General features: G+C 58.2%; 55 protein-coding genes (1 of these 55 only partly in view). 31 read left to right on the top strand and 24 right to left on the bottom strand.

Annotated features, from left to right (window positions below; translation table 11 throughout):
- From AACX99_RS22125 to AACX99_RS03850, 4 genes are all read left to right on the top strand, one after another.
- The coding region (locus AACX99_RS22125; RefSeq protein ID WP_445261831.1) for a lysozyme inhibitor LprI family protein at window positions 1–134 on the top strand (134 nt) is incomplete at its 5' end.
- An 83-nt stretch (window positions 135–217) separates the two neighbouring features.
- Window positions 218–595 (top strand): DUF4288 domain-containing protein, encoded by a 378-nt coding sequence (locus AACX99_RS03860; RefSeq protein WP_339409636.1) that lies wholly within the window; start codon window positions 218–220, stop codon window positions 593–595.
- 85 nt (window positions 596–680) lie between these two features.
- A complete protein-coding gene (locus AACX99_RS03855) occupies window positions 681–947 on the top strand; it encodes a hypothetical protein (RefSeq protein ID WP_339409635.1) in 267 nt (88 codons plus the stop codon).
- Window positions 948–1,096: 149 nt separating this feature from the next.
- Window positions 1,097–1,777, top strand: coding sequence for a hypothetical protein (locus AACX99_RS03850; protein WP_339409634.1), 681 nt, complete (start codon window positions 1,097–1,099; stop codon window positions 1,775–1,777).
- Window positions 1,778–1,905: 128 nt separating this feature from the next.
- Here AACX99_RS03850 and AACX99_RS03845 read toward each other — a convergent pair whose 3' ends face one another.
- Window positions 1,906–2,481 (bottom strand): hypothetical protein, encoded by a 576-nt coding sequence (locus tag AACX99_RS03845; protein WP_339409633.1) that lies wholly within the window; start codon window positions 2,479–2,481, stop codon window positions 1,906–1,908.
- A 148-nt stretch (window positions 2,482–2,629) separates the two neighbouring features.
- On the opposite strand from AACX99_RS03845, the gene AACX99_RS03840 reads away from it, so the two are divergent.
- From AACX99_RS03840 to AACX99_RS03825, 4 genes are all read left to right on the top strand, one after another.
- Entirely contained in the window at window positions 2,630–3,100 is a 471-nt protein-coding gene (locus tag AACX99_RS03840) for a hypothetical protein (protein ID WP_339409632.1), read from the top strand.
- Window positions 3,101–3,650: 550 nt separating this feature from the next.
- Complete coding sequence (locus tag AACX99_RS03835; protein ID WP_339409631.1) at window positions 3,651–4,073, top strand: hypothetical protein; 423 nt, start codon at window positions 3,651–3,653, stop codon at window positions 4,071–4,073.
- A 92-nt stretch (window positions 4,074–4,165) separates the two neighbouring features.
- Complete coding sequence (locus AACX99_RS03830; protein ID WP_068828054.1) at window positions 4,166–4,441, top strand: hypothetical protein; 276 nt, start codon at window positions 4,166–4,168, stop codon at window positions 4,439–4,441.
- Between the two features lie 103 nt (window positions 4,442–4,544).
- Window positions 4,545–4,961, top strand: a complete 417-nt coding sequence (locus AACX99_RS03825) for a HEAT repeat domain-containing protein (RefSeq protein ID WP_339409629.1) — start codon at window positions 4,545–4,547, stop codon at window positions 4,959–4,961.
- 278 nt (window positions 4,962–5,239) lie between these two features.
- Here the strand turns inward: AACX99_RS03825 and AACX99_RS03820 are convergent, their stop codons facing one another.
- On the bottom strand, window positions 5,240–6,274 hold the full coding sequence (locus AACX99_RS03820) for an IS110 family transposase (protein ID WP_339409627.1): 1,035 nt from the start codon (window positions 6,272–6,274) through the stop codon (window positions 5,240–5,242).
- 141 nt (window positions 6,275–6,415) lie between these two features.
- On the opposite strand from AACX99_RS03820, the gene AACX99_RS03815 reads away from it, so the two are divergent.
- The 9 genes from AACX99_RS03815 (at window position 6,416) to AACX99_RS03775 (ending at window position 12,985) form a co-directional block, all read left to right on the top strand.
- Complete coding sequence (locus tag AACX99_RS03815) at window positions 6,416–6,994, top strand: hypothetical protein (protein WP_339409625.1); 579 nt, start codon at window positions 6,416–6,418, stop codon at window positions 6,992–6,994.
- A gap of 68 nt (window positions 6,995–7,062) precedes the next feature.
- Window positions 7,063–7,461: a hypothetical protein gene (locus AACX99_RS03810; RefSeq protein ID WP_339409624.1), complete on the top strand. Its 399-nt coding sequence runs from the start codon at window positions 7,063–7,065 to the stop codon at window positions 7,459–7,461.
- An 80-nt stretch (window positions 7,462–7,541) separates the two neighbouring features.
- The gene (locus tag AACX99_RS03805; RefSeq protein WP_339409622.1) at window positions 7,542–7,973 is read left to right on the top strand and encodes a hypothetical protein; all 432 of its coding nucleotides are present in this window, start codon (window positions 7,542–7,544) and stop codon (window positions 7,971–7,973) included.
- Between the two features lie 158 nt (window positions 7,974–8,131).
- The gene (locus tag AACX99_RS03800) at window positions 8,132–8,413 is read left to right on the top strand and encodes a type II toxin-antitoxin system Phd/YefM family antitoxin (RefSeq protein WP_339409620.1); all 282 of its coding nucleotides are present in this window, start codon (window positions 8,132–8,134) and stop codon (window positions 8,411–8,413) included.
- A complete protein-coding gene (locus tag AACX99_RS03795) occupies window positions 8,410–8,712 on the top strand; it encodes a type II toxin-antitoxin system RelE/ParE family toxin (RefSeq protein WP_339409619.1) in 303 nt (100 codons plus the stop codon). The genes AACX99_RS03800 and AACX99_RS03795 overlap by 4 nt, the downstream gene beginning before the upstream one ends.
- 88 nt (window positions 8,713–8,800) lie before the next feature.
- Window positions 8,801–9,019, top strand: coding sequence for a DUF6500 family protein (locus AACX99_RS03790; RefSeq protein WP_339409617.1), 219 nt, complete (start codon window positions 8,801–8,803; stop codon window positions 9,017–9,019).
- Window positions 9,020–9,548: 529 nt separating this feature from the next.
- Window positions 9,549–10,103: a YdeI/OmpD-associated family protein gene (locus AACX99_RS03785; RefSeq protein WP_339409615.1), complete on the top strand. Its 555-nt coding sequence runs from the start codon at window positions 9,549–9,551 to the stop codon at window positions 10,101–10,103.
- Between the two features lie 124 nt (window positions 10,104–10,227).
- Window positions 10,228–12,432: an OsmC domain/YcaO domain-containing protein gene (locus tag AACX99_RS03780; RefSeq protein WP_339409614.1), complete on the top strand. Its 2,205-nt coding sequence runs from the start codon at window positions 10,228–10,230 to the stop codon at window positions 12,430–12,432.
- Between the two features lie 166 nt (window positions 12,433–12,598).
- Complete coding sequence (locus AACX99_RS03775; RefSeq protein ID WP_339409612.1) at window positions 12,599–12,985, top strand: hypothetical protein; 387 nt, start codon at window positions 12,599–12,601, stop codon at window positions 12,983–12,985.
- A 115-nt stretch (window positions 12,986–13,100) separates the two neighbouring features.
- On the opposite strand, the gene AACX99_RS03770 is transcribed toward AACX99_RS03775, so the two are convergent.
- The 9 genes from AACX99_RS03770 to AACX99_RS03730 all read right to left on the bottom strand — a co-directional run bounded on the left by AACX99_RS03770 (window position 13,101) and on the right by AACX99_RS03730 (window position 23,288).
- The gene (locus AACX99_RS03770) at window positions 13,101–14,039 is read right to left on the bottom strand and encodes a sensor domain-containing diguanylate cyclase (RefSeq protein ID WP_339409610.1); all 939 of its coding nucleotides are present in this window, start codon (window positions 14,037–14,039) and stop codon (window positions 13,101–13,103) included.
- A 143-nt stretch (window positions 14,040–14,182) separates the two neighbouring features.
- On the bottom strand, window positions 14,183–15,076 hold the full coding sequence (locus AACX99_RS03765; protein ID WP_339409608.1) for an ABC transporter permease subunit: 894 nt from the start codon (window positions 15,074–15,076) through the stop codon (window positions 14,183–14,185).
- Window positions 15,073–15,954, bottom strand: coding sequence for an ABC transporter permease subunit (locus AACX99_RS03760; protein ID WP_339409668.1), 882 nt, complete (start codon window positions 15,952–15,954; stop codon window positions 15,073–15,075). Before AACX99_RS03760 ends, AACX99_RS03765 begins: the two co-directional genes overlap by 4 nt.
- A gap of 26 nt (window positions 15,955–15,980) precedes the next feature.
- Window positions 15,981–17,123 (bottom strand): polyamine ABC transporter ATP-binding protein, encoded by a 1,143-nt coding sequence (potA, locus tag AACX99_RS03755; protein WP_339409607.1) that lies wholly within the window; start codon window positions 17,121–17,123, stop codon window positions 15,981–15,983.
- A gap of 113 nt (window positions 17,124–17,236) precedes the next feature.
- Window positions 17,237–18,328, bottom strand: a complete 1,092-nt coding sequence (locus AACX99_RS03750) for a polyamine ABC transporter substrate-binding protein (RefSeq protein WP_339409606.1) — start codon at window positions 18,326–18,328, stop codon at window positions 17,237–17,239.
- Window positions 18,329–18,411: 83 nt separating this feature from the next.
- Window positions 18,412–19,509, bottom strand: a complete 1,098-nt coding sequence (locus AACX99_RS03745; RefSeq protein WP_339409605.1) for an extracellular solute-binding protein — start codon at window positions 19,507–19,509, stop codon at window positions 18,412–18,414.
- Between the two features lie 158 nt (window positions 19,510–19,667).
- The gene (locus AACX99_RS03740; protein WP_339409603.1) at window positions 19,668–21,041 is read right to left on the bottom strand and encodes an aspartate aminotransferase family protein; all 1,374 of its coding nucleotides are present in this window, start codon (window positions 21,039–21,041) and stop codon (window positions 19,668–19,670) included.
- A gap of 92 nt (window positions 21,042–21,133) precedes the next feature.
- Entirely contained in the window at window positions 21,134–22,492 is a 1,359-nt protein-coding gene (locus tag AACX99_RS03735) for a glutamine synthetase family protein (protein WP_339409601.1), read from the bottom strand.
- 43 nt (window positions 22,493–22,535) lie between these two features.
- Complete coding sequence (locus AACX99_RS03730) at window positions 22,536–23,288, bottom strand: gamma-glutamyl-gamma-aminobutyrate hydrolase family protein (protein WP_339409599.1); 753 nt, start codon at window positions 23,286–23,288, stop codon at window positions 22,536–22,538.
- A 276-nt stretch (window positions 23,289–23,564) separates the two neighbouring features.
- Between AACX99_RS03730 and AACX99_RS03725 the strand changes: the two genes are divergently transcribed.
- Both AACX99_RS03725 and AACX99_RS03720 read left to right on the top strand, forming a co-directional pair.
- Window positions 23,565–24,941, top strand: a complete 1,377-nt coding sequence (locus AACX99_RS03725; protein WP_339409598.1) for a glutamine synthetase family protein — start codon at window positions 23,565–23,567, stop codon at window positions 24,939–24,941.
- A gap of 143 nt (window positions 24,942–25,084) precedes the next feature.
- Window positions 25,085–26,143 (top strand): extracellular solute-binding protein, encoded by a 1,059-nt coding sequence (locus AACX99_RS03720; protein ID WP_339409597.1) that lies wholly within the window; start codon window positions 25,085–25,087, stop codon window positions 26,141–26,143.
- A gap of 151 nt (window positions 26,144–26,294) precedes the next feature.
- On the opposite strand, the gene AACX99_RS03715 is transcribed toward AACX99_RS03720, so the two are convergent.
- Window positions 26,295–27,659, bottom strand: a complete 1,365-nt coding sequence (locus AACX99_RS03715; RefSeq protein WP_339409595.1) for a CYTH domain-containing protein — start codon at window positions 27,657–27,659, stop codon at window positions 26,295–26,297.
- 111 nt (window positions 27,660–27,770) lie between these two features.
- On the opposite strand from AACX99_RS03715, the gene AACX99_RS03710 reads away from it, so the two are divergent.
- The 4 genes from AACX99_RS03710 to argA all read left to right on the top strand — a co-directional run bounded on the left by AACX99_RS03710 (window position 27,771) and on the right by argA (window position 32,527).
- Window positions 27,771–28,448, top strand: a complete 678-nt coding sequence (locus AACX99_RS03710; protein WP_339409593.1) for a TIGR00153 family protein — start codon at window positions 27,771–27,773, stop codon at window positions 28,446–28,448.
- 39 nt (window positions 28,449–28,487) lie between these two features.
- The gene (locus AACX99_RS03705) at window positions 28,488–29,753 is read left to right on the top strand and encodes an inorganic phosphate transporter (RefSeq protein WP_339409592.1); all 1,266 of its coding nucleotides are present in this window, start codon (window positions 28,488–28,490) and stop codon (window positions 29,751–29,753) included.
- Window positions 29,754–29,959: 206 nt separating this feature from the next.
- Window positions 29,960–31,108: an acetylornithine deacetylase gene (gene argE, locus AACX99_RS03700; protein WP_339409590.1), complete on the top strand. Its 1,149-nt coding sequence runs from the start codon at window positions 29,960–29,962 to the stop codon at window positions 31,106–31,108.
- Window positions 31,109–31,228: 120 nt separating this feature from the next.
- Window positions 31,229–32,527 carry an amino-acid N-acetyltransferase gene (argA, locus tag AACX99_RS03695; protein WP_339409588.1) on the top strand — a complete coding sequence of 433 codons (1,299 nt, stop codon included), beginning with the start codon at window positions 31,229–31,231 and terminating at the stop codon, window positions 32,525–32,527.
- A 206-nt stretch (window positions 32,528–32,733) separates the two neighbouring features.
- Here argA and AACX99_RS03690 read toward each other — a convergent pair whose 3' ends face one another.
- The 3 genes from AACX99_RS03690 to trpB all read right to left on the bottom strand — a co-directional run bounded on the left by AACX99_RS03690 (window position 32,734) and on the right by trpB (window position 35,579).
- The gene (locus AACX99_RS03690; RefSeq protein WP_339409587.1) at window positions 32,734–33,366 is read right to left on the bottom strand and encodes a TetR/AcrR family transcriptional regulator; all 633 of its coding nucleotides are present in this window, start codon (window positions 33,364–33,366) and stop codon (window positions 32,734–32,736) included.
- A gap of 189 nt (window positions 33,367–33,555) precedes the next feature.
- Complete coding sequence (gene trpA / locus AACX99_RS03685; protein WP_339409586.1) at window positions 33,556–34,365, bottom strand: tryptophan synthase subunit alpha; 810 nt, start codon at window positions 34,363–34,365, stop codon at window positions 33,556–33,558.
- On the bottom strand, window positions 34,365–35,579 hold the full coding sequence (gene trpB, locus AACX99_RS03680; protein ID WP_339409584.1) for a tryptophan synthase subunit beta: 1,215 nt from the start codon (window positions 35,577–35,579) through the stop codon (window positions 34,365–34,367). The genes trpA and trpB overlap by 1 nt, the downstream gene beginning before the upstream one ends.
- Window positions 35,580–35,728: 149 nt before the next feature.
- Here trpB and AACX99_RS03675 point away from each other — a divergent pair, with 149 nt between their 5' ends.
- From AACX99_RS03675 to AACX99_RS03660, 4 genes are all read left to right on the top strand, one after another.
- Window positions 35,729–36,616, top strand: a complete 888-nt coding sequence (locus AACX99_RS03675; protein ID WP_339409582.1) for a LysR family transcriptional regulator — start codon at window positions 35,729–35,731, stop codon at window positions 36,614–36,616.
- Window positions 36,617–36,726: 110 nt separating this feature from the next.
- Window positions 36,727–36,942, top strand: a complete 216-nt coding sequence (locus AACX99_RS03670; RefSeq protein WP_339409580.1) for a dodecin — start codon at window positions 36,727–36,729, stop codon at window positions 36,940–36,942.
- A gap of 156 nt (window positions 36,943–37,098) precedes the next feature.
- Complete coding sequence (locus tag AACX99_RS03665; protein WP_339409578.1) at window positions 37,099–38,094, top strand: LLM class flavin-dependent oxidoreductase; 996 nt, start codon at window positions 37,099–37,101, stop codon at window positions 38,092–38,094.
- A 67-nt stretch (window positions 38,095–38,161) separates the two neighbouring features.
- A complete protein-coding gene (locus AACX99_RS03660; protein ID WP_339409577.1) occupies window positions 38,162–38,593 on the top strand; it encodes an OsmC family protein in 432 nt (143 codons plus the stop codon).
- Between the two features lie 214 nt (window positions 38,594–38,807).
- Here the strand turns inward: AACX99_RS03660 and AACX99_RS03655 are convergent, their stop codons facing one another.
- Entirely contained in the window at window positions 38,808–39,227 is a 420-nt protein-coding gene (locus AACX99_RS03655) for a PA0061/PA0062 family lipoprotein (RefSeq protein WP_339409576.1), read from the bottom strand.
- Window positions 39,228–39,335: 108 nt separating this feature from the next.
- Here AACX99_RS03655 and AACX99_RS03650 point away from each other — a divergent pair, with 108 nt between their 5' ends.
- Window positions 39,336–40,388, top strand: a complete 1,053-nt coding sequence (locus tag AACX99_RS03650; RefSeq protein WP_339409575.1) for an aminopeptidase — start codon at window positions 39,336–39,338, stop codon at window positions 40,386–40,388.
- A gap of 64 nt (window positions 40,389–40,452) precedes the next feature.
- Window positions 40,453–40,683 (top strand): DUF1161 domain-containing protein, encoded by a 231-nt coding sequence (locus AACX99_RS03645; protein ID WP_339409573.1) that lies wholly within the window; start codon window positions 40,453–40,455, stop codon window positions 40,681–40,683.
- A gap of 103 nt (window positions 40,684–40,786) precedes the next feature.
- On the opposite strand, the gene AACX99_RS03640 is transcribed toward AACX99_RS03645, so the two are convergent.
- Together AACX99_RS03640 and AACX99_RS03635 are read right to left on the bottom strand one after the other, a co-directional pair.
- Entirely contained in the window at window positions 40,787–41,434 is a 648-nt protein-coding gene (locus tag AACX99_RS03640) for an HAD family hydrolase (RefSeq protein ID WP_339409667.1), read from the bottom strand.
- A gap of 14 nt (window positions 41,435–41,448) precedes the next feature.
- A complete protein-coding gene (locus tag AACX99_RS03635) occupies window positions 41,449–41,991 on the bottom strand; it encodes a gamma carbonic anhydrase family protein (protein WP_339409571.1) in 543 nt (180 codons plus the stop codon).
- Between the two features lie 172 nt (window positions 41,992–42,163).
- On the opposite strand from AACX99_RS03635, the gene prlC reads away from it, so the two are divergent.
- A complete protein-coding gene (gene prlC, locus AACX99_RS03630; protein WP_339409569.1) occupies window positions 42,164–44,227 on the top strand; it encodes an oligopeptidase A in 2,064 nt (687 codons plus the stop codon).
- On the top strand, window positions 44,224–44,511 hold the full coding sequence (locus AACX99_RS03625) for a YheV family putative zinc ribbon protein (RefSeq protein WP_339409567.1): 288 nt from the start codon (window positions 44,224–44,226) through the stop codon (window positions 44,509–44,511). The genes prlC and AACX99_RS03625 overlap by 4 nt, the downstream gene beginning before the upstream one ends.
- 68 nt (window positions 44,512–44,579) lie before the next feature.
- Here AACX99_RS03625 and AACX99_RS03620 read toward each other — a convergent pair whose 3' ends face one another.
- The 6 genes from AACX99_RS03620 to recB form a co-directional block, all read right to left on the bottom strand.
- Entirely contained in the window at window positions 44,580–45,350 is a 771-nt protein-coding gene (locus AACX99_RS03620; RefSeq protein WP_339409565.1) for a substrate-binding periplasmic protein, read from the bottom strand.
- Window positions 45,351–45,562: 212 nt separating this feature from the next.
- Window positions 45,563–46,177 (bottom strand): peptide chain release factor H, encoded by a 615-nt coding sequence (gene prfH, locus AACX99_RS03615; RefSeq protein WP_339409563.1) that lies wholly within the window; start codon window positions 46,175–46,177, stop codon window positions 45,563–45,565.
- Window positions 46,177–47,313, bottom strand: a complete 1,137-nt coding sequence (locus tag AACX99_RS03610) for an RNA ligase RtcB family protein (protein WP_339409561.1) — start codon at window positions 47,311–47,313, stop codon at window positions 46,177–46,179. The genes prfH and AACX99_RS03610 overlap by 1 nt, the downstream gene beginning before the upstream one ends.
- A gap of 209 nt (window positions 47,314–47,522) precedes the next feature.
- The gene (locus tag AACX99_RS03605) at window positions 47,523–48,707 is read right to left on the bottom strand and encodes a hypothetical protein (protein WP_339409559.1); all 1,185 of its coding nucleotides are present in this window, start codon (window positions 48,705–48,707) and stop codon (window positions 47,523–47,525) included.
- A gap of 13 nt (window positions 48,708–48,720) precedes the next feature.
- Complete coding sequence (gene recD / locus AACX99_RS03600; RefSeq protein WP_339409557.1) at window positions 48,721–50,541, bottom strand: exodeoxyribonuclease V subunit alpha; 1,821 nt, start codon at window positions 50,539–50,541, stop codon at window positions 48,721–48,723.
- 348 nt (window positions 50,542–50,889) lie between these two features.
- A protein-coding gene (gene recB, locus AACX99_RS03595; protein WP_339409555.1) for an exodeoxyribonuclease V subunit beta crosses the window boundary here: on the bottom strand, window positions 50,890–52,454 show its 3' portion. It continues 2,026 nt past the right edge of the window; the window shows 1,565 of its 3,591 coding nt (coding positions 2,027–3,591); its start codon lies beyond the right edge, outside the window; it ends in the stop codon at window positions 50,890–50,892.

The following is a 52,454-nucleotide window of genomic DNA, read 5'->3' as shown; positions in this document are numbered from 1 at the left end:
TCAGAGAAGCAGATTGTGACACGCAATACGCAATGCATAGGTCAGGCACTATTCGCAACTCCATATATTTAAGCTGCAAGAAAGAACGTGCGGAGCAAAGAATAAAAGAGCTAAACAATTATGCACCATATTAACCCTAACAACTGGTTCAAACCGTTCGCTTCGCTCACTGGGACGGGCTAAAGCCCGCCCCTTAACCAAACGTTAGGAGCCAACAATGGCCCACGACAAAAATATTTCTCCTGTCGATTGGTACGTGGCTTCATATTTAATTCGCTTCACGGAGATAAACGATCCGAATAATGAAAACCAAGAGGAAAGATTTATATCTTGGGAAAATACAATTATTGTCAGAGCCACTGACCTAGACGACGCTTATGACAAGGCCGTAAAGATCGCTCACGAAACAACTGAGCCGTATCTTGGTGGCCCTGATGCAGTACCTGTTCAGTGGGTTTTCGAAGGTATAACTGAGTTACTTCCAATCTATGAAGAACTCGAAGATGGTGCTGAAATCATGTGGGCAGAACACCGGCCTAGAAAGCTTAAGAATTTGCAGAAACTTGTACGTAGCCGCAATGAGTTTCGGCAGTAAGCTCCTAACTAGTGGTTCAAACCGTTCGCTTCGCTCACTGGGACGGGCTAAAGCCCGCCCCTTAACCAAACGTTAGGTGAAACTCATGAACAACACTCATGATCACCCCGCATACCAAGAAGGAAGGAAAAGTTACTTTTCAAACAAAGGAAAGTATGAGAACCCCTATCCTCCCGGCACTCTAGAACATGATATTTTTGAGCGCGGCTGGTCTCAAGCTTTAAAGAGAACCCCGGAGATAACAGTTCGAGAAGCCAAGAAAACTCAAATACAAAAAACACAAGAAGAAGCAGCAAAAGAACTAAAGCGAAATAAGGCAAAAGAAGCTTATTTAAAGAGCAAGGGCGATTGACCAGCTCACCTAACAAATGGTTCAAGTCGTTCGCTTCGCTCACTCGGGACCGGCTAAAGCCGGCCCCTTAACCAAACGTTATGCACAATCAAGTTTAAATACCGTAGCCTTTCAGGCAGGTCATCGCTAACAAATTAAGGTACTACCGAATGAGCTTTTCAGATTTTCTAAGTGAGTACCTGCTAGCTCTCTCTACTCAGCTAAGCTCATCAAATACTTATCTCACTCTGTTCGCAGCAGTTCTTGGAGCTATAGTTGGTGTATGTTTATCTGTAGTTGCTGGTTGGATTTCAGGTTGCTTAAAAACCATTTCATACAATGAAATAGTCAGAATGCAAGTAAGGGATTTGGCTTTCGATAATATTACAAGGTGCGATTCAAATGTCGGAATCTTAAATAATGAACTTTCAAATTTAAGCCCAGGCACTGGCCGCATGACTCTCACTGGCATCTCTAACTTAATCGACTACCAACCTTTACTTTTACAAATACCAGCAAAATTCAAAAGCCCAGAGTTATTTTTACTAAGAATGCAAATCTCGGCCTTAAATACTCACCACTCTCAATTAGTCAATGTAGTCAAACTCCGCGACAGCCTATCAATAGAAATAAGAAAAGCACCTCAGGGCCAACAAGAGTGGGAGCTAGTAGGGCTTCGCTTAGAATACGACCGTTATCTATTGAGCAAGTACAACGAAATCAAGATCTACACACAAACCTTATCTGACTTTACTAAAATGTCATTTTGGAAGCGCACCCGAATTAATTTATCAAGAATCAATAAGCTTGAAAGCACGCTGAAAAATTTGCAGTCACAAAAAGGTGGGTAGTTGTGCATAACAACTGGTTCAAACCGTTCGCTTCGCTCACTGGGACGGGCTAAAGCCCGCCCCTTAACCAAACGTTAGGCATCCAATCGAGCTTCCACCGCTTTCTCCTATCTACTGAGGAGTTACGTCTATTCTGATTCGAATGAATCACACCCTTCCCATAACTTGATCTTCTTGAGACTTGATAGCACTGCTGAGTCAGCATCTGAAATTTTGATGTCATCAATAAGTCTATCAGGCAATCGTTGCCCAGGAGTTTCGATCATTCGCCCTCTATCAAAAATATAAATCATCTGAGGGACAACACCGGCTTCCGCAGCTCCTTGACATATAGATTTGCTACCTCCATTTATAGCAAATAAATAGTAGTCATTTTTAAATCCTGAGTAAGGTACGAATATGCCACCAACGCTATGAGGATTTGCTGCAAAACTTCCTATTCCGCCCGTATAGTAAACCCCTCTCTCATTTTCCCAGGTCGATCTGTATACGCCGCTGTTTAGCCCCCATTTTTTCGTAGTGCCGAACTCAAATGGATAAACGTAATCGCGAACAAGGTTGAACTCCTTCAATTCTCGAGCAGGAGGTAGGTTGCTTGGATTTATCGAGCACGACGATGTGAAAATTACCGCGAGAAGCAACAGAATAGTAAGTCGCACCCTTATGTTTAAGATTTTTCGTTCAATAGGGAATGCCAGCTGCATGAAAAATCTCCTTGTTACGTATTGTATTCTTCATCGGAAGTCTGCATCTTACCATCTAATCACGCCTAACAACTGGTTCAAACCGTTCGCTGCGCTCACTGGGACGGGCTAAAGCCCGCCCCTTAACCAAACGTTAGGCATTCTTCGAATGATTACTTCAGCTCACATCTGCTATGAATCAAACAAGACTAGTTTAGAACTTAAATCGCTTGGCACACTCATTGAGCAAAATACACGCTGGAAAACTATGCCTACCGAGTGGAGCGACTGCGGCATAGTCATTCCCCAGCTAATAGTCCTAACCCCAACACCGTTTATAATTCAAGTTGAAAACGATCCAGAATGGGTTCCAGAAGAAAACAAAGAGTTCGCAGAATGGGCCGGCTTGAGCGACGATGACGAACTATCCCTTAAACTGTCGCGCTGTGATGCAAGGCTTGCTATTCAATCTACAGCCCCAGATCAAATAACACTTACAGGCAAAGAAATTATCGCATTTGCTTTTGGCGGCGCCGTTGACCCAAGAAACAGTGACATATCAAATGTATTAGCAATTATCGGTAAGGAAATTTCAGGAGTTTTGAACGACTGTGTTAATGAAGACCTTTTTCAGTATTGAGTTATCATGCCTAACAAGTGGTTCAAACCGTTCGCTGCGCTCACTGGGACGGGCTAAAGCCCGCCCCTTAACCAAACGTTAGAGAAGCAAGATGGCCCTATGTATCTGCCAAAAGCTTGGCGTCGTGTCTAAGGTTGTCGACTACCAATCATTCTTCGAAGCACTCATCGAAGTAGAAATAGGTAACTGGATACGCCTAAAGAGATGCATTACCTGTAGCCAATTATGGGCAGTAGCAGAATTCGACAAATATCAAATACAACTAGCCACTAAAATAGCTATTACCAATCAAAGCACCTGGCAAGAAGCCAACATAGAGGCCGAGAAGGAATATCTAATAAAGAGTCGTGGCGGCCTAACTTCAAAAACATGTTCTCATTCACGCTGTATCAAATCATGCGTTGCTGGCGTGGCTTACTGTGTTGACCATTTATATGAAACAGGGGCAAGGGTGTAGCTCCCCTAACAAGTGGTTCAAATCGTTCGCTTCGCTCACTGGGACGGGCTAAAGCCCGCCCCTTAACCAAACGTTATGCACTAAAGGAAAAATATGCGTTCAGCTAATCTTGTCATTACTGGCGGTATTGCTGCATTTACCACGTTTCTTGCTATTTACACCTCCCCAGTAGGCACTAGAGAACTCCATCACTGGGCAATGAGCCTGGGAATGTTCACAAGTGCCGCGTGTATCTCCTGGCTATTTTTTGCCGCAATTTTTTTATCCAAAAGCAATAACCTAAAAGGGCAGTTATTCATCTTACTTGGCTATGTATCAGCCCTTGCGCTGTGCGCTATATCAGGCGGTAGCTTTGGCGCTTTGTATTTTATAATGCATGCAGAAAAAGTCGACTTCATAACCGCTTTCAAATCTACTGCCATAGTCTTACTTGGCGGCTACACAATAGCCGCTGCAATATTTGGCGGGGCACTTTTTTATCTTAAAAGACAAAGACCACTACCGCAAAGCGCATAACAACTGGTTCAAACCGTTCGCTCCGCTCACTGGGACGGGCTAAAGCCCGCCCCTTAACCAAACGTTATGTTCCTCTTCAAGGAATCTCCATAATGGAAGCTGAAGATTTCTCCAAAGAAATATCAATTAGAATAACCCTCGGCCACCTGCTGCTTGCCTGGGAAATCATGTCTGAAAAATTCTCAGACTTGCAGTCACACGAAAGTCTTTCAGAAGAAGAAAGAAGAGCCATTTGGGGTTTAGCGGACTTGCTTGAAAACGCACTTATTGAATACGACGCCACTGAAAAGCCCCAAGCAGAATGGGCGGCGCTTATCAGCAAAGCAAAGGAGTATATAAAAACGGTTCCTGTCGATTTCCTTGAATAGCCTCGTGCAGTGAGGAACATAACAATTGGTTCAAACCGTTCGCTTCGCTCTCTGGGACGGGCTAAAGCCCGCCCCTTAACCAAACGTTAGGCATCAATCAGATATGCGTGAACTTCAGGCACTTATCCAAGATCTAGAATCCCCTGACTCATCTATTCGAGATAAGGCAGCTTTAGATTTGATGGACATTCAGGATGCCAGCGCAGTAGAACCACTACTTAGAGCAATCGCTAAGCCTGAGAACGTTAATCATCGGGGGACGCTTGTTTATGCTCTAAGTGAATTCAACTGTGAAGCCATTTTACCGGAGCTTGTAGAGCTGGCACTGACCGGAAATTATGAAGTTTGTGCCGGTGCTTGTAGCATCATTGAGGAATCAATAACATCAGCAGAGACCGCTAATCTGGTGCAGGCACAGTTAAAGAATTTCGTCTCAAGTAAACAGCTAGCAGAGCATAACCAAATAGCACTACAAGACCTTCTTGAACTAACTTCGTCAAATGGCTGGCCTGCGACATGACGCCTAACAACTGGTATATGGACTCTCCCCACAAGTAGTGAGCAAAGCTTTGCTTTTGCACTTGTCGTCAGCGCGGTTGCACTCGTATATCCGGCCTATTTTGGGCTTTCCGCCCTGGCCATTCTGTAGTTCGCGCAGCGGGGGCCAAGCGTTCAATCGATCCCAGGGATCATCGTTGTTATCGGCCTTAATCCGCTGCAGGACTCGCCTGTTCCGACAGTGCTGCTGCTCACCACAACCACAAGAAAACCATCACTCCTTCCTGATTACCCCCGCCGCTAGGCGGGCTTTACGCTTTGCCAGTTACCACTGAAACGGCGCTCATGGCACCACACCGCCCAGCAAATCCTGACTAGCTTGTTGGCCAGCGCCACAGCCGCTTTGTTGTGCCCAATACGGGCTGCCGTCTCGACGGCCCAGCGCTGTAACTGGGTCAGCTTTTCTGGCGTACGTGCCTGGCATCGCTGAGCCGCCAGCAAGGCCGCACGCGAACCATGGATAAGTAGCGTGCGCACATAGATGTTGCCCTTGCAGCTGATCCGCCCAAGCCGTCGCCGTTCGCCGCTGCTGTATTCACTCGGGGTCATGCCCAGCCAGGCGCTCAGCTGACGACCATTAGCAAAGCGCTCAGGCTTGCCGACCGCCGCTGTCAGCGCACTGGCTGTCAGCAGGCCAATACCACTGACTTCATCGAGCTTACGCACCACCTCGTCGTCAGCGTGCCAACGTTTGAGCTGCTGCTCGCACTCGGCCATGCACTGTTCGTGCAGGTTGATTTCCGCCAGGACGATATGCAGCTGATGGCTCAAGGGAGCCAGTTCTTCCCGATCAACCAGCTCATGGGCCGCGCGAATAAACGCGGCGGTGGACGCCGGAGCTTCGATACCCGCCTCGCGCAGGATGCCGCGCAACAGGTTGATGCGCTGGGTCCGGGTTTTCTTCCAGGTTTCGCGCAGCCGATGCAGTTGCTGCTGCTCGTGGGGCTTCACCGGCACCGGATAAATATCCTTGCAGCGCGCCGCTTCCAGCATCGCATCACAATCACTGCGGTCGGTCTTGTTGCGACGGCGATAGGGCCGGACATAACACGCGTGGATCAGCTTCACCCGATGCCCCAAGGACTGTGCTACACGACCCCAGTAGTGGGCCGTACCACAGGCCTCCATCACCCACTCGACCGGCCCGGCCTGCTCCTGTATATATCGCCTAAACGCCTCTCGGTTCAGCCGCCTACGCTGCACCACCTGGCCGGAACGGACACTCTCGGCAACTTGGTAAACGGACTTGGCCAGATCAACCGCTATTCGCTTCATCACCACACTCCCAATTTCAGTCACCACCGTTCTCGGTATAGAACTGTGGCGCGGGGAGAGTCCATTACAGCACTCAAAGCGCTCACTTCGTTCGCTGGGACGGCGTTCCGCCGCCCCTTAGCTTAATCGTTAGGTCACTCAATGAATTTCGAGCATCTATGCAAAAACGCCCAGCAAGCCTTTGAAGATGCGCAAAAATGTGCCGAATCAAAACCTGATGTATCGAATCAGCATCTGGCAGATGGTCACCTTTTAATGGCGGCCTACCATCTTGCCAATGAAGATCACGCGTATGTGTCTGAGGTAGAAAAGCTTCTAGACGTAGAGTTTCACCACTTTTCTAAATATCCTGACCAGGCATTTACCTATCTGCAGAACCAATATGCGTTGCTAAGCCTATCCGCCGAAGACGCAACGAGAGCAAAAAATATTCTATCGTTTCCGGCCCAGTACAAAGATTCCTCCGCCTTCGATGTTCAGTTAAATGTAAGGCTCCGGAGTTTCGTGGGGGTTCAGAATGCCTCTGAGCAGAAGACTGCAAAACTCACAAAATCAGAGTCAGACCTCATTGAGGCTTTCGACGCAGTTATGAATCGGGGCGAAGTTAACTGGTTGGCCGTAGCAACAGCATGGAAATCCATGAAGTCAAAGCGCTTCAAACTTACCGTGCTAGAGCATCGTAATCTGTTTACGGACACTTTGAAGCATGTGCGGGAGTGACCTAACAATTCGCTGCAGGCGCGACGGCCCTGACGGGCCGCGGCCTGAGCTCAAACGTTAGATGCCTTATGAAAATCAGCGCCAGACAACGAATTGATCGCAAAGAATTAACGCCTGAGTTAGTTCATAAAGCGCTGCGCGCAGCTTTCCCAAAGAAGAATGACTTCTCCCCAAGCGAAACCCGATATGAGGAAGAACTTTCTGAGTTAATACACTTCGGCGTTTTGTGCGTAAGAGACTTACGAGGTTTACTCAACAAGCATCGCAAGAGAATTCTAGAAATCGACAGATCACCAATGGATCAAGTGCACCAAAGAATGTATGCAAAGGAAATGGGCATAGAAAAATTCAACGATTTCCTTCGCAGGCAATACTGGTTTGCTTACCCAGGGTTACTGCGTCTAGCCTTGGAGCTTGAATTCGGCGACGCATATGAGGCCTTTGCCAATGCGCGAGACGGCATCTAACAATTGGTTCAAATCACTCGCTCCGCTCGCTGGGACCGGCGAAGCCGGCCCCTTAACCAAACGTTAGGCAGAATGACAGCATGAAAAAATTGCTTATATCCATAACACTGCTTACAGCAATCTTCACGCAAGCGTCTGCTGAACCAACGCCAGAAGAGTGGGCAGAAAAATATGACGAAATTGAACATGACGTCTGCAAGAATATTAAAAATGAATGCCTTGTAAACTACAGCGTCTACGATGTAGACGAACGCGGATTGCCTATAAATAATTTAAATGACATCGCAATAGAAGGAAAAATAATTGTCCTAGCCAACCATAGCCCCTTCTGGGGCAACGGTAGCAACTACAAGAGCCAAGTCCTTGAAAATCCGTCATGGAGAGACCTGGCAGTAATTGCGAATGAAGTCATCATTACAACTGGCGATCTCCACCACGCCTACCTTGAAGGTTTCGAGATAACACGAAAAGCAAATGAGACCACATTTATTGAGTTGGTGTTTGGGTCGTAAATGCCTAACAAGTGGTTCAAATCGCTCGCTTCGCTCACTGGGACGGGCTAAAGCCCGCCCCTTAGCTGAATAGTTATGTTTACCAGCCCTTATCTTGCCCTCCCCCCAGCTTCTGGCGTACGCTAAGCAGTACAAGTAAACGTACGCAGGTGCCCGCCATGTCACGAGTCCATGTAGATGAAGATATACGCCCCCTCTCTGAGTTCAGAGCGGGCGTAGCCACATTTGTAAAACAGATTCATGAAACCCGCCGCCCCATGGTGCTAACGCAGAGGGGGCGCGGTGTTGCCGTTCTGGTCGATGTCCAGGAGTACGAGAGGATGCAAGAGCGCCTGGAGGTACTGGAAGAGGTCTATAGAGCTGAAGAGCAAATTGCCAGCGGGGCCGGTATTTCCCATCAAGACGCAAAAGCCCGGGTCCTTAGCAGGCTTTCCCGATGAAAATCGTCTGGTCTCCGCTTGCGTTGGAGCGAGTAGAAGATATCGCTCAATACATTGCCGAAGACAAGCCTGCTGCTGCAGCTAAATGGGTCAATAAACTATTTGCCACAATAGAACGCTTGGCTGATTTTCCTGAAAGTGGGCGTATTGTTCCTGAGATCGGCGCACAACGCATCAGAGAAGTAATGTTTGGGGCGTATCGGGTTATTTATAGCGTCAAAGATCAGGTTGATATTCTGACAGTACGCCGTAGCAATCAGCTATTGCGAGAATCCGAGCTTGGCAGCGACGAAACATAACAATAGGTTCAAACCGCTCGCTACGTTCACTGGGACGGGCTAAAGCCCGCCCCTTAACCAAACGTTAGGCATAGAGAAACTTAACTTAATGCGCCAGGATTTAAGAAAGAAAATTATTGATGTATGTACGAAGAAAATATCCGCTAAGGGTGAGTCAGTTGGCGTTTCCTTTTACGCGTTCTTCGCAAATAAAAATGATGATCCAGAGCTTCTTATGGAGGCTGCAACATGGTGGATAAAAACCCACAAGCTGGATCATTTCGAGAAAGCGACAAAAATAAAGCTAATGGTTGAATCTGAACTCTAATACATACTGCTATGACCAGACCATCAAGCTGGCTCTGAGACGCTCAATACACCTAGAGCAAAGCGAAGAAACCGCATGAAACAACACTTAAAATTAAAAGCAATGTTGGCTATCGCGCTGTTTTCGCTCGTTGGGACGGGCTAAAGCGAACCCCTTAACCAAACGTCAGGCCACCCAATGCACGAGTTAGAAGTTTGCCCGAGATGTTCAGCAGCGTTTTCAGCCCGCAGCGCGCTGGTTTCTGGCGGAGTTCCTATAGGATTCAACGTTTTTACTTTCTCGGATGTGTCAGTCATGGTGCGGTGCCCCGACTGCAAGCACGTTTTCTCTGCCCGTAATCTCAAGCTTTTCGGATTTGTTTCGCCGAACGGCATTCGCTTGGTGCTTCTGGCGGTGATCGTAATGTGTATCGCGCTACTGGTACTTTGATCTTTTTTTGGCAACTGTGGCCTAACAGCTTATCCAAGCCGACAGCGCTCTTCGGTGCGGTTGAACCCAAGCGTTAGGCGTATTCGCTGGAGGGATGGCAATGACAACAGTCGACGTGAAATCTCGATTCGCAGCAAAGCTTCTTCGTCCGGCTAAGCCTGGGAATGATGCCTCGTGGGCATTCGTGGTACTGCCAAGAGAAGCCAGTGAACTTCTTCCGCGGCGGGGAAGGACGACAGTTGACGGCACAATCAATGGGCAGCCTTTCCGGGCAACTCTTGAGCCGGATGGTCAGCTGAGCCATTGGTTGCAGGTAAGTGGCGCGTTATACGAGGCCGCAGGCGCGTCCGTCGGGGATATCGTTACGCTAGAGCTAAGCCCCGTAAAGAAGGAGCCCGAGCCTGAGATTCCAGCAGATTTTCAGGAGGCATTGGCAGCCGCTCCTGAGGCTCGTGACGTTTGGAACAATACGACGACCCTAGCGCGAGTCGACTGGGTACATTGGATCACGTCAGCCAAGCAACTTAAGACGCGCACAAAACGCATTGGTGATGCCTGCGAGATGCTGGCATCCGGCAAGAAGCACGTTTGCTGCTTCGACCAGTCTGGCTACTACAGCAAGGCCTTTCGCGCACCCGAGGCAGAAGAGTCCTAAACACAACAGACCACTGCAGAGCTTACAGCGCGCTCGTCAGAGCTAAGCCGCGCCGCGCAAGACTTCCCGCTGAAAACCCGGATAATGGCCGCCATTCGTTTAGCCCGTATTCTGGTAACCCCGCATGGAAATCAAGGTCAAGTTTCTCGACAACCTCCGACTTGAAGCCAAGTTCGATGACTTCACGGTGGTGGCTGACCAGCCCATCCGCTACAAGGGCGATGGCTCGGCGCCGGGCCCGTTCGATTATTTTCTGGCCTCATCGGCGCTGTGCGCGGCGTACTTTGTGAAGCTGTATTGCGACACGCGCAATATCCCCACCGATAACATCCGCCTGTCGCAGAACAACATTGTTGACCCGGAAAACCGCTACCAGCAGATCTTCAAGATTCAGGTCGAGCTGCCGGCGGATATCTCCGAGAAGGATCGCCTGGGCATTCTGCGTTCCATCGACCGCTGCACGGTGAAGAAGGTGGTGCAAGCCGGGCCGGAGTTTGTGATCGAGGAGGTGGAAAACCTCGATGCCGATGCCCAGGCGCTGCTGATCCCGGCGCTGACCTCGGGTGAGGGTACGCGCATCCTCGGTAAGGACCTGCCGCTGGAAGAAACCATCGCCAATATGTCGGGGATCATGGCCAAGCTCGGCATGAAGATTGAGATCGCCTCGTGGCGCAATATCGTGCCCAATGTGTGGTCGCTGCATATCCGCGATGCGCACTCGCCGATGTGCTTTACCAACGGCAAGGGCGCGACCAAGGAGGGCGCCTTGGCGTCGGCGTTGGGCGAGTTTATCGAGCGGCTGAACTGCAACTTCTTCTACAACGACCAGTTCTGGGGCGAGGAGATCGCGAGTGCGGCGTTCGTGCATTACCCGGACGAGCGCTGGTTCAAACCGGGGCCCAAGGATGCGTTGCCGGCGGAGATTCTCGACGAATACTGCCTGGCGATTTACAACCCGGACGACGAGCTGCGCGGCTCGCACCTGTACGACACCAACTCCGGCAACACCCTGCGCGGCATCTGCTCGCTGCCCTTTGTGCGTCAGTCCGATGGGGAAGTGGTGTACTTCCCCTCCAACCTGATCGAAAACCTCTACCTCAGCAATGGCATGAGCGCCGGCAACACCCTGGTCGAGGCGCAGGTACAGTGCCTGTCGGAAATATTCGAGCGCGCGGTAAAACGCGAAATCCTCGAAGGCGAGCTGTGCCTGCCGGACGTGCCGCCGGAGGTGTTGGCCAAGTACCCGGCCATCCTCGCCGGCATTCAAGGCCTGGAAGCCCAGGGTTTCCCGGTATTGGTGAAGGACGCCTCGCTGGGCGGGGAATTCCCGGTGATGTGCGTGACCCTGATGAACCCGCGCACCGGCGGCGTGTTCGCCTCGTTCGGCGCGCACCCAAGCTTTGAAGTGGCGCTGGAGCGCAGCCTGACCGAATTGCTGCAAGGCCGCAGCTTCGAGGGTTTGAATGATCTGCCTCCGCCGACCTTTGAAAGCCAGGCGCTGATGGAGCCGAACAACTTCGTCGAGCACTTTATCGATTCCAGTGGTGTGGTGTCGTGGCGCTTCTTCAGCGCCAAGGCCGACTACGAGTTCGTCGAGTGGGACTTCTCCGGTCAGGGCGCTGACTCAAACGAGCAGGAAGCCGCAACGCTGTTCGGCATTCTCGAAGAGCTGGGCAAAGAAGCCTATATGGCGGTGTACGAACACCTGGGCGCCACGGCCTGCCGCATCTTGGTGCCGGGCTATTCGGAGATTTATCCGGTTGAAGATCTGATCTGGGATAACACCAACAAGGCGCTGCTGTTCCGCGCAGACATCCTCAACCTGCACAGCCTGAATGATCGTGGCCTCAAGTCCCTGCTGCGCAATCTGGAGAACAGCGATGTCGACGATTACACCGACATCACCACGCTGATCGGCGTCGAATTCGACGACAACACGGTGTGGGGCCAGCTGACCATTCTTGAACTGAAGCTGCTGATCTATCTGGCGCTGAAGAAATTCGACGACGCCAAGGAACTGACCGAGGCCTTCCTGCAGTACAACGACAACACCGTCGAACGCAGCCTGTTCTATCAAGCGTTGAACGCGGCGCTGGAAGTACAGCTGGACGAAGAGCTGGAGATGGCCGACTTCGAGCCGAACTTGCGCCGCATGTTTGGCAATGAACGAATGGATGCGGTACTGGGCTCGCTGGACGGCAGCGTACGCTTCCACGGTCTGACGCCGACCAATATGCAGCTGGAGGGGCTGGACCGCCATCTGCGCTTGATCGACAGCTACAAGAAGCTGCACGCGGCGCGGGCCAGAGTGGGCGCTGTTTCAGGTTGAACGCATCAGATGCATCTCCAATCTTGTAGGGTGGGCTTGTCCGCAGGCCGAAAGCACTCGCGGACAAGGCCGCACCTACACGTCTCACTGAAACATCCAGCACGGCTGCAACACTTAATGGATACAGCTTCGCTAACAGCTGAACATCACACAGACGAGGGAACGTATGAACTTTGTACTAGGCAACTTCAAATGGCTGATGCTGGTGTCCGGCGTGCTGACCGCCAGCATGTTCTACGGCCTGTTCGCGCCGCAGGCTGCGCTTGAGTCGATGTTTGGTGCGTCGTTTACCGGTCAGCTGGAATCCATGGTTGTTCGCAGCTGGTCGGCGCTGGTTGGCCTGATGGGCGTGATATTGATTTACGGTGCGCTGAATGAAAAACACCGCGCCTTCTGCGCCGCCATCGCGGCATCGAGCAAGGCGATTTTCGTCACCCTGGTGCTGGTGTATGGCCAGGCGTTTCTCAGCAAGGCTGCTGCAGCGATCATCATGGATATCCTGGTGATAAGCGCCACGCTGATCTTCCTGCTGGCGCTGCGCATCAAGCGCTAAGCCGCATAGCCTCATCACGACGTATCGGGGAGCTGTAGGGTGGATGACGCTCTGTTCATCCACCACGTTTGCAGGGCGGTGGATGGGTAAAGCGTCATCCACCCTACGCTCTGGCTTATGGCGCGGTGGCCAACACCGCGCAATTGCGACCCTGGTGTTTGGCTTGGTAGAGCAGGCGATCCACGGTTTCGAGAAAGGCCTGGGGCTGGTCGAGCGGGCCGGGGGTCAGGGTGCCAACACCGAGGCTTAAAGTCAGCAAGGGAGCGACTTGGGAGTGGGCGTGCTGGATCTGCTGTTCATGTATCAGCTGGCGGCAACGCTCGGCGATCTGGGCGGCGGCCTGGGCAGTAGTTTCGGGCAGCAGCAGGACAAACTCTTCGCCACCATAGCGAGCCATCAGGTCGCGCGGGCGCACGGCGGCGCCGCTCAAGGCCTGGCCCACGCTCTTCAGGCAGTCGTCGCCCTGGATATGGCCGTAGTGGTCGTTGTATTCCTTGAAATAGTCGATATCCAGCAGGATCAGTGACAGCGGCTGACCGGTGCGTTGGGCGTTACTCCATTCCACCTGCAGGCGGCTGTCAAACATACGCCGATTGGCCACGCCGGTGAGGCCGTCGAGGTAGGACAGCTCTTCGAGCTGTTGCTGCAATTGCAGCAGTTGTTGCTCGGTCTGTTTGCGCTCGCTGATGTCGAACATAAAGCCGATCAGCGACTCGACCTCGCCGGCGTCATTACGCAGCACATGCACCACATCGCGAATCCACACGTAGCTGCCATCGCGCGTCAGGGCGCGGTAGTCGGCTTCATGGTCGGTGCCGGCCTGGGACTGCGACACGCAGAAGGCCACCACGCTGTCGCGGTCTTCGGGGTGCATGCGCTCAGCCCAGTCGTTGGCGCTGACCCAGCTGGCCTGTGGCCAACCGAGCAGGGTTTCGATCTGTGGGCCGATATAGGCGAAGGTCATGCTGGCCCAATCGATTTTCCAGGGAATGGCTTTGGTCGACTCCAGCAGGGTCTTGTACACCGCGCTGTCGGCGCTGTTCGAGTCGGTCATGGCAGGCAATCCGGACGGCTGGTAGCTGAGGTTGTAACCAAGATCAGCGGGCAGCGCAACACTGGCCGGGCTGACTGGTCAGTACCGCAGCAGAATGCACAAGGGCCGCATTAGCGGCCCTTGTGGGTTACGTCGGGATGCGATCAGGCATGCACCTGGGACGGGTCACGACGGCTATCTGGCCCGTTCATCGATGCGGCACCAGTGGTTTCATCCATGGCCTGCTGCAGGGCCTTCTTGCGCTTCTCTTCGGCGCGGTGGGCGAAGAACCACACCAGGAAAGTAGCGAACGACACCGCCAGCAGAATCAGGCTGGCCACCGCGTTGATTTCCGGCTTCACGCCCAGACGCACAGCGGAGAAGACTTCCATCGGCAGAGTGGTCGAGCCTGGGCCGGAGACGAAGCTGGCGAGAACCAGGTCGTCCAGCGACAGGGCGAAGGACATCATGCCGCCGGCCGCCAGTGACGGCGCAATCATCGGGATGGTGATCAGGAAGAACACCTTCCACGGCTTGGCGCCCAGGTCCATGGCCGCTTCTTCGATGGACAGGTCCAGCTCACGCAGACGCGACGACACCACCACGGCCACGTAGGCCGAACAGAAGGTGGTGTGGGCGATCCAGATGGTCAGCACGCCGCGCTCGGCTGGCCAGCCGATCAGCTGGGCCATGGCCACGAACAGCAGCAGCAATGACAGACCGGTGATTACCTCGGGCATCACCAGCGGCGCGGTGACCAGGCCACCGAACAGCGTGCGACCCTTGAAACGGGTCACGCGGGTCAGTACAAAGGCGGCCATGGTGCCCAGCGCTACGGCAGCAATCGCGGTGTAGCAGGCGATCTCCAGCGAGCGCATCACCGCGTTCATCAGCTGGGTGTTGTCGAGCAGGCCGACATACCATTTCACCGACCAGCCGCCCCACACCGTAACCAGGCGCGAGCCGTTAAACGAGTAGATCACCAGGATCAGCATCGGCAGGTAGATAAAGGTCAGACCGGCCCACAACATAAAGTTGGAGAAACTGAAACGCTTCATGGCCGGCCCTCCATTTCTTTCGCTTGGTTACGGTTGAACAGGATGATTGGAATGATCAGGATCGCCAGCATCACCACGGCCAGGGCGGAGGCTACCGGCCAGTCGCGGTTGTTGAAGAACTCCTGCCACAGCACCTTGCCGATCATCAGGGTCTCCGGGCCACCGAGCAGTTCGGGAATCACGAACTCACCCACCACCGGGATAAACACCAGCATGCAGCCGGCAATAATGCCGTTCTTGGCCAGCGGCACGGTGATTTTCCAGAAGCTGTTGTAGGTGCTCGAACCCAGGTCCGCGGCCGCTTCCAGCAAGCTCTGGTCGTGTTTAACCAGGTTGGCGAACAGCGGCAGGATCATAAATGGCAGGTACGAATAGACGATACCGATGTACACCGCCAGGTTGGTGTTGAGGATCTGCAGAGGCTCGTTGATCACTCCCAGCCACATCAGGAAGCCATTGAGTAAGCCGTTGTTGCTGAGAATGCCCATCCAGGCATACACGCGGATCAGGATCGCCGTCCAGGTCGGCATCATGATCAGCAGCAACAGAACCATCTGCTTGTCCTTGTCGGCGCGGGCAATCGCATACGCCATGGGGAAGCCGATGATCAGGCAGAGCAAGGTGCTGACCGTGGCCATTTTCAAGGAGCCAAGGTAAGCCGCCAGGTACAGCGCATCCTCGCTAAGGAAAATGTAGTTGCCCAGGTTAAGCACCAGGGTGAACTTGTTTTCCACCCAGGTGTACACGTCGGTGTACGGCGGAATGGCCACGTCGGCTTCGGCAAAGCTGATCTTCAGAACGATGAAGAACGGCAACATAAAGAACAGGAACAGCCAGAGGAACGGCACCCCGATAACCAGGTGCCGGCCCTTGGGCATACGGCGGCTGATGCTTCGGATAATGTTCATGAGCGTAAGGTCACCCCGCTGTCGTCCTCCCACCAGACGAACACTTCATCGTCCCAGGTAGGCCGTGCGCCGCGCCGCTCGGCGTTGGCAACGAAGGACTGCACCACTTTGCCGCTCGGCAGCAGCACGTGGAACACCGAATGGCCGCCGAGGTAAGCGATGTCGTGCACGGTACCGCGCGACCAGTTGTATTCGCAGGTCGGTTGCTCGGTGGTGACCAGCAGTTTTTCTGGGCGGATGGCGTAGGTGATGCTCTTATCCTGCACCGACGTGCTGACGCCGTGGCCAACGTAGATATTGCGCTCCAGATCCGGACTGTCGATCAGCGCATGGTCTTCCATGTCATCGACCACTTTGCCGTCGAATAGATTGACGTTACCGATGAACTCGCAGACCAGACGGCTGGTCGGGGTTTCGTAGATGTCCACCGGGCTGCCGATCTGGGCGATCCAGCCGAGGTGCATGATGGCAATGCGCTGGGCCATGGTCATGGCCTCTTCCTGGTCGTGGGTCACCATCACGCAGGTCACGCCGACGCGTTCGATGATCTCGACAAGCTCAAGCTGCATTTGCGAGCGCAGCTTCTTGTCCAGAGCACCCATAGGCTCGTCGAGCAGCAGCAGTTTCGGCCGTTTGGCCAGCGAGCGAGCCAGGGCCACACGCTGACGCTGACCACCGGATAGCTGATGCGGTTTGCGCCTGGCGTACTGGGTCATGTGCACCAGTTTGAGCATCTCTTCGACGCGGGCGTCGATTTCTGCCTTGGACATTTTGTCCTGTTTGAGGCCGAAGGCGATGTTGTCAGCCACGCTCATGTGCGGGAACAGCGCATAGGACTGGAACATCATGTTGATCGGCCGCTCGTAAGGCGGCAGGTCGGTAATGTCTTCGCCGTCGAGCAGGATGCGCCCTTCAGTGGGACGTTCGAAGCCGGCGAGCATGCGCAGCAGGGTCGACTTACCCGAGCCGGAACCACCGAGCAGGGCGAAGATTTCACCCTTGTTGATGGTCAGCGAAACGTCATCCACCGCGATGGTTTCGTCGAACTTCTTGGTCACACGCTCGATCTTGACCAGCACCTCTTTCGGTTGCTGATCACCCTCGAGAACCTTTTTATAGGCACTGGAAGCAACTGCCATTACCAAAACTCCCACAAGAAATTGGGTCACTGACCCGAATAAAATCTGCCGCGCTGACGCAGCGGGCCGTACGCTCAGGCCAAGCCTGGCGTACGCTGTCTTTCAGTTTCCGCTTACTGGCCCGACTTGATCTTCGACCAGGAGCGAGTCATGGCACGCTGGATCTTCGGCGGCAGCTCAGTGGAGATGTAGAGTTTGTCCAGCACGGCCTGCGATGGATAAACCGAAGGGTCGTTACGCACTTCCTGGTCCATCAACTCGCCGGCCTTGGGGTTTGGGTTGGCGTAGCCGACATAATCACTGACCGTGGCGATAACCGCGGGCTCAAGCAGATAGTTGATAAAGGCGTGCGCTTCCTTGACGTTCTTCGCATCGGCCGGGATGGCCATCATGTCGAACCACAGGTTGGCGCCTTCCTTGGGAATGCTGTAGGCAATCTCGATGCCCTTGCCCGCTTCCTCAGCGCGTGCAGCCGCCTGGAATACGTCGCCCGAGTAGCCGAACGCCACGCAGATGTTGCCATTGGCCAGGTCGCCGATGTACTTGGAGCTGTGGAAGTAGGTGACGTAAGGACGCACGGCCATCAGCTTGGCTTCGGCCTTCTTGTAGTCCTCTGGATCGGTGCTGCGCGGGTCGAGGCCCATGTAGTTGAGAACGGAAGGGAACATCTCGTCTGGAGAGTCCATAAAGGCAACGCCGCAAGCGCTGAGCTTCTTCAGATTCTCTGGTTCGAAGAGCATGGCCCAGGAGTCGATCTCGTCGACACCGAGCACTTCCTTGATTTTGGCCACGTTGTAGCCAATCCCATTGGTGCCCCACAAGTACGGTACTGAATACAGATTACCGGGGTCGTTGACTTCCAGTTGCTTGAGCAGGACCGGATCAAGATGCTCCCAGTTAGGCAGCAGACTGCGGTCGAGCTTCTGAAACGCGCCCGCCTTGATCTGCTTGCCGAGGAAATGGTTGGACGGCACCACGATGTCGTAGCCGGAACGGCCCGCCAGCAGTTTGCCTTCCAGGGTTTCGTTGGAGTCAAACACGTCGTACATGGCTTTGATGCCAGTAGCCTCCTGGAAATCGGCCAAAGTGGTTTCGCCGATATAGTCAGACCAGTTGTAGACATTGACCACAGGCTCAGCGGCTTGCACGGCGCTGATGCTGACGGCGGCGGCCAGTAGGCCAGCCAGAAGTGGAGTACGACGCATAGGAGCTTCCTTATTGTTGTGGGTGAATGCGGCGGAGCAACCCGCCGCACACCGTTAGGGCCATCGCCCTTGCCGTTATGGCATTACTGACCCGATTTGATTTTGGTCCAGCTACGGTTCATCGCGCGTTGCGCGTTAGCTGGCAGATCCGGGAAGGTGTAGATCTTGGCCATGGTGGCCGCGTCCGGGTAGATGCCCGGGTCGTTACGCAGTGCTTCGTCAACCAGCGGGGTGGCCGCGGCGTTGCCGTTAGGGAACTGCACGAAGTTGGTGATGTTGGCCATAACCTCTGGCTTCATCAGGTAGTTGAGGAACACGTGAGCGGCTTCGACGTTTTTCGCATCAGCCGGGATGGCCATCATGTCGAAGAAGCTACCAGCACCTTCTTTCGGGATGCTGTAGGAAATGTTCACGCCGTTCTTGGCTTCTTCAGCACGGGACTTGGACTGGTACAGGTCGCCCGAGTAGCCGATGGCCACGCAGATGTTGCCGTTGGCCAGGTCGCCGATGTACTTGGAGCTATGGAAGTAGGAAGTCGAGGGGCGGATCGAGAGGAACAGTTCTTCGGCTTTCTTCAGCTCGCCGGCATCGGTGCTGTCGGGCTTGAAGCCCAGGTAGTTGAGCGCGGCCGGGATGATTTCGGTCGGCGAATCAAGGAAGGACACACCGCAGTCTTTCAGCTTGGCGATGTTTTCCGGCTTGAATACTAGGTCCCAGGAATTGACCGGAGCGTCTTCGCCCAGTGCGGCCTTGACCTTGTCGACGTTGTAACCGATACCGATGGTGCCCCACATATAAGGGATCGAGTACTGGTTACCCGGATCGCTTGGGTCGAGTGCCTTGAGCAGGCTTTTATCGAGATTGTCCCAGTTCGGCAGCTTGGACTTGTCCAGCTTCTGGAACACACCGGCCTTGATCTGCTTGGCCAGGAACGGGTTGGATGGCACCACGATGTCGTAACCGGAGCTGCCGGCCAGCAGTTTGGCTTCCAGGGTTTCGTTGCTGTCAAAGACGTCGTAGACGACCTTGATGCCGGTTTCCTTCTGGAAGTTGTCGAGGGTGTCTTCTGCGATGTAGTCGGACCAGTTGTAAACGTGCAGGACCTTGTCATCCGCGTGTGCGGCACTCACTACGGCCCCAGCAAGGGACAACGCGAGAAGGGTTTTGCCGAATGTGTTCATGCGTACAGCTCCTGTTGTTGTAGTCGTTTCCGGAAGATGCGCAGCCATCTGCAACACCTTCCGGCGAGCCTGACCTACGCATTGGCGCAGTCTGGCAAGGTCATACCCCGGTTGACAACATTCAGACGTAAGCATCTGAAACCAAAGGTTATTAAACCTTAACTCAGCACCTCTGCAGCGGTCAGGTCGAGGCATTTACGGGCCTTTTCCAGCAGTTCGTCGATCTCAGCAAAGCTGATAACCAGCGGCGGCGAAATGATCATGGTGTCGCCTACGGCGCGCATGATCAGACCATTAGTAAAGCAGTGCTTGCGGCACACCATGCCAACGCTCACGTCCGCGCTGAAGCGCTGGCGACTGGCCTTGTCCTGCACCAGCTCAATGGCGCCTAACATGCCGACGCCGCGCACTTCCCCGACTAAAGGGTGATCGGCCAACTCACGCAGACGCTTTTGCAAATACGGTGCCGTTTCTGTCTGGACCCGCTCAACGATCCGCTCCTCACGCAGAATGCGCAGGTTTTCCAGGGCCACAGCAGCGGCGACCGGGTGGCCGGAGTAGGTGAAGCCGTGGTTGAAATCGCCACCCTGGTTGAGCACCTCGACGATATCGTCTCGCACGATCAGCCCACCCATGGGGATGTAGCCACTGGTCAGGCCCTTGGCGATGGTCATCATGTGCGGGGTGTTGCCGAAGTAATCGCTGCCGAACCATTCGCCGGTACGGCCAAAGCCGCAGATCACTTCATCGGCGATAAACAGAATGTCGTACTTGGCGAGGATTTCGCGGATGCGCGGCCAGTAGCTGTCCGGCGGGATGATCACCCCACCCGCACCCTGGATAGGCTCAGCAATAAAAGCGGCGACGTTTTCTTCGCCGACTTCAAGGATCTTCTGTTCCAGCTGGTCGGCGGCCCAGATACCGAATTCCTCGGGGCTCATATCGCCGCCCTCACCGAACCAGTACGGTTGCGGAATATGCACGATGCCCGGAATCGGCAGGTCGCCCTGCTCGTGCATGTACTGCATGCCGCCCAGGCTGGCGCCGGCTACGGTGGAGCCGTGGTAGCCGTTAACCCGGCTGATGATCACCTTCTTGTTTGGCTGACCCTTGATCGCCCAGTAATGGCGCACCATGCGCAGCATGGTGTCGTTGCCTTCCGAGCCGGAACCGGTGAAGAACACATGATTCATGCCTTGCGGGGCCAGCCCAGAAATCGCCTTGGCCAGTTCCAGCGCGGGCGGCGTGGCGGTCTGAAAGAACATGTTGTAGTAGGGCAGCTCTTGCATCTGTTTCGCGGCGGCGTCTGCCAGTTCCTTGCGACCATAACCAATCGCCACACACCAGAGCCCGGCCATGGCATCGAGGATCTTGTTGCCCTCGCTGTCCCACAAGTACACGCCGTCGGCCTTAGTGATGATGCGCGGCCCAGTTTCCGCCAGCTGTTTAAAATCGCTGAACGGCGCGAGATGGTGTTCGCGGCTCATGGCCTGCCACTCGCGGGTTTTCGGGTTGGTCGCTTGACTGTTCATAACAACACCTTGATTACGCAGGCTGCGCATTGCAGCCCGATAAAAATTCTTGGCGACTGGCGCAGGGATCACCCACGCCAACCACCGGACTGTTACACCGACAACAGCAGGAACTCACGTTCCCAGGAGCTGATGACCCGCTTGTAGTTTTCGTGCTCGGCGCGCTTTACCGCAACGTAGCCACGCATAAACTTCTCACCCAGGTACTTCTCCGCATCCTTACAGGCTTCCATGCGCTCTAGTGCGTGCTCGATGGTGATTGGCAGGCGCAGGTTACGGCGTTCGTAGGCGCGGCCTTTGACCGGCGCACTCGGTTTGAAGTCGCCGACCATGCCCATGTAACCGCACAGCAGCGAAGCGGCCAGCACCAGGTACGGGTTGGCATCGGCACCGGCCAGGCGGTTTTCCACACGGCGGTTCTGCGGCGTGGCTTCCGGTACGCGCAGGCCCACGGTGCGGTTCTCTTCGCCCCACTCGACGTTCACCGGTGCCGAGGTATCCGGCAGGAAGCGGCGGAACGAGTTGACGTTCGGCGCAAACAGCGGCAACAGCTCGGGGATGTATTTCTGCAGACCACCGATGTGCTGCATAAACAGTTCGCTCATGCTGCCATCCGGGTTGGAGAACAGGTTCTTGCCGGTTTTGATGTCAACCACACTCTGGTGGATATGCATCGCGCTGCCCGGCTGATCGGTGATCGGCTTGGCCATAAAGGTGGCAGCCACATCGTGCTTGAGCGCCGCTTCACGCATGGTGCGCTTGAACACGGTGATCTGGTCGGCCAGGTGCAGGGCCTCGCCGTGACGGAAGTTGATTTCCATCTGCGCCGGGCCGTCTTCGTGGATCAACGTATCGAGGTCCAGGCCCTGGATTTCGCACCAGTCATACACGTCTTCGAACAGCGGGTCGAATTCGTTGGCAGCGTCGATGGAAAACGACTGGCGGCCCACTTCAGGACGACCGGAGCGGCCCATCGGCGCTTCCAGTGGGAAGTCCGGGTCGCTGTTGCGCTTGGTCAGGTAGAACTCCATTTCCGGCGCGACGATTGGCTTCCAGCCTTTCTCAGCGTAGAGCTTGAGCACATTCTTAAGAATGTTGCGCGGCGACAACTCGATCGGGTTGCCCTGCTTGTCGAAGGTGTCGTGGATCACCATCGCAGTGGGCTCAATGGCCCAGGGCACAAGAAATACCGCGTTCTCGTCCGGGCGGCAGAACATATCGATGTCCGCCTCGTCGAGCAGGTCGTAATAGATGTCGTCCTCGACGTAGTCGCCGGTCACGGTCTGCAGCAGCACACTCTCGGGGAGGCGCATGCCTTTCTCGTCGAGGAACTTGTTGGTCGGCGAAATCTTGCCACGGGCAATGCCAGTGAGATCGCTGATCAGGCATTCAACTTCGGTGATTTTGCGTTCTTTCAGCCAGCTCGAGAGCTGGTCTAATTTGGTGCTCATAGAGACCTCAGGGTTGGTTAGAGCCGACCTATATATAGTCGGCTCAGCGTTGCCCCGCCGTCTTCCTGCAAGCCTCACCAAAGGCCTGGAAGATGGCGAGATAATTCGGGTTGGATCGTACCTGCCATTCGGGGTGCCATTGCACCCCCAATGCGAAGCTTTTGGCTCCGATGACGGAGAAGGCTTCGATCAACCCGTCAGGCGCCAGTGCTTCTATGCGAAGGCCCGGCGCCAGACGCTGAACGCCCTGGCCATGAATGGAATTGACTTGAATCTCGTCCGGCATGCCGATGCCGGCGAGCAGCCCGCCCGGCTGTACATGCAGCGCGTGACGCAGGCCATATTGCTGTTCTGCGGGCAGGTCACCGGGTTCACGGTGATCCATCAGCCCATCAACCTCGTGCACCTTCTGGTGAAGCGCGCCACCGAAGGCCACGTTCATCTCCTGAAAGCCACGGCAAATGCCGAGCACCGGGATACCGGCGGCAATTGCTGCTTTAATCAAGGGAAGGGTTGTACTGTCACGCGCCGGGTCATGCTCGGTGCCGGGCTCGCTGGCGTCGCCAGCATAGTGGTGCGGTTCCACATTGGATGGCGAGCCGGTAAACACCAGGCCATCAAGGTGCTGCAACAGGTAAGCCTGATCCAGTTGCTCACCCAGCGCGGGAATGATCACTGGCATACCGCCAGCCACCTGAACGATGGCCTGTAAGTATTTATCGCCTGCGGTGTGGTAGATGTTGTGCCCGATCTGCTTGGTACAGGCACTAACGCCGATAATCGGCTGGCGTGACATGAGACACCCGTTTTATTGCTGTTATGGGTTTCGACCGAGCTTAGCGTTGTTCATTTTTTTTCACAACAGTCATGTAAAAAATTGAACACACCCCACTGAGCACCGCGAGAGACAAGGGCTCCAATAAGGTCGCCCAGCTCTGCAATGCCCTAAAACTGGCCACAAAGCCCCTTTTTAGGGCAAAATGCACCTCTCTTGACAGCATCCAGTGTTTAAGATTGACTCACACCCGTGCAATTGCATGATTGATATTTTTAACAAAAAAGGTGTTGCATCATGTCGGTACCCCCGCGTGCCGTTCAGCTTAATGAAGCGAACGCGTTCCTTAAGAAACATCCTGAGGTCCTGTTCGTCGACCTTCTGATCGCAGATATGAATGGCGTGGTACGCGGCAAGCGTATCGAGCGTGCGAGCCTGCATAAGGTTTACGAGCGCGGCATTAATCTCCCGGCTTCTCTATTCGCCCTGGACATCAATGGCTCGACGGTCGAAAGCACCGGCCTGGGTCTGGACATCGGTGACGCCGACCGTATCTGCTACCCCATCCCCAACACCCTGTGCTACGAACCTTGGCAGAAGCGCCCAACCGCGCAACTGCTGATGACCATGCACGAGCTGGAAGGTGAACCCTTCTTCGCCGACCCACGGGAAGTGTTGCGTCAGGTGGTAGAGAAGTTCGACGATCTGGGCCTTACCATTTGCGCCGCCTTTGAACTTGAGTTTTACCTGATCGACCAGGCCAACGTGAATGGCCGACCGCAGCCACCGCTGTCGCCACTCTCAGGCAAGCGTCCGCACTCGACTCAGGTATACCTGATCGACGATCTCGACGAATACGCCGAGTGCCTGCAGGACATCCTTGAAGGCGCCAAGGAACAGGGCATCCCTGCCGACGCCATCGTCAAGGAAAGCGCGCCGGCGCAGTTCGAGGTGAACCTGCACCACGTCGCTGATCCGATCAAAGCCTGCGACTACGCGCTGCTGCTCAAGCGTCTGGTGAAAAACATCGCCTACGACCATGAAATGGACACCACCTTCATGGCCAAGCCTTACCCTAATCAAGCGGGTAATGGGCTGCATGTGCATATCTCGATTCTCGACAAAGACGGCAACAATATCTTTGCCTGCGAAGACCCCGAGCAGAACGATGCGCTACGTCATGCCATCGGCGGCGTACTGGAAACCATGCCTGCTTCGATGGCCTTCCTTTGCCCGAACGTCAATTCCTACCGTCGTTTCGGCGCGCAGTACTATGTGCCGAACTCGCCGAGCTGGGGCATCGACAACCGTACCGTCGCCCTGCGCGTACCGAATGACACCGCCGACGCCGTGCGTATTGAGCACCGTGTAGCCGGTGCCGATGCCAACCCTTACCTGCTGCTGTCGGCTGTACTGGCGGGCGTGCATCACGGCCTGACCAACAAGATCGAGCCGAGCGCGCCGATAGAAGGCAACTCCTACGAGCAGAACGAGCAGAGCCTGCCGAACAACCTGCGTGATGCTCTGCGCGAGCTGGACGACAGTGAAGTGCTGGCACGTTATATCGACCCGAAATACATCGATATCTTCGTCGCCTGTAAGGAAAGCGAGCTGGCCGAGTTTGAAAACTCGATCTCTGACCTCGAATACAACTGGTACTTGCACACGGTTTGATGCAACACCCAACGCCGGCTTCGAGCCGGCGTTTTTTATTCAGCTTTTACGCAACCGCCCCCTGCAATCGCACTTTGCGCGATTACGGGCAGCGTTTGCCTGGAATTTCGCTAACGCGCCATTCACTTCCACAGGAGAACCCCATGCCTCGCCTGTTTGCCTCACTGTTGTTTGCCCTGGCGCCACTGTTGGCCAACGCCGAGGAGGTGATCCGCGTTTACAACTGGAACGACTACATCGCCCCACAAGTGCTGAAAGACTTCGAGGCTGAAACCGGCATCCGCGTCGAATACCACACCTACAGCACCGCCGAAGAGCTGGACGCTGTACTGGCCAGCGGCGAAGCGATCGATGTTGCGGTGCCCTCGCACGATGCGCTGCCGGCGATGATCAAGAGTGGCACCCTGCAACCACTCGATTTCAACCTGCTGCCCAACCGCAAACATCTCGACAAACAGCTACTCAGCACCCTGGTTGCCCTCGACCCGGCCAACCGCCACGCCTTGCCCTACCTGTGGGGTGCCGTAGGCCTGGCGATCAACACGCCGCAGGCCGAAGCAGCCTTTGGCGGCTCGCTGCCCAATAGTTGGAGCCTGCTGTTCGATGCCGAGCAAAGCTCACGCCTGGCCGCTTGCGGCATAAGCGTACTGGACGCTCCTGACGAGACCCTGACCCTGCTGCTCAATTACCAGGGTCGCAGTCTGGCGCGCAGCGCACCGAGCCGCATCGAGCGCTCCAGCCGCGTGCTGGACGGCTTGCGACCGAATTTGCGCTATGTCGACAGCGAGCGTTATATCGATGACCTCAACCAGGGCAAGCTGTGCGTGGCCATGGCCTGGGTCGGCGATGCTCTGGCCGCTGCCGATGCGGGTCAGCCGGTGCGCTTCCTGGTACCGGATGAAGGTTCGATCCTGTTTATCGACAACCTGGTGATTCCCAGCAGCGCCAAGCGCGCCGACCTGGCGCACCGTTTTATCGATTACCTGATGCAGCCTAAGGTTGCCGCACTGATCACCGCCGAAACCCTGTACCCCAGCGGCAACGCTGACTCCCGCGAGTTTCTCGACGACGCCCTGCGCAACCAGCCGGATCTCTATCCAGACCGTGACACCAAACGCCGCCTGCACCCGCTGGAAACCCTGCCAGAAAAGCACAGCGCTACCCGCGATGCCGTATGGACGCGATTTCGCGATGGCAGTTGAGGAATGAGGTGAGTTGCCGAGCGTGGGAGGGGCTTTCGGCTCGGGCATCCTGCTTCGCACTAACGCCTGCATCCATGCAGTCGTAGCCGCGACAGAGCAGAATAGTTCGCCACTAAAGCGGATGCCGCCCAGCCCCTCCTACAGAACGGTCTTACTTGACCAGCTGACGCCAGGCTTTTAGCGAACCGATGGTCAGCAGCTGCGCCTTGCGCGCAGCCAGCACGTCTGGATCGATGGACTGGTTGGCCAGTTCCGCCAGCTTGTTCAGCTCACCGTACAGACGGTCAACTTCCGCCACCTCCAGCACCTCACGGGCCAGGTGCAGCCAGACCAGCAAACGCTCGATGCGCGGCAGCTGCTCGGCGAGGTCTTCCGGCTGCTGCTGATAACGGCGCAGCTGCAGAGCAGCGCCTTCCTCGGCAATCAGAGTCGGCAGCCAGTTGCCCAGCGGTGCTGCACCCTGACGGGTGCCGCGGTTGTTACGCTCCACGGTCCAGCTGCGCGCCAATAGCCAGCGCGACAGGCTCAGCGAGAACAACCCCCAACGATTGCCCTGCAGCTCCGCCGCGAACAACGCCGGGGCGTTCTTGCGCAAGCTGTCATCGTCCTGGCCGGCCAGCACGCGCGGGCGCCATTCCAGCAGTAAGGCATCCAATAGCTCACGCAAGGCATGGCTGCTGGCACGTGGCGCGGCTTGGCCCAGGCTGCTGAGCAGCGCACGCAGGCCGATCAGTTGCTCCAGCCAGTCGACCAGCAAACGCCAGTGGCCATTGAAGCGGTACTGCTCGGCCAGGCGCTGACTGCTGCCCAGCAGATGCCAGCCCAGTGCCGCGACACTGTCATCCAGGCTGGTTTCCGCGTTCAGGCTAGGCGCTGGTAGGTTCAGGCTGTAGCTGCCGGCATCGAACAAGCGATAACCGCGCTCAGCCTTGCTGATATCGCAGGGCATCAGCGCCAGGTCGGCCGCCAACTCGGCGGCCAGTTCCAACAGCGCCTCAGGCTCACCCTGACGCAGCTCCAGTTCCAGCTCGCAAATTTCTTCTTCGCCTTCACCGGCAATCACCTTACCGAGGTCCAACGCGGCCTCGATGACCACCTTGGCCTTGCCACGGCCCCAGGCGATTTCCGCCTTCTCGCGGATAAAGTCGGTGGTAAAGATCGGCACCAGCTGCTTCTTGTCCAGCTCAGCCAGGGCTGCCGGCCAGCAGCTGTCATCGAGTTTTTTCAGGTCCAGCTTGGCCTTGGCCAGGTTCCAGTCCCACTCATTGCGCTCGGATAAACCGGCCACGCTCTGCCCGCGGGTTTTCAGGGTCTGGATAAACTGCTCACCGTCACGGCGCACGCGCAGAGCCACCTTGGCCGCAGCCAAATCACGCTCGGGCGTATCAAAGTACTGATTGAACAGTTCGCGCTGCTCCCAACCACTCTTGTTGCGCTTCTTCAGCAACGGGTGATCACGCAGGGCAGCCAGGGTTTCACGGCTAACCCGCAGTTTGATTTCGGTTTCTTTGTTCATGATGATGGGGATCAACGCCTACTATGAAATGTGACAGTCCGATTACCTGCGCTGGCGAGCCTGCGGACTGATCCGTATACTTGCCGCCTTCTTAACGCCGGGGTTCACCCTATGCCAGTCAATCCATTTGCCAGCCTGTTTGGCCGTTCACCGATTGGACCAATGCAAAAACACTTTGCCAAAGCCCACGAGTGCGCAGCCAATCTGGTGCCCTTCTTCGAAGCCGTGATGGTGGAAGATTGGGCCAAGGTGGAACAGGTACAACAGGAAATGGCCAGCCTCGAAAATGAGGCCGACAAGCTCAAGAAAAGCGTGCGTCTGCACCTGCCAAAGAGCCTGTTCCTGCCCGTGCCGCGCTCGGATCTGCTTGAGCTGCTGAGTGTACAGGACAAAGTCGCCAACCGCGCCAAGGACATCGCCGGCCTGATGCTCGGCCGCGAAATGGCTATTCCGCAGGCTTTGCAGCCACTGATGCGCACCTTTGTGCAACGCACCGTGGATGCCAGCGCCCAGGCGCTGAAAGCCATGAACGAACTCGACGAACTGCTGGAGACCGGCTTTGGTGGCCGTGAGGCAGCACTGGTTGAATCCATGGTCATGGAACTGGAGCAAATCGAACGCGACACCGACAAGATGCAAATCGAAGTCCGCCGTGCGCTGTTCAAACTGGAGAAGGACCTTCCCCCTGTCGATGTGATGTTCCTCTACCAGATCATCGAGTGGATCGGCGACGTAGCCGACCGTGCCGAACGTGTCGGCAACCGACTGGAACAACTGCTGGCGCGCTAAGCGCCAGTGTCCTTTCTGGAATCTACGGATTAATTATTTATGTCTCTGATTGCGGACTACGGCCTCGTATTGCTGCTGCTTGCCTGCCTCTTTGGTTTTTTCATGGCCTGGGGTGTGGGCGCCAATGACGTGGCCAACGCCATGGGCACATCGGTGGGCTCACGCGCACTGACCATCAAACAGGCGATCCTGATCGCCATGGTCTTCGAGTTTGCTGGCGCCTATCTGGCCGGTGGCGAGGTGACCGACACCATTAAGAACGGCATTGTCGATGCGACGATGATCACCCCGGACCTGATGGTGCTGGGCATGATGTCGGCGCTACTGGCTGCTGGCACTTGGCTGCTGGTGGCGTCCACCCGCGGCTGGCCGGTGTCTACTACCCATTCCATCGTCGGCGCGGTGATCGGCTTTGCCGCCGTGGGCGTATCCATGGATGCAGTCAACTGGGGCGGCGTTGGTCCTATCGTGGCCAGTTGGGTGGTGTCTCCGATGTTGTCCGGCATCATCGCTTTTGGTCTGTTTGTCAGCGTACAGAAGCTGATCATCGATACCGACAACCCCTTCTTGAATGCCAAGCGCTTTGTGCCGCTGTATATGTTCGCCACCGGCTTTATGGTCAGCATCATGACCTTGACCAAAGGCCTAAAACATATCGGCCTGAACCTCTCCAGCACAGACGGCTTTCTTCTTTCTCTGGGTGTAGGCGCGGTCGTGATGTTGCTGGGCGTTGCCCTGCTGAGCCGGATCAAGGTCGACGTCGAAGCGGACAAGGACTTCCACTACGCCAGCGTAGAAAAAGTCTTTGCCGTACTGATGATCTTCACCGCGTGCTCCATGGCCTTCGCCCACGGCTCCAACGACGTGGCCAATGCCGTCGGTCCGCTGGCCGCGATTGTCGGGGTGATTCAGTCCGGTGGTGAAATGGCCATCGGCGCCAAATCTGCAGTGCCCAGCTGGGTGCTGCTGCTCGGTGCCGTGGGTATCGTCATCGGTCTGGCGACATACGGCTACAAGGTAATCGCCACCATCGGCAAGGAAATTACCGAGCTGACCCCAAGCCGCGGCTTTGCCGCCGAACTGGCCACCGCCACCACCGTGGTCGGTGCCTCGGCCATCGGCCTGCCGGTTTCCACCACCCACACCCTGGTCGGTGCGGTACTCGGCGTAGGCCTGGCGCGCGGTATCGGCGCATTGAACCTGGGCGTGATCGGCAAGATCTTTATGTCCTGGCTGATCACCCTGCCGGTGGGCGCCGCGCTGTCGATTTTCTTCTTCTATATCCTACGCGGCGTTTTCCTCTAAGAACCTATCTACGATCTGCTACGCGTCGGCCCTGCGGCGTTAAAAACAGGCTGGTGCTCCAGCCCGGCCGGAAGCCACTTGTGGCTAACGCGCTTTAGCGCGGCCCGCAGGGCGAGTGAAACGAGTAATGCTCTTAATCACTCGCACCGCGGTTTTATCTCTGCAGCCGATGGCCCTATGATGGGTCACGCCTGCGGAGATTGCCGATGCCACTGCCTTCCTTCAAAGACCAATTCGCTGCCCTGATCGCCACCCCCTCGGTGAGCTGCACCCAGGCGCATTGGGATCAGTCCAACCGCCCGGTCATTGAACTGCTCTCGAGCTGGCTCAGCGACCTCGGTTTCGCCTGCGACGTGCAGCAAGTCTCCCCCGGCAAATTCAATCTGCTCGCCAGCTATGGCAGCGGCCCTGGCGGTCTGGTGCTGGCCGGGCACAGCGACACCGTGCCATTCGATGCCGCACTGTGGCAGACCGACCCGCTCAAACTCACTGAGGTGGATGGCCGCTGGGTAGGCCTGGGCAGTTGCGACATGAAGGGTTTCTTCGCCCTGATCATCGAAGCCGTACAACCCTTGTTGGCGCAACGTTTTCAGCAACCGCTGCTGATCCTCGCCACCTGCGATGAAGAAAGCTCGATGTCCGGTGCCCGCGCCCTGGCAGAGGCCGGTCGCCCCCTAGGCCGTGCCGCAGTGATCGGCGAGCCGACCGGCCTCAAGCCGATCCGCCTGCACAAGGGCATCATGATGGAGCGCATCGACATCCTCGGGCAAAGCGGCCATTCCTCTGACCCGAGTCTCGGACATAGTGCCCTGGAAGCCATGCAAGACGTGATGCTGGAGTTGCGTGGCCTGCGCGCGCAATGGCAGCGCGAATTCAACAACCCACAGTTCAGCGTGCCACAACCGACCCTGAACTTCGGCTGCATTCACGGCGGCGACAACCCCAACCGCATCTGCGGACAGTGCTCGCTGGAATTCGACTTGCGCCCGCTACCGGGCATGCAACCGGAAGCCCTGCGCGCGGCAATTCGGCAGAAACTGCAACCGCTGGCCGAGCAGCACCAAGTGAAAATCGACTTCGCGCCGTTGTTCCCCAGCGTGCAACCATTCGAGCAAAACGCCGACAGCGAGCTCGTGCAAATTGCCGAACGCCTGACCGGACATACGGCCGCCGCGGTGGCATTTGCCACCGAAGCGCCTTATCTTCAGCAACTTGGCTGCGAAACATTGGTGCTTGGCCCCGGCGATATCGACTGCGCTCACCAGCCAGGTGAATACCTGGAAATGTCACGTTTGCAGCCTACTGTGCGTCTGCTGCAACAACTCATCGAACATTACTGCCTGAAAACTGCATGATCCGGAGGAGAGAACGCGTGAAGCTGCCCCAACTGCGACGATAAAGACGCTCCTGGCTGCCTCGTCTGGCGCGTACGCGCCAATCCATGCGTTCCGTATACGACACAGGTTCTTCAAGCAATGCACGACCACGTCAACTGGCTCCGCCACGCTTCGCCTTATATCAATGCCCACCGCGACTGCACCTTTGTGGTGATGTTGCCCGGCGAAGGCGTTGCCCATCCGAATTTCGGCAATATCGTTCACGACCTGGTGCTGCTGCACAGCCTCGGCGTGCGCCTGGTGCTGGTGCACGGCTCGCGTCCGCAGATCGAGGCGCGCCTGGCCAACAACGGCCTGACTCCGCGTTATCACCGCGACCTGCGGATCACCGACAGCCCGACCCTGGAATGCGTGATCGACGCCGTCGGCCAGCTGCGCATCGCCATCGAAGCACGCCTGTCGATGGACATGGCACGCTCGCCGATGCAGGGCTCGCGCCTACGCATCACCAGCGGCAACTTCGTTACCGCACGGCCGATTGGCGTGGTCGATGGCGTCGACTACCACCACACCGGCGAAGTGCGGCGCGTCGACCGCAAGGGCATCAACCGGCAACTGGACGAGCGCAGCATCGTGCTGCTGTCGCCGCTGGGTTACTCACCGACCGGGGAAATCTTCAACCTGGCCTGCGAAGACGTCGCCACTCGCGCCGCCATCGACCTGGACGCTGACAAGCTGCTGCTATTCGGCGCAGAATGCGGACTGCTCGACGAGGCCGGCAAGCTGGTGCGCGAACTGCGTCCACAGCAGGTACCAGCGCATCTGCTGCGCCTGGGCAGTAGCTACCAGGGCGAACTGCTCGACGCTGCCGCCGAAGCCTGCAAGGCCGGAGTACGCCGCAGCCATATCGTCAGTTATGCCGAAGATGGAGCGCTGCTTAGCGAGCTGTTCACCCGCACCGGCAACGGCACCCTGGTGGCGCAAGAGCAGTTCGAATCGCTGCGCGAGGCCACCATCGAAGATGTCGGCGGGCTGATGGAGCTGATCACCCCGCTGGAAGATCAGGGCATTCTGGTACGCCGCTCACGGGAAGTGCTGGAGCGCGAGATCGAGCAGTTCAGCATTGTCGAGCGCGAAGGCCTGATCATTGCCTGCGCTGCGCTGTACCAAATTGCCGACTCGGATTTCGGCGAGCTGGCCTGCCTGGCGGTTAATCCGTCTTACCGGCATGGCGGCCGCGGTGACGAGCTGCTTGAACGCATCGAGGAACGCGCCCGCGCCCAGGGCCTGAAAACCCTGTTCGTGCTTACCACGCGCACCGCTCACTGGTTCCGCGAACGCGGCTTCGAGCCCAGCAGCGTCGACCGCCTGCCAGCCGCGCGCGCCTCGCTGTACAACTACCAGCGCAACTCGCAGGTGTTTGAAAAGGCGCTCTAAACAGCAGCCGCGACAGCTTTGGTAGGGTGGGTTAGCGGGACATCGCACGATTCAAGGAAGGCTGCGCCGAGCGGATGCCGTGTAACCCACCAAGCGGTGTCAGTCCATTTGGTGGGTTACGGCGCAGCCAAAATCGGGGCTTGGTTAGCTCCTACCAAGTGCCTAACCCACCCTACGAGTCTGCGACAGAAATTAAAAAGGGCCGCTTATAGCGCCCTTTTTGGCAGATGGGTTGGCAAATACAAGCCCAGATAAGCGTCAAATACCCGCATGCCTTCCTCAGCCATGCGTGGGGTGATTTCGCCGTATAGCTGCACAGAGCGCGCATAGACGCGGTCGCCCAGCTCCATGGCCAAGGCGAACACATCAACATCATCCGGCAATTGCGGCAACGGGAAGTGCCGGTCGAACAACTGCTGCATCAGCTGGCCCAGTTCGATGTCGTGCTGACGATCCGCCTGGGTCACTTCCGCCAGGCCGTGCTGCGCAAGAATCAACTGACGCGCAGCGGCATCGGCGGCATAGATCGCCAGCATGCGCTGCTCAACCAGCCGTGACAGATCACGCCAATCACGCAGCTGCTCGTGCTCAATCGGCTCTTGCAGGCAGGCACGAAACGCCCCGTGAATATCCGCCGTCAGCCCTTCCAGCAAAGCCGGCACGCTGGCAAAGAAGTGATAGACCGACGACGGCGGAATCTGCGCCCGTTCGGCCACGCTGTAGATCGACAGGCTGGCCACGCCCTGCTCAGCCAGCAACTCACGGGCGGCGGCAAGAATGCCGGCAATGCGGCTCTGGCTACTGGCGCGGGGTTTACGGGCGATAGGCGGGCGGGACATGGCGAGACTCAAGAGCAAGGGGTGCGCTATTGGACGCCAGGCAGCGGCCCGCTCGCAAGTTTCTCAGCCATGTAAGGTGGATCGGGGCGTAACGCGTAGGGTGGATGACGCTTTTTTCATCCACCGATGCAATGATGGATGGGTGAAGCGTCAGCTAGCGCCCGATCCACCCTACGACTCAGATCCGCGTCAAACGCGCGCGCCGCGCACACCTTCAGCCAGCGCCGCACACAGGCTCAGCACGCCATCCACCGCCTGCTCGTTGCTGCTGGCATTGGCGATCTGGTCGATCAGTGCAGAGCCGACCACCACACCCTCGGCCAGACGCGCGATGGTCGCTGCATGCTCCGGGGTGCGGATACCGAAGCCGATACATAGCGGCAGGTCCGTGTGACGACGCAAGCGAGTAACAGCCTGTTCGACGTGATCCAAGGTGGCTGAGCCGGCGCCGGTCACGCCGGCTACCGAGACGTAGTAAACGAAGCCAGAGCTGCCGTTAAGCACCTTCGGCAGGCGCTTATCATCGGTGGTCGGCGTGGTCAGGCGGATAAAGTCGATGCCCGCGGCCTGGGCGGGGTCGCAGAGGTCAACGTTATGCTCTGGCGGCAGGTCGACGACGATCAGACCATCGACGCCAGAAGCCTTGGCCTCAGCAATAAAACGCTCAACGCCGTATTTGTGGATCGGGTTGAAGTAGCCCATCAGCACCAGCGGCGTGGCCTGCTCGCCCTCACGGAACTCGCGGACCATCTGCAGGGTTTTCGCCAGGTCCTGACCGCCTTCCAAGGCGCGGATATTGGCCAGCTGAATCGCCGGACCGTCAGCCATCGGGTCGGTAAAGGGCATGCCCAGTTCGATCACATCGGCGCCGGCAGCCGGCAGGCCCTTGAGGATGGCCAGGGAGGCGTCGTAGTTCGGGTCGCCGGCGGTGACGAAGGTCACCAAGGCGGCGCGGTTCTGCTGTTTCAGCTCGGCAAAGCGGGTTTGCAGGCGGCTCATCAGTGTTTCTCCTGCGAAGTGTTTTCCATGTGGTGCATAACGGTCTGCATATCCTTGTCGCCACGGCCGGACAGGTTGATCACCATCAGGTGCTCTTTGGGCAGCTTCGGCGCACGTTTGAAGGCTTCGGCCAGGGCGTGGGCGCTTTCCAGGGCTGGAATGATGCCTTCCTGACGGCAGCAGGTGTGGAAGGCGGCCAGGGCTTCATCGTCGGTCACCGAGGTGTATTCAACCCGACCAACGTCATGCAACCAGGCGTGTTCCGGACCGATACCGGGGTAATCCAGGCCGGCGGAAATCGAGTGGGCGTCTATGATCTGGCCATCGTCATTCTGCAGCAGGAAGGTGCGGTTACCGTGCAACACACCCGGTACGCCACCGTTGAGGCTGGCGGCGTGTTTGCCGGTCTCGATGCCATAGCCGGCCGCTTCAACGCCGACGATCTGTACATCCTGGTCATCGAGGAAGGGGTGGAACAGGCCGATGGCGTTCGAGCCGCCACCGATGCAGGCCACCAGGCTGTCGGGCAGACGCCCTTCCTGGGCGAGAATCTGCTCGCGGGTTTCCTTGCCGATCACCGCCTGGAAGTCGCGGACCATGGCTGGGTACGGGTGCGGGCCGGCCACGGTGCCAATCATGTAGAAGGTGTTGTGCACGTTGGTCACCCAGTCGCGCAACGCTTCGTTCATCGCATCCTTGAGTGTGCCGGTGCCGGCGACCACAGGAATCACGGTGGCGCCCAGCAGCTTCATGCGGAACACGTTGGCCTGCTGGCGATCGATGTCGGTGGTGCCCATAAAAATCACGCACTCCATGCCGAAACGCGCGGCAACGGTGGCGGTGGCCACGCCGTGCATGCCGGCACCGGTCTCGGCGATGATGCGCTTCTTGCCCATGCGCTTGGCCAACAGGGCCTGGCCGATGCAGTTGTTGATCTTGTGCGCGCCGGTGTGATTGAGCTCTTCACGCTTGAAGTAGATCTTCGCGCCGCCGAACATTTCGGTCAGACGCTCAGCGAAGTACAGCGGGCTCGGACGACCGACGAAATCGCGCTGAAAGTAGGCCAGCTCCTTGGCGAACTCGGGATCGAGTTTGGCTTTCTCGTATTCCTCGGCCAGGTCGTGGATCAGCGGCATCAGGGTTTCGGCAACATATTGGCCGCCGAACGAGCCGAACAGGCCGTTGGCATCTGGGCCAGCGCGAAAAGAAGTCATGGCGTTCTCCTGCAGATGAATGGTGTAGGAGCGCCCCATGGGCGCGATTCGCGGGCATGGCCCGCTCCTACAGTCTGTGTTCAGGATACGGCTGTGGCTATTGACAGAAAAGCGATAAGATCGCCGCAACCTGTCAGAAAAACTCACATATGAGCCAGGACCTACCACCGCTAAACGCCCTGCGCGCCTTCGAAGCGGCCGCGCGGCTAAATAGCATCAGCCAAGCAGCCGATGAGCTGCATGTCACGCATGGTGCTGTCAGCCGGCAGATTCGCATCCTCGAAGAACACTTGGGTGTGGCCTTGTTCAACAAGGAAGGTCGCGGCCTTAAACTCACAGATTCTGGCACTCGTCTGCGCGATGTCAGCGCCGAACTGTTCAGCCGCCTGCGCAGCACCTGCGCCGAACTGCAGCAGGGCCAGGCCGATGCGCCGTTTGTCCTGGCCTGCCCGGGTAGCCTGCTGGCGCGCTGGTTTATCCCGCGCCTGGATCGCCTCAACCGCGAACTGCCGGAACTGCGCCTGCAACTGTCCGCCAGCGAAGGCGATCTGGACCCGCGCCGTACTGGCGTGGATGCCACTTTGTGGTTCGCCGAGCCGCCCTGGCCGGCGGATATGCAGGTATTCGAGCTGGCCGCCGAACGCATCGGCCCGGTACTCAGTCCGCGTTATGCGCGCTTCGCCGAATTGCATCAGGCTCCGCCCGCCGCCTTGCTAAACGAACCCTTGCTGCACACCAGTTCCCGTCCGCAGGCCTGGCCAAGCTGGGCCGCCAGCAATGCTCTGGATGCCGCCGTGTTGAAACTTGGCCAGGGCTTCGAACATCTCTATTACCTGCTGGAAGCCGCTGCCGCCGGCCTGGGCGTCGCCATCGCGCCGCAACAACTGGTGGCCGACGACCTCGCCGCCGGTCGCCTGGTTGCGCCCTGGGGCTTTGTCGAAACCTCGGCGCGCCTGGCGCTTTGGGTGCCCATACGCAGCCGTGATGGTCGTGCCGAACGTCTCGCGCAGTGGCTGCGCAAGGAGCAGCAGCGTTAGCGGCCATTACCGGCTACCGGGCAGGCCAAGTGCGACTAATCTGAACTTTAGCGTTCATGGGTGGGACTCAACTACAAGACCTACCTGTTCAGCCACCTGGGAGAGCCGCAATGACCGATCATCACACCTACAAGAAAATCGAAATCGTCGGTTCCTCGAAGACCAGTATCGAGGAGGCGATCAACAACGCCCTGGCCGAAGCGGCGAAATCCATACGCAACCTGGAATGGTTCGAGGTAACGGAAACCCGCGGGCATATCGTCGATGGCAAGGTCGGCCACTACCAAGTCACCCTGAAAATCGGCTTCCGCCTGAGCAATAGCTAACCTGCGCCCGGCAATCGCGCCTGCGCCTCGATTGCCGGGCATCAGCATTGATGGACCGCATAGTCCCCTTGGAATCCGTAGAACAAACCCCACTATCTAACTCAGGTATTGGCGCTTTGTTGCGCCCAAGCAAACGGATAACCAAAGGCAGGCCCGATGAGCGCACTCGCACAGAGCAAATTTTCCACCCTTGATCTCGCCCCGGTGCGTGACGACGGCAACGCCGCCCAGGCCCTGCATAACTCCCTGGCCCTGGCGCAGCACGTCGAGCGCCTGGGCTTCGAGCGTTTCTGGGTGGCCGAACACCACAATATGGACGGCATCGCCAGCTCGGCTACGTCCGTGCTGCTGGGTTATCTGGCCGCGGGCACTGCAAAGATTCGCCTGGGTTCCGGCGGCGTGATGCTACCCAACCACGCGCCGCTGGTGATTGCCGAGCAGTTCGGCACCCTGGCTACGCTCTACCCCGGCCGCATCGAACTGGGCCTAGGCCGCGCGCCTGGGGCGGATCACTTCACCGCCCAGGCGCTACGCCGCGACCGGATCGGCAACGCCGACGACTTCCCCGCAGACGTCGAAGAACTGCAGCGCTACCTTGGCCCGCGCACACCGGACCAACGGGTAATCGCCATGCCCGGCACTGATACCAACGTGCCGATCTGGCTGCTCGGCTCCAGCCTGTTCAGCGCTCAGCTGGCCGGCGAGAAGGGCCTGCCCTACGCCTTCGCCTCGCACTTCGCGCCGCGCTATATGCATGAGGCGATTCGCGTCTACCGCAACCACTTCAAGCCCTCGGCAGTGCTCGACAAGCCCTATGTGATGCTCGGCGTGCCACTGATTGCCGCCGACACGGACGAGCAAGCCGAATACCTGGCTACCTCAGCCTATCAGCGCATCCTCGCGCTGATTCGCGGCCAGAGCCTGGTGCAGAAACCACCGGTGGCGAGCATGCAAGGCCTGTGGCTGCCGCATGAAAAAGAGGCGGTGAGCAGCTTCCTCGGCATGGCCATGATCGGCGGCCCGGACAAGGTCCGCGCACGTCTGGAAGTGTTGCTGGAACAGACCGGCGCCGATGAGCTGATCTTCACCTGCGATCTGTATGACTTTGCCGACCGTCTGCATGCGTTCGAGCTGGTCGCGCGATTGCGCTAGAAGTTTTTCGAACTTGTGCCGCCCGAGCCTGCTCTCAACCCTATCACCCACGCACTGGAGTATCCGGATGAAGAAGACAGCCTCAGCACATTGGCAAGGTGGCATCAAGGACGGCAAGGGCAGCATCTCGACCCAGAGCGGCGCCCTGAAAAGCGCGCCCTATGGCTTCAATACCCGCTTCGAAGGGCAACCAGGCACCAACCCGGAAGAGCTGATCGGCGCTGCTCACGCCGGCTGTTTCTCCATGGCCCTGTCCAAGGAACTTGGCGAAGCCGGGATGACCGCCGAAAGCATCGACACTCAAGCAGAAGTGACCCTCGACAAGCAGGATGGCGGCTTTGCTATCACCGCCGTGCACTTGACGCTCAAGGCACGCATTCCCGGCGCCGACCGGGCAGCCTTCGAAAAAGCCGTGGCAACCGCCAAGAGCGGCTGCCCGGTGTCCAAGGTGTTGAACGCCGAAATCACCCTGGAAGCGGTACTCGATAGCAGCCTTTAATTCAGGACCTGCTCACGATCTAGCGAGCTAGAGCACTGCAAGGCAAAAACAGGCGAGGAAGCGGAGTGTACTGTTGTACATGAGCATTACTCGTTTCACTCGCCCTTCGGGTCGCGCTTAAGCGCATTAGCCGCAAGCGGCTTCCGACCGGGCTGGCGCACCAGCCTGTTTTTAACGCCGTAGGGCCGACGCGCAGCAGATCGTGGGCAGGTTCTCAGAACGTACCGCAGCGCAGTATCTTGCCCCGCGCAAGCACATTACGCTGTTCATCGTAGAGCCAGGCCTGGGCTTTCATCTGCATGGGTCTGGCTTCCAACCGGTAGCGCTGGCCAGCGACGAAGTTGTCATGCCGCACGCGGATTTCGCAGGTCACCGGCTGTGGCTCACTGACACCATCCAGGCCACCACCGCTGCTCACTTCGAACTGAAAGCGCGCTTGCAACTCATGGGCGCCGGCCGTTACTTGGAAATAACGGCCATCGCTGAGGCGCTGGCCATCCAGTCGGTCCGCCATCAGCAGCGTGCCGGCATGGCTGTGCAGCTCAACCCAGGCCTGCCCCGGGTCAGCGGGTGGCACAGGTGAAGCGCAGGCACTGAGCACCAGCACACCGCCAAGCAAAGTCAAATAACGCATGGACACCTCCATAAATCGCAACCGCCTTCAGCTTACGCCGATGCTGTGCTGGAGGCTGCAACGCCAATGCGCTAGCGTGGCAGCCTGTTTACTCACCGGTACAGATCAATGTTCGACGCCACGCTCTGGCGCTGGGTTCCGCTGGCTGCAACGCTGCTGCTCAGCGGCTGCAGCACCCTGGATTACTACAGCCATCTGACTGGCGGGCATCTGCACCTACTGCAGACGCGCGAACCGATTGCTGAGCTACTGGAGAACCCGGCGACCGACCCCGAACTCAAGCAACGCCTGGCCCTCGCGCAGCAAGCGCGGGATTTCGCCAGCGCCCAGCTGAGCTTGCCAAACAACGGCAGCTACCGCGTGTATGCGGATATCCAGCGGCCCTTTGTGGTGTGGAATGTGTTCGCCACCCCAGAGTTTTCCCTATCGCCTGAGCTGCACTGTTTCCCTATAGCCGGCTGTGTGGCCTATCGCGGTTTCTATAGCCTGGGTCGAGCGCGCGGCTCGGCAGCACTGCTGAAACAGCAGGGCCTGGACACCTACCTGGGCGGCGTTGAGGCCTACTCAACCCTGGGCTGGTTCGATGACCCGATTCTCAACACCATGCTGCGCTGGAGCGATGAGCGCCTGGTGGCGGTGATCTTCCACGAGCTGGCGCATCAGCAGCTGTATGTGGCGGACGACACTGCGTTCAACGAGTCCTTCGCCAGCTTTGTCGAGCGAGAAGGCCTGCGCCAATGGCGCGCCGAACAGGGCCTGCAACCCAACGATCCGCAAGGCGAACAGCAACGCGAGCAATTTATCGGCCTGGTGCTGGCCAGCCGGGCGCGTCTGCAGCAGCTGTATGCCAGCGACTTACCGCCTGCGCAGATGCGCAGCGGTAAACACGCCGAGCTCGCCCGCCTGCGCGCCGAATACCATGCACTCAGCAAGCGCGAGTGGGCCGGTAGCGGACGTTACGACGACTGGATCAACGCGCCGATCAACAACGCCAAGCTGTTGCCGTTTGGCCTCTATGATCAATGGGTACCGGCTTTTGCCGCACTGTTCGAGCAGGTTGAGCGTGACTGGTCGCGCTTCTATGAGCGCGTGGCCGCACTGGGCGAACTGCCCGTGGTGGAACGGCAGCAGGCACTGACCGACTTATCGCCAGGCTCTTAGAACTTACGTACCTGATTCCCACTCCAACATGGGTAGTTTCTGCTCACGCAAAAGGAGCGATGCAATGAACAAATTCACCCTGGCCGTGCTGCTTGGTCTACTCAGCACCAGCGTATTGGCCGCACCCAAGCCCTGCGAAGAGCTGCGTGCGGAGATTGAAGTGAAAATCCAGGCCGCCGGTGTTGCCAGCTACACCCTGGAAATCGTGCCCAACGAAGACGCACAGGACCCCAATATGGTGGTCGGCAGCTGCGACGGCGGTACTAAGAAGATCGTCTATCAGAAAAATGGCTAAACGTCGCTCGTAGGATGGGGCGGGCCGCGTAGGTTGAGCGCAGCGACAGCCATCGCAGCCATACGACGGGTTACGCCGCTACGGGTTTAACCCATCCTACGCTTCAGCCCGCAAACGCCTGATGCAACTCGGCCAGGCTGTGGAAGTGATAGGTCGGCGCCTCGGCCTGCAGCTCGGCCAAACTGCCAAAGCCATACCCCACCGCGGCTGCATCCAGGCCATTGCGTCTGGCGCCGATCAGGTCGTGCTTACGATCACCAATCATCAGCGTGTTCTCCACCGGCAACTGTTCTCTTTCCAACAGATGGGCGATCAGCTCGACCTTGTCAGTGCGCGTGCCGTCCAGCTCGCTGCCGTAGATCACCTTGAAGTGCCGGGCAAAGCCAAAGTGCTTAGCGATCTGCTCGGCAAACACTGTCGGCTTACTGGTAGCGATATACAGCGTGCGCTGCTGGCTCTGCAGCAGCTGCAACAGCTCGCCCACGCCGTCGAACAGCTGATTCTCATACAGGCCCACTTCACGGAATCGCTCGCGGTAATGGTTCACCGCCTGCCAGGCCGTCGCCTCATCGAACTGGTAGGTCTGCATAAAACACTGCAACAGCGGCGGGCCGATAAAGTGCTCAAGCGCCTGCAGATCAGGCTCATCGATGCCCAGCTTGGCCAACGCATGCTGCACCGAGCGGGTAATCCCCTCACGCGGGTCGGTCAGGGTGCCATCAAGGTCAAACAGGATGTTCGAGTAATGCAAAGCCGGTTGAGTCATCAACTGCCGTAACCTTCCATCAGGTGCTGATCCTTCAAGCGTACGTAGTTGTCGGCGCTGTAGCGGAAGTAGCTGCGCTCCTTCTCACTCAGTTCGCGGGCTTGCTTGACCGGACTGCCGACGTACAGATAGCCGCTTTGCAGATGGCTGCCCGGCGGCACCAGGCTACCGGCGCCGAGCATCACTTCGTCATCGATTACCACGCCATCCATGATGATGCTGCCCATGCCGATCAGCACCCGATTGCCGATATCGCAGCCGTGCAGGGTGACGTTATGGCCGATGGTCACATCGTCGCCGATATTCAGCGGGTAGCCGCGCGGATTGAACGGCCCGGCATGGGTGATATGCAGCACGCTGCCGTCCTGGATGCTGCTGCGCTCGCCAATGCGGATGCTGTGCATGTCGCCACGGATCACCACCAGCGGCCAGATCGAGCTGTCCGCGCCGATTTCCACATCGCCGAGCACCACGGCGGAGGCATCGACAAAGGCCCGCTCTCCGAGCAGCGGGGTGAACTGTTGGTAAGTACGAATCGCCACGATAGAAACCTCTTAAGCTGCGCCTGACCTTGATTGTAATTAAGATGGCACCCATGTTCAGGACATGCGCGCTGTTTTGTAGCGCCTTGTGTCCACTCAAGCCTGCCCCTGGGAGCCTTTTGCGCCCGCCAGGGTCACAGCTGCAAACCCATTCCGTTACAGGTGACCTGTCGTGACTGCCAACAACCCACTGCTGCAAGCCTTCGATCTGCCGTCCTATGCTGCCATCCATCCGGAGCATGTCGAGCCGGCGGTAGACAGCATTCTTGCCGACAACCGTGCGGCCATGAGCCGTCTGCTTGAACAACAGTCTGGCACACCGAGCTGGGATGGCCTGGTGCTGGCGCTGGATGAGCTGGGCGCACGCCTGGGCCAGGCATGGAGCCCGGTCAGCCACCTCAACGCGGTCTGCAATAGCCCCGAGCTGCGCGCCGCCTACGAGGCCTGCCTGCCCAAGCTGTCTGAATACTGGACCGAAATCGGCCAGAACCAGCCGCTGTTCCAGGCTTATCAGGCGCTGGCCGAAAGCCCTGCAGCCGCCGGTTTCGACGTGGCGCAGAAGACCATTCTCGAGCACGCCCTGCGCGATTTCCGCCTGTCCGGTATCGACCTGCCGGCCGAGCAGCAGAAGCGCTACGGCGAGATCCAGATGAAGCTCTCCGAGCTGGCCAGCAAGTTCTCCAACCAGTTGCTGGATGCCACTCAGGCCTGGACCAAGCACGTCACCGACGAAGCCGCGCTGGATGGCCTGACCGATTCGGCCAAGGCACAGATGAAGCAAGCCGCCGAGGCCAAGGGCCTGGACGGCTGGCTGATCAGCCTGGAATTCCCCAGCTACTTCGCGGTAATGACCTACGCCAACGACCGCGCCCTGCGCGAAGAGCTGTATGCCGCCTACTGCACCCGCGCCTCCGATCAGGGGCCGAATGCCGGCAAGAACGACAACGGCCCAGTGATGCTGGAAATCCTCGCCTTGCGTCAGGAACTGGCCAAGCTGCTGGGTTTCGCCAATTACGCTGAGCTGAGCCTGGCCAGCAAAATGGCGGAAACCACCGAGCAGGTACTGCACTTCCTGCGCGACCTCGGTACACGCGGCAAGCCGTTTGCCGAGCAGGACCTGCGCGAGCTGCAGGCCTTTGCCGCCGAACAAGGCTGCAACGATCTGCAAAGCTGGGATGTCGGCTACTACAGCGAGAAGCTGCGCGAGCAGCGCTACAGCATTTCCCAGGAAATCCTGCGTGCCTACTTCCCCGTCGACAAAGTGCTCAGCGGCCTGTTCGCCATCGTCGAAAAGCTTTACGGCATCCAGATTGAGGAATTGAGCGGCTTCGACACCTGGCACCCGGATGTACGCCTGTTCGAAATCAAGGAGAACGGCGCACACGTCGGGCGCTTCTTCTTCGACCTCTACGCCCGCGCCAACAAGCGCGGCGGCGCCTGGATGGACGGTGCCCGCGATAAACGCCGCGATGCGACAGGTAAGCTGATCAGCCCGGTGGCCAACCTGGTGTGTAACTTCACTCCGCCAGTCGGTACTCCAGCGGTCGGCGGCAAACCAGCGCTGTTGACCCACGACGAAGTCACCACCCTGTTCCACGAATTCGGCCATGGCCTGCACCACCTGCTGACCCGTGTCGAACACGCCGGTGCATCGGGCATCAATGGCGTGGCCTGGGATGCCGTGGAGCTACCGAGCCAGTTTATGGAGAACTGGTGCTGGGAGCCGGAAGGTCTGGCACTGATCTCCGGCCATTTTGAAACCGGCGAGCCGCTGCCGCAGGACCTGCTGGACAAGATGCTGGCGGCGAAGAATTTCCAGTCCGGCTTGATGATGGTGCGACAGATCGAATTCAGCCTGTTCGACTTCGAACTGCATGCCACCCACGGCGACGGCCGCAGCGTGCTAGAGGTACTCGAAGGCATCCGCCAGGAAGTCTCGGTGCTGCGTCCGCCGGCCTACAACCGCTTCCCTAACAGCTTTGCGCACATCTTCGCCGGCGGTTACGCAGCCGGTTACTACAGCTACAAGTGGGCCGAAGTGCTCAGTGCCGACGCCTTCTCCAAGTTCGAAGAAGAAGGCGTGTTCAACAGCGCCACCGGCCAAGCCTTCCGTGAGGCAATTCTGGCTCGCGGCGGCTCGCAAGAGCCAATGGTGCTGTTTGTCGACTTCCGTGGCCGCCCGCCCTCCATCGACGCCCTGCTGCGTCACCTCGGCTTGAGCCAGGAGGCCGCATGACAGATGCACCTGTAAATGTCAGCGCAAAACGCTTTATCGCCGGGGCGGTCTGCCCGGCGTGCAGCGAAATGGACAAGATCCAGATGTGGAATGTCGATGGCGTGCCACACCGCGAATGCGTGGCCTGTGGCTACGCCGACACCCTGGACGAGCGCGGCAACTCGGTACCGCGCGAACTGCCCACGCGGGTCAATATCAGCGCGCTAAAACCCAAGGCTGCGAATCCCAAGGTGCAGGCGGTGCAGTTTTTTCCTAATCCAAAACTGAAGAAACCAACTGAGTGACGGCATCGCCAGGGACGGCGAGCCAACCAACTGCCCGTCAGAGGGCAGCGACAAGACGCCTCACCGAGCTACTGGCTACTCTGCAGCAGCGCCCGAGACTCTATATACCCCTCTATAACTTGCTGATAAGCACCGCTGACCTTGAGGCGATCTAGGCCGGCATCGAACTGCGCGATGATCAGCGAGCCGCGAGGGTGATTGTGCGGCACGATCAGGTGCAGAGAGCTGGTACTGATCATTTCAGCCGAGCGCTGTAACTGACCATTGCTAGCACCAATCAACTGCAATGCCGTATCGCCAAGGCGTCGATCGGCGACAAAGAAATCGTCACGGCCAATCAATATCAGCCTCGCACATTCCTTGATACCTATCGGTGAGTGGCGTCGCACAACCCCTTGATCCAGAAATCCTTGGAGCAGAGCAGAGGGTTGCCAACCCAGCGGTATGCACACGCTTCGCCCCCGAATCTGCTCAGAATCTAGGGTCTCGATGGGATCATTACTACGGCTGAAAATATGATGTTCAACCACCAGCAAGGGTGCCGAGTAGATGTATTCCTGCTCTCGCTCAGGCGTGGGCACATAGGGAAAGGTGGCGTCGTACTCGCCTCGTAAAGTTTTCAGATAGCCGCGATTCCAGGGCTGCCAGTCCAGTGTGCTGTCGATATCGCTCAGCGCCAGCACTGCTTGAACAACCTGTGTGAGCATGCCCCCAGCGGGTAGCGCTTTTCCGGTAAACGGTGCGTAGTCGTCACCCGTAACCAGCCGCAGTTCCTCGCTTATGGCGCTATGACAACACATCAGGCCCAGCAGCAGGCTGGCAAATAGTCGTGCAAACATCGGCTCTTGACCTTAGCTTTAAATACGACGGCGCAGGTGATAACTCCAGAGAGTTAGCACTTGAGTGTAGGCGACACACTTATCCTGGCTAGCCCAGTTAGGCCGGAGCAGTGCCTGGGCCCCCAAGGGACTGATCTTGCACAGGTAGTGTGCTGTGCTGCCCAAACGAGCAGCACAGCAAATGCCTGGTTTTTGAGTTAGTACCGCTCACATCACTCGGATGTGAAACTCAAACTGCGGAAAACCCGTGCCGGGTTGCCCCTATCCACCTGATGATGAAACAGACGCCGTTCGGCCCTTAAGTCGCCATGTGCCTGCTCCTCACGTTGGCTTAGCTTTTGAGCGATCAACAGCAACGCCAGACGCTTGTTGGCGTGCTGACTGCGCTCGCTCTGTACCTTGACGATAATGCCACTGGCCACGTGAGTGGCGCGCACTGCCGAGTCCGTGGTGTTGACGTGCTGGCCGCCAGGGCCGGAGGAACGCAGGGTTTCGAAACGGATCTGGCTTTCCAGGTTGGCCGGCGGCGCGGCAAAGCGCGCGCCGCCGAAGAACCAGTTCTTGCGCCGATGCGCCGGCCGATAAGGGCTGACGCAGATCCACTGCAGCGAGCCGCTCCAGGCATCCGCCAGTTGCTCGGCTGCCTCACCGCTCAGCGCCAGTAACACCGAACGCAAGGTAGCCGGGCGCTCGCCAGCCTCCTGTTCCAGAACCTGCACCTCAACACCCAATTCCGTGGCTTCCGCCAGTAGACGCTTGAGCGCCTTGGCCACCGCCAAGGCGCATTCTTCTGGCCCTTGGGCCGCCGACAATTGCAGAAGGATCATCAGCAGCAACCTCCGCGCGTCTTGTAGGTCAGCACCGGCTTCAGGCGTGCCAATACCCGCAACAGACCTGCCTCGCGCAGCGCACCGACCACCGAATCTATGGCCTTGTAGGCTTCTGGTGCTTCCTCGTAGATCAGCGCCCGGTCGGCACAGATCACTCGGCTGCCCAGTGCCGTACGCTCCAGCTGCTTGACGCTGTAACGCGCGGCCAGGCGATCCTTGCAGTCACTGCGCATCCATTTACGCCCCGCGCCATGGGCCAGAGACAACAGGCTGCGTTCGTCGGCCAGCGGCTGCACCAGGTAGCTGTAGTCGCCCCGCGAGCCAGGAATCACCAACACACCCTGATCGGACGGGGTGGCGCCCTTGCGGTGCAGCCAGCCGTCCTGACCCGCAATATGTGCTGGCGATACCAGGTTGTGGTTGATATCCAGTAACTGTCCGCCATCGGCGCGCAGCCGTTCGAGCATGCGCCGAGCGATCAGCTGCCGATTGGCCTCGGCGAAGCGCAAGGCGCCATCGTGACGTGCCAGGTAATGGGCGCAAGCCGCAGAGCCGGCCTCCAACCCTTGATGACCAAACAAGTCGACCTGCTCGCGCAGAATCGCCTCGCCCAGCCCACGCGAGCCGCTGTGCACCAGTAACAAGAGCTGCTTGCGGTCGATACCGAGGTTCGCCAGCGCTTCATCGTCGAAGCTCTGATCGAGTTGCTGCAGTTCGGCGAAGTGATTGCCGCCGCCAATGGTGCCGAGGGCACGCTCATGACCGCTCGGCGGCAGACCAAAAGCCGCGATGGCCTCCTGCCAATCATCGTCAAGGGAACCTTCGAGACTACCGAGGCGCTTTTCCAGCTTGTCCAGATTCAGCTTGGCCACGCCGATATCGGTGCGCCATAGCGCCATGCCGCAGCCGATATCGTTGCCGACCAACGCAGGATACAGCCGACCAGTGGAGAAGAACGCCGCCCCCACCGGATAACCGCGCCCTGGGTGCAGATCCGGCATCCCGGCGACCCGTTGCATGCCCGGCAGGCGTGCGGTGGTTTCAAGTTGTTGGATCGCTTTTCCTTCGATCCAAGTGTCGTCCGCGGCGATCAAAACGATGCCGTCGGACAAATTGCGAATGCAAGTGCCCATAGTCCAATCCTGATGGGTTGAAACGAAAATAGTTGGATTGGCAGGTCGAAGCAGGGCGTTGCAGAAACCGCTGTAGAGCGGTGGGGAATGCGTTAAGCCAGGCGCGACCTGCAAAGGGTAATCAGTTGCTGCATGATGTACCTCCTTTGCTGTCGGTTGAGAGAAGGCGCGCATCCTAGGCCGATGATGCGCGCAGTGCAATACCCGCCTTAGTCCGGCAATGCCAAGCGCAACCGACCGGGATGCTTCTTGACCACCGCATAAGGCAGCACCGACCACTCGGCGCCCTCACAGGCACGTGCAACACGCGGGAAGATCGGGTCGAACACAATACCGTCCTCATTGAGGTACCAACTGGGAAAATCCCACATGTCCGGGTCGGCATAGGTGCATTCAAAGTCGTCTGCAGGCTCTGCCAACATCTCCGGAGCGATCCGCCGCCACTGCTCGACCAACCAGGGTGCGAAGTACCGATTACGGTATTGGGAGAACACATTAAAGCTCACCGAGTCTTCATCCGGCTTGTGCTCTCGCGTTTCGAGGTAGTGAAAAGCGGGGCCGTCACCGACCCAGAGCAGATCCTCCAGGCCCAGCGGTTTTCCGCTACGTACATCCAGCGTAAGCGGCGCATCACCGAAATCCGGATGGGCTCCACCGCAGTCGTAGCTGGTAAAAATGCTTAGGCTTACAACATCCGCCAACAGCAGTCGCGGCCGCACGGTTTGTAGAAACTCCCCCCATCTACCACCCGCCCCCAGCTTGCAAGCGTGATAGTCGATCACTTCCTCACGCAAGCGTGCGCGCAACTGCTGGTTGATCGAATCCAGCTGTGCCTGGGGGTAACCGCTCAGCACTTCGAACATCGCCAGCCCCGAAACGGGCTCCGTCCACCATTGCAACTCATGGCCCATAAACTCCTGCTTTTTGCCAGACCTTAGCGGCAACTCCTTGAGACGCAGGAACTCGTAGGGTGATGTGTCGTATAGGCGATACCAGAAGGGTTCGGCTCCCGCTGGCGGCTCCTCGATAGTCGGCTGGGAAAGCTTAACGGCCAGCCGTTTGCCCTGCGGCCCGACCCATTCGCCCTGCCACCCATTTGGACTTCGCTGCAAACGCAGCTCGGGGCGCGGGGCATCGTCGTATCGGTCCCGACCCTCGACCAAGCTGAGTCGCTGGTCTTGCAGCCGGCCCTCCAGGGCCAAATCATGGTGATGCTTGCGATAAAAGTAGCGGCCAATGACCTGTTCGGGGTCGCTTAGATTGAGCTCCATGACTATCGCCATCTTGCCCAACATCCCGCTGTAGACCTGCGGCCCTTCGACAGCTAGTAGTGCAGGTGAAACCACACACAGGCAGAGCGCCAGCAATCGGCACCAGAACATTCCTTTGCTCATCAAAAACTCCTAGCTAGAAAAGATCGAGCTGTCCTTGCGTCGTCACCAGGGCAGCATTTTTGGTTATCGGTATCGCCAACCGCTGAGCCAGCCCCGCCGCCCGCTCGGCGCGGGTGGCCACCGCCTCGCTTAAACGTGGCGGCAAACCCCAGATTTCCACCTTGTGTTTGGCGCGGGTGATGCCGGTGTAGAACAGGCTGCGGGTCAGTAAAGGGCTGGGCTGTTCGGGTAACACCAGCAGCACCTCGCTGAATTCCGAACCCTGGCTTTTGTGCACGGTCATGGCGAAGGCACTGTCGTGGCTGGGCAGGCGCGCCGGGGCGAATGGGCGAAAGCCCTCCTCAGACTCGAAGAACACCCGCAGGCCGTACTCAGTGTGCAGGCAGATGCCGATATCGCCGTTGAACAGGCCGAGGGCGTAGTCGTTCTGCCGCACCATCACCGGCCGGCCGACGTACCAGCGCTCGCGGCTAGCCACCTGGCTGCGCCGTTTGATCCGCGCCTCCAGCGCTTCGTTGATCCCGGCAACACCCCATGCGCCTTCACGCTGGGCGCAGAGCGTGCGGAAGGCGTTGAACGCGGCGAAGGCCGCTGCTGGGTCGGCACTTTTGGCAGCCGCGATATACGGCGCATAGCCCTGATCCAGGCGCTCCAGTAAATCGTTGGGCGTTGGTGCGGCAATCCAGGCGAGGTCGCTGCGATCTTCCTTGAGCAGATTGAGGGTGCCACTGACATCGCCGCCGTTGATGCGCCGGGCCAACTCACCGATGCCGCTGTCGCCAGCAAAGCGATGGCTATGCGTCAGTAACACCACGGCGTCACCCAGTTGCGAGCTGGGTTGGCTGACCGCTACCGGCTGGCCAGTGATGCGCTGCAAGTCGGCGGCAGCCTGTTCATCAAAACCGCGCCCTTCACACAACTCAGCGAACACCGCACCGGCTTCCACGGCGCACAGTTGATCCTTGTCGCCCAGTAGAATCAGCCGCGCCGTCGGCGGCAGGGCATCGAGCAGTTTGGCCATCAGCGCCAGATCGACCATCGAGGCTTCGTCCACCACCAGCACATCCAGCGCCAGCGGGTTGCCCGCGTTATGCCGCACCTGCGGGCTGTCGCCACGGCTACCAAGCAAACGGTGCAGGGTGCGCGCCTCATCCGGCAGCGCCGCCTTGATTGCCTCGCTGACCGGCAGCTCGGCCTTGGCATGGCGAATCGCTTCGGCCATGCGTGCGGCGGCCTTGCCGGTGGGCGCGGCCAAACCGATGGCCAAGTTCGCGCAACCCGGCTGCTCAAGCAGCGCCGCGAGCAGGCGCACCACGGTGGTGGTTTTACCAGTGCCGGGGCCGCCAGAGATCACCGCCAGCTTGCGCCGCACCGCTTGCGCTGCCGCCAAACGCTGCCAGTCCGGTTGCTGCTGATTGAAGGCAAATAAGCGGCTGAGACTTTCACTCAGCTGGGCTTCGTCGACCTCCGGCAGATCGCCAGCGCGTTGTAGCAACTGCGTCGCCAACTGGCGTTCATAGGCCTGATAACGCGCCAGATATAGCCGGCCATGTTCAAGAATCAGCGGTGTGAAATCGCCATCCGCGCCAACCAGCGGCGACTCGTGCAACTGCGCCTGCCAGTCCGCCAGTTTAGGTAGATTGAAGGCATGCTCTGGCCAAGGCCGCTGCCCGGCCAGACGTGCCAGCGGCAGGCACGCATCGCCTTTATCCAACGCCATGCAAAGCAGCGCCGCCGAGGCCAACAGCACCGGCGAAGCAGCCGGATCGAGGCGCTGCAAACTATCGACCAGCGCGCGTTCCAGTGGACCAAAGGGCAAGTCAACAAACGTCATCGGGCTCTCCCGTAGGGGGGATGACGCTTCACCCATCCACCATTAACCGTGGTGGATGAAAAGAGCGTCATCCACCCTACCCAGCCAATCCCTGTCGATCCCGCAGCCCGAATGCAATCCGGGGAATGGGTCAGGCACCGCGCCGTGCGTTCCCGGATTACATCCAGGCTACCAGGCTGCAAGCTATCGACCAGCGCGCGTTCCAGCGGGTCAAAGGGCAGGTCAGCGAACGTCATCGGGTTCTCCCGTAGGGTGGATGACGCTTCATCCATCCACCGTTAACCGTGGTGGATGAAAAGAGCGTCATCCACCCTACGCAATACATCCCTGACGGATTACCCACCAGCATCATTTGCCCTCCGCAAACAGGCTATCCAGCGCATCCAGCAGGCCATCAGCTGGCCGCGAGAAATACACCCCGGCGCTCGGCATGCCGCGCAGAAACAGGTAATAGGCGCCGCCGAGTTGATCACTCTGAAAATCGTCCAGGCGCTGACGCAGAAAGCGCCGCAACGCCACCAGATAGATCAGGTACTGCAGGTAGTAATGCTCGGCGGCCAGGGCTTGCAACAGACGCTCGCCGCCGTAATAACTGGCGTCTGGGCCGAGCCAGTTGGACTTGTAGTCGGCGATGTACCAGCGCCCGTCGTGCTCGAAGGTCAGGTCGATAAAACCCTTGAGAAAGCCCTTGAGGCTGTCGAACTCCAAGCGCGCCGCTGCATCACGCATAGGCGCCGGCAGGCCGTGGGCCGGATCACTGAGAATCGCTCGCAGGCGCTGCATATCCAGCCCGGCCACCGGGAAGGTAAAACCCAGCTCGGGCAAGCGCCGCGTTGGATTCAACCCGCTGAGGGTCAAGCCTTGGCCATCCAGATCGCAGTCGACCACCTGTTGCAGCTGCTCCAGCGCCACCGCGTTCCAGTCATTGCTGATGCCGTGGCCGCTCAGCCCCGGTTCAATCAAATCCGCCAGCGCGGCCTTGCCCCGTGCCCAGTCTTCGAGAATGGCGTGTAGGCAAGTACCGGCCCGCGCGCCACGGGGAAAGGCAAAAAAGCCCGTACCCGGTTCGCTGGCATCGGGCATCACCAAGCCGTCGCGGTCCGGCGCTTCCATGTGCATGCCGGCGGCCAGGCCGGAGAAGCTGCCGACCCGCCAGGCGCTGTACAGGCTGCGTTGCAGCGTCGCCAATTGCTGCGGGGCTGGCGCGCGCTGCTCGCCGGCGGCGCTGGCCTCAGTTTCACGCAGCGGCTGGATGCTCATATGGCCGTGGCTGCTGCCAACCAGCTGCTGGATTTCTGCGTGCAAGCCTTGCGGGCTGAGCGTTTGCAGATGCCCGGCTAGCTCGGCCAAGGCATCCGCACCCGTCAATTCGCGACCGTGCAGCAGCCAGGCCAGGGCGCTGCTGTGCAGGCCGGATTCGCTCAGGGTGCCGTCTTTCTTCGGTTTGCAGTCCACCGGCCCCCAGTGCAGCCACAGGCGATCACGGGCGCGGGTCAGGGCCACGTAGGTCAGGCGTAGTTTCTCAGCGAAACGCTCATGGCGGGCGCGCTCGCGGTGCACGTCGAGTTGCTCGCTGCCGAGGTCGAGCAACGGCGTGCCGTCGTCGGCGTGGCAGTTGATGTCTTCGTGCTGATAGAGCAACGCGCCGTCCCACAAGAAGGGGCAGAACACCAACGGATATTCCAAGCCCTTGGAGGTGTGGATGGTGACGATCTGCACCCGTTCGGCATCGCTCTCCAGGCGCAACAGGGCTTCTTCGCCGTGGGCCTCGGCGCTGCGCTGGGCGTTGAACCAACTCAGCAGCGGCTCCAGACCAGGACGTTGCAGGCTCTCGGTTTGCAGCAATTCGGCCAGGTGCAGCAGGTTGGTCAAACGGCGCTCACCATCGACCAGAGCGAGCAAGCGCTGAGCAA

It is taken from the genome of Pseudomonas sp. EA_35y_Pfl2_R5 (assembly GCF_963970805.1).
Classification (GTDB): Bacteria; Pseudomonadota; Gammaproteobacteria; order Pseudomonadales; family Pseudomonadaceae; genus Aquipseudomonas.
The sequence above is the reverse complement of the archived record's forward strand: the minus strand, read 5'-3'. Positions and strand labels throughout refer to the sequence as shown.

Coding starts and splice junctions, on each gene's coding strand:
- AACX99_RS03735 (WP_339409601.1), bottom strand. CDS start 22,492: ATGAGCACCAAATTAGACCAGCTCTCGAGCTGGCTGAAAGAACGCAAA.
- AACX99_RS03800 (WP_339409620.1), top strand. CDS start 8,132: ATGTCACGAGTCCATGTAGATGAAGATATACGCCCCCTCTCTGAGTTC.
- AACX99_RS03840 (WP_339409632.1), top strand. CDS start 2,630: ATGATTACTTCAGCTCACATCTGCTATGAATCAAACAAGACTAGTTTA.
- AACX99_RS03830 (WP_068828054.1), top strand. CDS start 4,166: ATGGAAGCTGAAGATTTCTCCAAAGAAATATCAATTAGAATAACCCTC.
- AACX99_RS03775 (WP_339409612.1), top strand. CDS start 12,599: ATGAACTTTGTACTAGGCAACTTCAAATGGCTGATGCTGGTGTCCGGC.
- AACX99_RS03805 (WP_339409622.1), top strand. CDS start 7,542: ATGAAAAAATTGCTTATATCCATAACACTGCTTACAGCAATCTTCACG.
- AACX99_RS03835 (WP_339409631.1), top strand. CDS start 3,651: ATGCGTTCAGCTAATCTTGTCATTACTGGCGGTATTGCTGCATTTACC.
- AACX99_RS03650 (WP_339409575.1), top strand. CDS start 39,336: ATGTTCGACGCCACGCTCTGGCGCTGGGTTCCGCTGGCTGCAACGCTG.
- AACX99_RS03850 (WP_339409634.1), top strand. CDS start 1,097: ATGAGCTTTTCAGATTTTCTAAGTGAGTACCTGCTAGCTCTCTCTACT.
- trpB (WP_339409584.1), bottom strand. CDS start 35,579: ATGACTTCTTTTCGCGCTGGCCCAGATGCCAACGGCCTGTTCGGCTCG.
- AACX99_RS03665 (WP_339409578.1), top strand. CDS start 37,099: ATGAGCGCACTCGCACAGAGCAAATTTTCCACCCTTGATCTCGCCCCG.
- AACX99_RS03645 (WP_339409573.1), top strand. CDS start 40,453: ATGAACAAATTCACCCTGGCCGTGCTGCTTGGTCTACTCAGCACCAGC.
- AACX99_RS03660 (WP_339409577.1), top strand. CDS start 38,162: ATGAAGAAGACAGCCTCAGCACATTGGCAAGGTGGCATCAAGGACGGC.
- AACX99_RS03860 (WP_339409636.1), top strand. CDS start 218: ATGGCCCACGACAAAAATATTTCTCCTGTCGATTGGTACGTGGCTTCA.
- AACX99_RS03810 (WP_339409624.1), top strand. CDS start 7,063: ATGAAAATCAGCGCCAGACAACGAATTGATCGCAAAGAATTAACGCCT.
- AACX99_RS03760 (WP_339409668.1), bottom strand. CDS start 15,954: ATGCCCAAGGGCCGGCACCTGGTTATCGGGGTGCCGTTCCTCTGGCTG.
- AACX99_RS03605 (WP_339409559.1), bottom strand. CDS start 48,707: ATGAGCAAAGGAATGTTCTGGTGCCGATTGCTGGCGCTCTGCCTGTGT.
- argA (WP_339409588.1), top strand. CDS start 31,229: ATGCACGACCACGTCAACTGGCTCCGCCACGCTTCGCCTTATATCAAT.
- AACX99_RS03825 (WP_339409629.1), top strand. CDS start 4,545: ATGCGTGAACTTCAGGCACTTATCCAAGATCTAGAATCCCCTGACTCA.
- AACX99_RS03815 (WP_339409625.1), top strand. CDS start 6,416: ATGAATTTCGAGCATCTATGCAAAAACGCCCAGCAAGCCTTTGAAGAT.
- recD (WP_339409557.1), bottom strand. CDS start 50,541: ATGACGTTTGTTGACTTGCCCTTTGGTCCACTGGAACGCGCGCTGGTC.
- AACX99_RS03670 (WP_339409580.1), top strand. CDS start 36,727: ATGACCGATCATCACACCTACAAGAAAATCGAAATCGTCGGTTCCTCG.
- AACX99_RS03790 (WP_339409617.1), top strand. CDS start 8,801: ATGCGCCAGGATTTAAGAAAGAAAATTATTGATGTATGTACGAAGAAA.
- AACX99_RS03780 (WP_339409614.1), top strand. CDS start 10,228: ATGGAAATCAAGGTCAAGTTTCTCGACAACCTCCGACTTGAAGCCAAG.
- AACX99_RS03610 (WP_339409561.1), bottom strand. CDS start 47,313: ATGGGCACTTGCATTCGCAATTTGTCCGACGGCATCGTTTTGATCGCC.
- AACX99_RS03820 (WP_339409627.1), bottom strand. CDS start 6,274: ATGAAGCGAATAGCGGTTGATCTGGCCAAGTCCGTTTACCAAGTTGCC.
- AACX99_RS03725 (WP_339409598.1), top strand. CDS start 23,565: ATGTCGGTACCCCCGCGTGCCGTTCAGCTTAATGAAGCGAACGCGTTC.
- AACX99_RS03750 (WP_339409606.1), bottom strand. CDS start 18,328: ATGCGTCGTACTCCACTTCTGGCTGGCCTACTGGCCGCCGCCGTCAGC.
- AACX99_RS03625 (WP_339409567.1), top strand. CDS start 44,224: ATGACAGATGCACCTGTAAATGTCAGCGCAAAACGCTTTATCGCCGGG.
- AACX99_RS03845 (WP_339409633.1), bottom strand. CDS start 2,481: ATGCAGCTGGCATTCCCTATTGAACGAAAAATCTTAAACATAAGGGTG.
- AACX99_RS03785 (WP_339409615.1), top strand. CDS start 9,549: ATGACAACAGTCGACGTGAAATCTCGATTCGCAGCAAAGCTTCTTCGT.
- AACX99_RS03675 (WP_339409582.1), top strand. CDS start 35,729: ATGAGCCAGGACCTACCACCGCTAAACGCCCTGCGCGCCTTCGAAGCG.
- prfH (WP_339409563.1), bottom strand. CDS start 46,177: ATGATCCTTCTGCAATTGTCGGCGGCCCAAGGGCCAGAAGAATGCGCC.
- trpA (WP_339409586.1), bottom strand. CDS start 34,365: ATGAGCCGCCTGCAAACCCGCTTTGCCGAGCTGAAACAGCAGAACCGC.
- AACX99_RS03730 (WP_339409599.1), bottom strand. CDS start 23,288: ATGTCACGCCAGCCGATTATCGGCGTTAGTGCCTGTACCAAGCAGATC.
- AACX99_RS03720 (WP_339409597.1), top strand. CDS start 25,085: ATGCCTCGCCTGTTTGCCTCACTGTTGTTTGCCCTGGCGCCACTGTTG.
- argE (WP_339409590.1), top strand. CDS start 29,960: ATGCCACTGCCTTCCTTCAAAGACCAATTCGCTGCCCTGATCGCCACC.
- AACX99_RS03655 (WP_339409576.1), bottom strand. CDS start 39,227: ATGCGTTATTTGACTTTGCTTGGCGGTGTGCTGGTGCTCAGTGCCTGC.
- AACX99_RS03770 (WP_339409610.1), bottom strand. CDS start 14,039: ATGACCGACTCGAACAGCGCCGACAGCGCGGTGTACAAGACCCTGCTG.
- AACX99_RS03620 (WP_339409565.1), bottom strand. CDS start 45,350: ATGTTTGCACGACTATTTGCCAGCCTGCTGCTGGGCCTGATGTGTTGT.
- AACX99_RS03745 (WP_339409605.1), bottom strand. CDS start 19,509: ATGAACACATTCGGCAAAACCCTTCTCGCGTTGTCCCTTGCTGGGGCC.
- AACX99_RS03710 (WP_339409593.1), top strand. CDS start 27,771: ATGCCAGTCAATCCATTTGCCAGCCTGTTTGGCCGTTCACCGATTGGA.
- AACX99_RS03715 (WP_339409595.1), bottom strand. CDS start 27,659: ATGAACAAAGAAACCGAAATCAAACTGCGGGTTAGCCGTGAAACCCTG.
- AACX99_RS03765 (WP_339409608.1), bottom strand. CDS start 15,076: ATGAAGCGTTTCAGTTTCTCCAACTTTATGTTGTGGGCCGGTCTGACC.
- AACX99_RS03855 (WP_339409635.1), top strand. CDS start 681: ATGAACAACACTCATGATCACCCCGCATACCAAGAAGGAAGGAAAAGT.
- AACX99_RS03690 (WP_339409587.1), bottom strand. CDS start 33,366: ATGTCCCGCCCGCCTATCGCCCGTAAACCCCGCGCCAGTAGCCAGAGC.
- potA (WP_339409607.1), bottom strand. CDS start 17,123: ATGGCAGTTGCTTCCAGTGCCTATAAAAAGGTTCTCGAGGGTGATCAG.
- AACX99_RS03740 (WP_339409603.1), bottom strand. CDS start 21,041: ATGAACAGTCAAGCGACCAACCCGAAAACCCGCGAGTGGCAGGCCATG.
- AACX99_RS03795 (WP_339409619.1), top strand. CDS start 8,410: ATGAAAATCGTCTGGTCTCCGCTTGCGTTGGAGCGAGTAGAAGATATC.
- AACX99_RS03705 (WP_339409592.1), top strand. CDS start 28,488: ATGTCTCTGATTGCGGACTACGGCCTCGTATTGCTGCTGCTTGCCTGC.